The sequence below is a fragment of the Streptomonospora sp. PA3 genome (assembly GCF_009728995.1).
Lineage (GTDB): Bacteria > Actinomycetota > Actinomycetes > Streptosporangiales > Streptosporangiaceae > Streptomonospora.
On record NZ_VTZW01000006.1, the window covers coordinates 113,643 to 168,592 of the forward strand.

Genomic DNA, 54,950 nt, shown 5'->3' on the forward strand with positions numbered 1-54,950 from the left:
CACCAGCACGACCAGGGCGAGCGCGATCGCCAGCGGCGGCGAATCCGTCAGCGAGTCGATCAGCACTGTCCCCACCAGACTCACGAACCAGGCCACCGCGATCATCAGCGACAGCACCACGGTCACCGGAACGCCGCCCAGGCCGAGGGCGCCCAGGGCTCCGCCGACGCCGCCGCCGGAGCCGGTGTCGAGGTCGGCGTCGCCGTCGAGCATGCCGGAGTCGGCGGCGCCCAGGACCACGAGGAACCAGTAGCCGACGACCACCACCAGCATGAAGCTGAACAGGACGGTGGGAAACGCCAGGGAGGCTTCGAGCAGACCAGTCATCGGTCGGTGCAGCCCTCTCCCTCGAAAACCGCGGCCACCGCGCCGGCGGCGTCCGGCACGTGGCCAATGACCTTACCGAAGAGGGTGCGCCCTCCTGCAGCCCGGTGCGCTGTCCGCAAGCGGTCAGCGGGCCGCCCGCCTGCCGCGCCCGCGTCGCGGCGAGGCCGGCGGGCGGCGGATCGGCCGTCCCCGCGCGGGACGTCTTCGCGTCCTCATCGGGGTCCCGCCCCGGGCGGCGCGGCCTCGGGTTCGGCGAGCCGGCGACGGGCCATGGCAAGGAACGCCCGCCCGGCAGGGCTGGTGTACCGCGGACGCGCGGCGATGACGATGCGGCGCTGCAGATCCGGCGCGGACAGCGGGACCCGCACGAGCTCGGGCGCCGCCGCGGCCGCGGACTCGGGCAGCACCGCGACCCCGATCCCCTGCAGGACCAGTTGGCAGACGAGGCCGAGGTCGCGCGTCTCGGCGACGACGTTCGGGGTGAACCCCGACTCCCGGCAGGCGCGTTCGAGGTTGGTGCGCAGCTTGCTGCTGTGCGGGGCCGTGACGACGGGGGCGCCGCGGAGCTCCGCCAGTGACAGCGATTCCCGCTGCGCCAGCGGGTGTTCGGGATGGAGGGCGACGTCGAGGCGTTCGCGTGCGATGACGCGCGGACCCATCTCGTCGGGCAGCGGCGGGTCGGCCGGCCCCTGCCCGATGACGGCGACGTCGAGCGCGCCCCCGGCCAGCTCTTCCAGCAGGGCGTCGGTCTCCTCCTCCACCAGGGTGAGCCGGATCTGCGGGTGCCGGCGATGAAAGGCGCCCAGCAGCGCCGGTACGCGCTGGTCGGGCAGCGGCTGCACGAGACCCACTGCGAGGCTGCCGGTGAGCAGGCCGGACAGCGCCGAGATCGACTCCTTGGCGCCGGCGGCCTCGGCGAGCATCGCTCGGGCGTGCGGCAGCAGGGCCTCGCCCGCGGCGGTCAGCGCGACGGAGCGGCGGTCCCGCCGGAACAGGCGCTCGCCCAGCTCGGCTTCCAGGCGCCGGATCTGCTGGCTGACGGCAGGCTGTGCGACGCGGAACCGGTCGGCGGCCCGGGTGAAATGGCACTCCTCGGCCACCGCGACGAAGTACTCGAGCTGACGGAGCTCCATAAATGAACCTTATCCCTCTGAGCAGAAGCACGTCTTGGACTTATCACAGCCGACGCCCGTAGCGTCGTCGGCATCGCAGGAGATCGGCACGGGAGATGTGACATGGGCAATCTGGTGGTCTCGGAGTTCCTCGCTCTCAACGGCGTGATGGAGGCGCCGGAGAAGTGGTCGCTGGACTATTTCGACGACGGCATCGCCGAGTTCAAGCTGGCCGAGATCCTGTCCGGCGGCGCGCTTCTGCTCGGCCGCAGGACTTATGACGGCTTCGCGGCCGCATGGCCGGGGCGGACGGACGAGACCGGGTTCGCGGACAAGATCAACGAGATGCCGAAGTACGTCGTCTCTTCTCGCGGCGACGCGCCTTGGCGGAACACGACCGTGATCGGGCCGGACTTCGCCGAGCCGGTCGCAGCACTGAAGGCGGAGGTCGCCGGCGACATCCTGGTCAACGGCAGCGGCGAACTGGTGGACGGCCTCCTGGCCGAGGGCCTGGTCGACCGGCTCACGCTGATCACGTATCCGGTGATGCCGGCGTCCGGGAAGCGGCTGTTCGCCGACGGCACCGCGGCGGAGCTGGAGCTGATCGAGACGCGGGAGTTCGCCGGCCCGGTCCTGAGCACGTACGCGGTGCGGAAGTGATCAGCGCGGCGGTGCGGGCGCGTGCCGCGACGACGCTCGCGGCCTGGGCCGCGGCGTTCGGGATCGTCCTGGTACTGCTGACGCTCTTCGGCGACGCGCTGGCCGCTCTGGCGATGCCCGCCCGTGCCCTGCTCATCAGCGGGGTGCTCGTCGTGGTCATGGTCAATCTGGTCATGCCGCGGGTGAGCGCAGCGGTCGACCGGTGGTGCGCGAGCACCGGAGAGGACCGCTGAGCGGCGCCGTCGCGGCGGGCGGGGCGGGGGGGCCGAGACCGGCGCCCCGCCCTGCCCGAGGACGGCTCAGCCGCCGGCGACCGTTCGGGGCGGGCGCTTCCAGAGGAGGGTGAGCAGGATGCCGCCCGCAAGGGCGGTCGTCACCGTCACCGGGACGAAGGCGGCCTGGAATCCGGCGCCCGCCTCCAGCACGACGCCGGCTGCCACGGTCACGACCACCGTGGTCAGAAAGCCGCTCATGTTGACCAGGCCGGAGGCCACGCCCGTGCGCTCGGCGGGCAGGCCGTCGCGGGCGAAGTCGAACGACAGGGCGGGCGCGATCACCGCTCCCGACGCGCTGACCACCAGCACGGCGAGCACCAGCCACGTCGGCGGCAGCCCGCCGGGCCAGCCGACCACGGTGAGCCAGCCCCCGGCGAACAGGCTCACCAGCGCGGTCGCCAGGGGGCGCCGCACACCGGGGCGCCGGCCGGCCAGCAGCCCGATGACCGGGGAGACCCACAGCACGGCCGCGCCGATACCGGAGAGCAGGGTGCCGGCCACCGCAGGAGCGAACCCCATCCCCTCCACAAGGAAGGGATAGCCCCAGAGCACACCGAGCATCGTGAAGGGCGGCATGATCGCCGCGTGGTGGGCCAGGCCCAGCCGCGGTCCGTGCGTGCGCAGTGCTTCGGCGATGCTCTCCAGTGCGCGCACGGGCGGGTGGGCGCCCGCGGCCGGCCGGCCCGAGGGCCGGTCGCGCACCACCAGCAGTACGAGCAGCGTCATCGCCAGCGTCACGCCGGAGAAGGCGAGGAATGCGCCCGTCCAGCCCAGTCCGTGCAGCGCGAAGGACAGCGGGGCGACGCTGGCCGCCTGGCCCAGCCCGCCGGCGACCCCCGTCAGCCCGCTGACGAGCGCGTAGCGGGCGCGGGGGAACCACAGTGCCGCGAGGCGGATCACGTTGAGGAACGTGACGGCGTCGCCCATGCCGATCAGCACCCGGCCGGCGATGGCCGCCTCGATGGAGGGAGCCAGCGCGAAGACGGCCACGCCCGCCGCCATCAGCAGGGAACCCGCGATCAACGAGGCGCGGGGACCGACCCGGTCGGCGAGCAGTCCGGTGGGAACCTGCAGCAGCACGTACACCAGCAGTTGGAGCATGGGCAGCATCGACAGCAGCGCCGGGCCGGCGTCGAACCGCTCCTGGGCCTCCAGCGCCGCGGCGCCCAGGCCGTTGCGGTGGAACATCGCCAGGAAGTAGACGCCTACTCCGATGCCCCACACCAGCCAGGCGCGGGCGCCGCCGACCGGTTCGGCGGCGGGCCGGGCCGCCGGCGGCGGGGCCGCGGGGCTTGCGGGGGTGCGGTGTCCGCGGCTCCCCGCTGCGTGAGCGGGCGCCGTCGACACCCGATGACCGGATGAATGAGGGCGCACGTAGCCGTCCCGGCGGCGGCCGGCGGACCGCGAGGCGCCGGCCGGGTGCTCGGCGGAGGGACCGGCCCCGCTCATGTGCGCGCTCCGAGCAGCTGTGCGGCGCCGTCCAGGTGCTCCTGCACGGCGTTGCGCGCCGACTCCGCGTCGCCCGCCCGGATCGCCGCGAGGATGGCGGCGTGCTCGTCGATGTTCCTGCGCATCCGCGACACGGTGCGAACCCCCTCCTTCATCATCCGCAGCTGCCGGTCGCGCAGCGAGTCGTACAGCCCGGCGAGGATCGCGTTGCCGCTCGCGGCGACGATCTCGCGGTGGAACTCGCGGTCGGCCAGCACGAACGCCTGGCGGTCCCCCTCCACCTCGGCGCGCATGCACTCGAGCAGCTCGGCCAGCCGGTGCGCCAGGGCCTCGCGCTCTGCCGACTCGGCTCCGGCCGCCTTCTGCGCGGTGTGCGCCTCCACGAGCCGGCGGGTCTCGACGACGTCGTCGATCTCGTCCTGGGAGACGGGGACCACCAGCGCACCGCGCTTGGGGTAGAGCCGCACCAGCCCTTCGGCCTCCAGGCGCAGCAGCGCTTCGCGCACCGGCGTGCGGGAGACCCCGACACCCGCGGCGATGTCCCCTTCGCTGATGAGGTCGCCGCCGGCGTAGCGGCGGGCCAGGATCGCGTCTTTGGCGTAGCGGTAGGCGCGGTCGGTCGCCGACGTCTTTGTATGCATCTTGTATCTATGCTAGCCGCGCACGCCCACGCGCGCGCGGGAGAACGAGGTGTGACACGCCACGGCCGGCCGTGGCGCCGAGCACGGCCGGGCGGGTGCGCTCCGGTCGGCCCGAGATGGTTCCCGGCCCCGGCGGCCGCGCGGCGCCGGAGTGGCCTGTGAGGCCACGGGGACACCAAGAGACGGTCACACCGCCATCAAGGGGGGCCAAACCTCCAGTTCGGACTAGAAGCGACTAACCGCCCGACCGAATACCACGGTTTGTCACCGGACGGACACGAAACGCCTATCGAGGCTGCCCTCAGGGCCGCCTCGGGGATGCAATACGCAGATTTGTGCGGTTGAACAGGTTTTGTGCGGCGCGAAGCGGTCCGGCGCCGCCCCGAGCTGCGGGAACACCGCTCCCACCAGGGATGACGCAACCCGCACCCCGTGGTGGCTCGCCGTGAAGCGCCTGACATTCCCCGGGGACCACCCATGGCCTGTTTCGGCCAGCAGACTCGAACCGACCCCTTTTGACCTGGAAAAACACCACGTACACGCGGATGTCACCCCGCATCCACCTGTGACATGGGCCACATTTTCGAGGGTCGACCCCTAGGGGGCGATTGCTGCTACTATCCGGAGCGCAAAGAATAACCAGGAGGTAACGACAGAGTTCGCGGCCTACCAACTTTGCAAAGATCGTGGGTCTTCCACTGACCGGCCCATGCTCGGACCGCGGTAGCGCCTCCCTCGCAGGCGGCGCCCCACGGCGGCAACCGGACTGATCAGGAGACGAAGTGAGTCACTGGCGGTTGAACAATCCGCGGGCCAACCGCGTGAAGGCGGCATTGGCTAACCGCGTCAAACACAGACCCCGGCACGCGTTCTGCGCCGAGCGAGCCGTGACAGCCCTGTGGGATGAACTCGTCGCCGTCGCCGCCCGCCCGATGTACCGGGCCGGCACCTCCGAACTCGCGGTCATCTCGATCATGCGCGGCATCAACGTCTGGTGCCGCGACGGCAAGTTCATCTGGAACGACCTCTTCGGCAGCACCGTCACCCATCCGGCCAGCGATCCCGCCGGGGCCGCGGAGCTGCTCAACTCCCTCTCCTTCTCCTTCCCCCTCACCAGTCCTTTCCAGCGCGGCCGCCACCATGCGTCGTCGCTGTCCGCGGCTTGAAGCGATCCCGGCACCGGCGAGACTCCACCCGGCCCCGGTTCCGGTGCGCCACGAGTGCGCGAGCCGTCGAGTGAAGTCTCTGTAGGGTGAGACGCGCCAAGCGTCCATCCGGTTCCGGCTTGTTCGCGGCAGCCGCCACCACCTCAGTCACCCGCCCCGGGCATTCGTGTGCCCGATGGATCCGGCCCGCGGTGCGGCCCCGGGGCGCGGGTCCTGCGGCCCTACCTCTCCGCCGCCGATCCCCCACTGCCCGGCCGGGCCCGGGCGGCCTTCGCCGCCCTCGTCGCTCACCTAGGTCGGCGCCACGACCCGCTGCACGCTCTCGCGGAGCAGGGCGCGGCGCTTCTCGTGCATGTCCTCCGGCTCGTCGGCGCCGGCCGCGTAGACGTTGCTGACCGGCGACCACGCCATGGACATCGCGATGACCATCGCCATCAGGTCGAACGGGTCGCCGGAGCGGACGGCACCTGCCGCCTGGGCCTCGGCGATCGCCCGGAGTTTGGGCTCGTCGAGTCGATCCGCGTCCTCGACGAGGTGGCCGGTCGGGCGGCGCTCCAGGCGGACCCACGTGGCCAGCCGGATGAGGTCCGGGCGGCGCAGGTACTCGTCGTAGAGCCGCACGGCCCAGTCCGCGAGATCGGCGGAGTCGATGGGGACGACGTCCATGATCCGCTCCAGCGAGCCGAAGAAGATCGCGTCGAACAGCCCTTCCTTGCTGCCGAAGTAGCCGTAGAGCTGGGCCTTGTTGGTGCGGGCGGCGGCCACGATCCGCTCGATGCGTGCGCCGGCGATCCCGTGTTCGGCGAACTCCCGGGTCGCGACCTCCAGGATGCGCTGCTTGGTGGCGGCTCCACGCGAGGTCAGGGGCTTATCGGCCATGCCCGCCACGATAACAACAGAACGGTCGGTTTACTCGGGACTCCGGCTTCGGCTAGCTTGAAACAGACAGAACAGTCTGTTTGTTTAGGAGCCGGGGTATGAGGACGACGATCGGATGGCAGGCGGAGCGCCCCGGGGATGCGCTGCGGCGGGCGCCGCTGGAGCGGCGGGACCTGCGCACCGACGACATCGCGGTGCGCGTGGACTACTGCGGCGTGTGCCATAGCGACCTGCACGCGCTGCGCACCCTGCCCGAAGGGGCGGCCGCACCGCTGGTACCGGGGCACGAGTTCACCGGGACGGTGACGGAGGCCGGCCGCGATGTCACCCGGTTCGCCGTCGGCGACCCGGTCGCGGTCGGCAACATCGTCGACTCCTGCGGCGTGTGCGCCATGTGCCGACGGGGCCAGGAGAACTTCTGCCACGGGTTCCCGACCCTGACCTACGGCGGCACCGACCGGCACGACGGCTCCCCCACGCTGGGCGCCTACTCGCGGGAGTACGTGGTCCGCGACCGGTTCGCCTACCCGCTGCCCGAAGGACTCGACCCGGCTGCCGCCGCCCCGCTGCTGTGCGCCGGCATCACCGTGTGGGAGCCGCTGCAAGCCCTCGGCGCCGGCCCCGGCACCCGCGTGGCCGTGGTCGGGCTCGGCGGCCTCGGGCACCTCGCGGTCAAACTCGCCGTCGCGCTGGGCGCCGAGACCACGGTCGTCAGCCGGTCCGCGGCCAAGGCCGAGGACGCCCGCCGCCTCGGCGCACACGACCTCCTCGTGTCCACCGACGAGAAGCAGCTTTCCGGCGCCCGCGACGGGTTCGACATCGTCATCGACACCATCGCGGTCCCGCACGACCCCGCTGACTACCTGCGCCTCGTCGCCCTGGACGGCACGCTCAGCCTGCTCGGCCACCTCGGCCCGGTCGAGGTGCAGACCATGGATCTGCTCCTGGGGCGCAAACGGCTCAGCTCCGCGGGCAGCGGCGGTCGGCCCGCGACGGCGTCGATGCTGGAGTTCTGCGCCGCACACGGCGTCGCCGCCGACATCGAGCTCCTACCCTCCGCGCAGGTGAACGAAGCCTTGGCCCGCCTCGGCCGCAACGACGTCCGCTACCGCTTCGTCCTGGACATGTCCGACCTCGCTTAGGCTTGTCCGAGAAGGCCGCAACGTCGGCCGGCGCGGCGGCGAAGGCCCCGGTGCCCGTCCCGTACGCCGCGGCGAGGTGCGGGTAGCGGTGGCGACACGCCGTGGCCGCGGCACCTGTCCACGCAGAAAAACGGCGGTTCATGGCGGGCGGAACGCTTCACCCGAGTGGGTGGGGGCTGGATGCGGTGCGGTCGTAGAGGTCGCGGAACTCGCGGACTCGGCGCTGGCGGCGGCGGATGAGGGGAAAGGCCGCCACCAGGAACAGGAGCGGAACCACGGGAAGCCAGGCGGCGGTGCTGGAACCGGCGGCGTACTGCAGCGCCAGGTTGCCGCCGTTGAGCAGGACCAGGATTCCGCAGAGGGCCGCGAAGAACTTCGGCGACCGGGAGGTGTCGCTCTGGTCGGCCAGGATGCGCCCGAGCCGGTTGGTCTCGGGGTCCTCGTGCAGTGTCCCCTTCATGATCTGCCAGTGGGCCGCCCACACCCGCGCGGGGTCGGAGTCGGGCGGGACCGGATTGCCCTTGACCATCCGCCGCAGCATCCACGCGAGCAAAGGGACCAGCAGGACGAGGCCTAGCGCCAGCCCGACCACGATGCCTGCGAAGAGCACGGGCACCCCGGGCCCGGGGCCCCGGGCCAGATCCGCCAACACGAGGAGAAGCGGAGTCGGACCCAGCGCCGCGGCGATGAGGGTCAGACGGACGGCGTACTGCCAGGGGTTGTTCTGGGCGTAAACGGTGAGCCGACCCATGAGGGTGCCGAACAGGCCCGGTTTTCTGCGGGATTTCGACGCCATGCCCACGCCCTGCCCCGCGGCTCTTAGGCGAACGCGCACCTCGTTCCGCCGGCCCGCGATCCGCCGCCCCCTCGAAGCGGTCACCGGGACGGTCCTGCTACTCGCAGGGCGGGTTCTGCTGACACCCCGACGACCCGACCGGCTTCTGCGTGAGCGGAGCGGCGGTGGACACGGGCGGGGCCGCGCCCGGTGATGCCGGCCCCGCCCGCGTGGTCGGTCAGTCCAGGCAGAACTCGTTGCCCTCGGGATCGGCCATGACGATGTGGCCGGCGCCCAGCGGGGGCGCGGGCTCGTAGCGCTGGAGCCGGGTGGCGCCGTGGGCGGTCAGCCGCTCGGCCTCCGCCTCAAGAGCCGCCATCCGCGCCTCGCCCTGCAGACCGGGTGCCGCGCGAACGTCCAGGTGCACGCGGTTCTTGGCCTGCTTGCCCTCGGGCACCCGCTGGAAGAACAGCCGCGGCCCGCCGCCCTCCGGGTCGACCACGGCTGAGGCGTCGTTGCGGTTCTCGGGCGGCACGCCCATCTCCTCCAGCGCCTGCTCCCACGAGTCGAAACCCGGGGGCGGGTCCTGCAGCCGGTAGCCCATGGCCTCGGCCCAGAACGCCGACAACCCGGCGGGGTCGGCGCAGTCGAACGTGATCTGAACGTCGCGGGCCATCTCAGCTCGCCTCCTGACGGATCTGCGGGCGGGTGTGCAGGTACAGGTCGCGCAGCAGGCACACCTCGCTCAGATGGTGGATCAGTTCGCGGTCGATGTGCAGCACCAGCCGTGCCATGGGGCTGTCGGCGTAGTCCCCCTCCGCCTCCCCGCACGGGCGGGAGAGGCCGGCCTCGCCGAGGGCTTCGACCCCGGCCGTCCAGGAGGCGTACTCGGCGTCGAGCTGGGCCAGCGCCTCGGCGGCGGTGGCTGCGTATTCGAACGACTGATAGTCGGTGGGCGCGCGTCCGAAGTGCGCGGCATTGCGCATCGCGAGCACGCCGACGATCACGTGGCCCAGCCGCCAGGCGATCGTGGTGAACGGCGGCGGGTCGGGCTCCGGGAACGCGAAGTCGATGGTCATCGCACCGGACCCGCCCTGCACCGGTGCCGTTCCGGTGCCGCGCGGGCGCACGCTCCAGGAGTCGGACACCGGCTCCCAGAAGTACTCGTCGTCGGTGAGCCCGTCCAGGCGCGGGCGCAGCTGGGTGTTCCAGTGCCAGTCGATCTGGTCGCGGAGCAATGGGTTCCAGGTCAGGTCGGTCATGGTCCCAGGCTTGCGCATATCGCGGACAGGAACGTTCCGTGATGCGTGAAATGATGGTCATGTGACCGTCGAGGGGACGACCGAGCGCGTGCTGCGGCTGCTGGCGCTGCTGCAGCGGCGGCCGACCTGGACCGCCGCCGAGCTCGCCGCCGAACTGGGGGTCACCGACCGATCCGTGCGCCGCGACGTGGAGCGGCTGCGCGCCCTCGGCTACCCCGTGCAGGCGGTACCGGGCGTCGGCGGCGGCTACCGGCTCGGCGCGGGCACCCGGCTGCCGCCGCTGCTCTTCGACGACGAGGAGGCGATCGCGACGGCGCTCTCGCTGCGCCTGGCGGCCGGCGGGACGGTCGCCGGAGCGGGCGAGGCGGCGCTGCGGGCGCTGGCCAAGCTCGACCAGGTGATGCCGCCTCGGCTGCGCGCCGAGGTGCGGGCGGTCCACGGCGCCACCGAGACCCTGCTCGGCCCCGGCGTCGAGGTCGACGCGGAGGTGCTGGCGGCGCTGGCGCGCGCCGGCCGCGACTCGGTGCGGGTGCGGTTCCGCTACGCCGGCCGCGACGGCGCGGAATCCGAGCGCACGGTGGAGCCGGTGCGGATGGTCACCACCGGCCGCCGCTGGTACCTGATGGCCTGGGATGTCGACCGCGGCGACTGGCGCACCTTCCGGCTGGACCGGATAAGCGGGGTGGCGGAGACGACCTGGCGCTTCCCCGCCAGGGAGCATCCGGACCCGGTCGCCTACGTCCAGCACGCCGTGACCGAGGCGCCGTACCGCTATACCGCCCGGGTGCGGCTGCACGCCCGCGCCGATCAGGTCCGGGAGCTGGTACCGCCCCAGGTGGCGCGGGTCGAGGACGAGGCCGGCGACACCTGCGTGCTCGTCGTCGGAGCCCAGGACCCGGACCTGATCGCCCTGCACGTGGCCCGCATGGGCTTCGACGCCGAAGTACTGGATCCGCCCGAACTCCGCCGGGCCGCCGCCCGCCTCGCCCGCCGCCTCACAGCACTGGCCGGGACGGACTGAGGGCCGGCGCCGGGGCGATCCGAGAACCACCCGGGCCGCCGATCCGGTCGCGGACCCGGCTGGGAGGTTCCGGGGCCGGCGGCGGACGGCGCGGTGTCCGCAACCGGTCAGGCGCTTGTCCGCGTTCGCGGCGCCACCGAGGATCGAGCGGGACCAGCGCGGCCCACCGACGGCGGGGAGTTCGGGAATGGAGATCGTCCAGGTGCTTCCGGCGTTTCTGGTCGCCGTAATGCTGATATCCGCCTCCCCGGGCCCGGCGATGGCGCTGATCTTCCGCCGCGCGGCGCTGCGGGGTTTCGGCGCGAGCGTGGCGACCGTCCTCGGCCTGGAAGCCGGCATCTTCCTGTGGGCGATCGCCGCGGGCGCCGGAGTCGCCGCTCTGGTGGCCGCCTCCAGCACCGCCTACCTCGTGCTGCAGATCGCCGGTGCGTCGTTCCTCGCCTACCTGGGAATCCGCTCGTGGATCTCCGCGATCAAGGAGCGGCGCCTCGCCGCGGGCCGGAACGAGGGCGAGGGGTCCGCCGATCCCACCGAGGAGGAGACGACCGCGCCGGCGCGATCGGCGGTCGTGGCGTTCGCCGAAGGGCTGCTCGTCCAGCTCGCCAACCCCAAGGCGGCCGTGTTCATGTTCGCCTTCTACCCGCAGTTCATCTCGCCCGGCCAGCCGGTCATGGCCACGACGGCCCTGCTGGCGCTCGTCCAGGTGACCGTCGAGACCGCGCTCTACCTGGGTCTGGCGGCGGGAGTGGCACGGGCGCGCTCCTGGTTCCGGCGCCCCGTGATCCGCCGCCGCCTCGAAGCGGTCACCGGAACGGTCCTTCTCGCACTCGCCGGGCGGGTGCTGCTGACCTCTCGGTGAGCAGATGCCCACATCGCCCGCCGACTCACAGCGATGGCCGGGGGCCCGACTCACAGCGCGTCGCACACGAGCGCACGCGCCCCAAGACTCACCCGGGAACTCCCGAGAACCGTCCGGGGCCGCTCAATCCGAGAAGCTGCGGCGACGGGGCCGGCATGCGCCCAACACCCCCACCCCGACCCGGCGGCCAACGCCCACCGCCCCATGACTCACAAGACACCCAAGAACCTCCGGGAACCATCCCGGGCCGGCCACCCGAGAGGCTGCGGCAATGGGGCTGGGACGCGCGAAGCGCTGCGCGCCAGCTTGCCGCCGAGCGCACGCCGCCACCTCCGATCGACGGTATGCGCCCCCGATTCAAACTCTCGCGCGCCGCTGATGGCGCAGCATCATGCAGATATAGCCGATCCGCTTGCGCACCTTCTTCTCATGTGACGGCGCGGGCGCCCATCCGCGGCAGCGCAGCCGTGAGAGCAGTCCCCGCAGGAGAGCGTCCGGCTTCACCACTACGTCGGCCGCCCGGACGACGAAAACGTCCCACCCCAGCCCGGTCAATGCCGCCACGCGGGCCGCGTCATGGCTCCGGTGTACTCGGGTGTGGAACTCCGCGCCGTAGTACTCGACACCTTGGCGGTACTCCTCATATCCCAGATCGAGGAAGACTCGCCCGCCCGCGAGACCGACCGGAACCTGCGAGCACGGCCGGGGTAGACCGGCATCGACGATCAGGCAGCGGGTCCAGCCTTCCCCCGGAGACTCGGCGCCCGAATCGGCCGCATCCAGCACGGCGGCGATGCGCCGTCCGTAGCGAGTGCGAGTGTCGGCGCGCAGCAGCAGCCTCCGCGCTTCAACACCCATGCGAAGGAACTGGTCAAGGGCAGCGACGGCCTCTAGGCGCGGCAGGCATCGAGCACAATCAGCGGCGGTGCGCTCGAGCGTGGTCACAGGCATGTCGGCGACAGTGGTGACGTCGCCGGAGGCGATCGCCCACCGGTATATCCGGACGGTTGGGGCCGCCAGACCTGCCCAGTTGCGCGGAACGGAGATCTCGACCGGCCACGTGGCCGCGGCCCGACCTGGCGGGAGGACATCCAACCCGTGGAGCAGGGCGGCAGTGCGTCCGACGACCACGGCATCCTTCGGCAGAAGATCAGCGAATTCCATGGCACCGGCCATGTGGGATGGGTCGCGGGGAGGGCCGGAGTGGGGATTGCCTATCCGGCGCTGCATGACGCCGTGCCGGGTGAGCGCGTACGGGGGGAGAGAATTCATGTTCCAATGGTGGAGCGGCGCACGACGGCATTGTGGGTTTTCCACAGCGTGGATTGTGCGAATCTGCCACCGGTGGCGGGCCTCCGGAGTAAAGGTGCTCCGTGCGCTCGGCGGCAAGCTGGCGCACAGCGCTTCGCGCAAACCGGCCCCATTGCCGCAACCTCGGTGGTGCCCGCCCCACGGGGATCCCGGAGAGTTCCTGATCCGGAGCGGTGCCACCAGCCCTTCCCCGGTGGCGCGTTCACCTCCAGGCGCCGCGCAGCCGGGCGGGCGGCGGTCACGGCGTGTGTCGCGTCGGTGCGATGACGTAGGGGCGCACGCGTGCGGACGCCCTCCCTCGGGCCGGGAGGTTTTCTCCCGGTAGAGGGGGCAGACGCCACTGTTCGGCCTTTGGGTTTCCGCAGAAGCCGCAGGTCTCTTCGAGATTGGGACGGGTGCACAGGCGGCATGTCCACTTGTCCGTGTTCACGGTGCGCTGCCTTCCTGAAAGGGGAAGCCGAGCGGGTAGACGCACGGATCCCATGACTGGTGGATGCGGTGGAACAGCCGGAGCCGGAAGTCGGCGAGCGGGAGTGTGCCCGTCCAGCCGCGCCGGCGGTCGTAGATCGCGCGGTGTACGAAGTACTCGATACACGTTCCGTCCGGGGCGGGGCGCCACTCCATCAGCATGGTTCCGGCTTCGACGCCGATGGCGTAGACGACGCCCGATTCGGGGATCTCCCACCATGACTGCGGGTGCTCGACCAGTTCTTCGGCGCGCTTCATGGCACCATCGGCCCCGGCTCGAAGCGGACCCACCGGACGGGCGCGGCGTGCAGTCCGCGTGAGGGCCGTATCAATCGGGAGATGAGCGCCAGGGGGTCGCGCAGCGCCACTAGAATCGGCATGTCTTCAGCTCCTTGGTAGCTGGGACCATGCCCCCGGGCGGGTGCCTTCCGCCGCGGGGGTCTTTCGCGTTTAAGGGTCCCCCGCACGCGGTGAACCTTCCATGATCGCTACGCAATTGGGTCTTTTTAGAGAATCCGTAGACGCACTGGCGACAGGCAGATCATCATGTGAATATGGTCGAGCGCGTACACGAAGAATGGCTGCCTTGGGCTGCCGCCTTGAAGCAGCACCGCGAATCAGCTGGGATGACGCAGTCCCAGTTAGCCCGAGCGGCGAACATGAGTCGGCAAGTTGTCAGCAAATATGAAATGGCGACAAGGGCTCCGAAATCGGACATAGCAAGCAAGTTTGATGGGCTCTTGTCTACAGGCGGCGCCCTATGGCAGCTCTGGCAGGACATGAACCATGCCGCCGAGATCCCCGAGGAGTGGCGGGACTTCATCAAGCTGGAGCGGGCGGCAAACGAGATTTGGGAGTATCAGCCGCTGCTCATCCCCGGGCTTCTGCAATGTGAGACCTACATACGCTGGGTCATGCGCCGAGAGCGCGGCAATCGCGACGCTCTGGAGCAAAGCGTCAAGGTGAGGGCGGAACGGATCCGCAACCTGAGGCCGGGCGCTATCCTGCGGGTGATCATGGACGAGGGGGTCCTGCGCCGAGTCGCCGGAGACGAACACGTCATGCGAGAGCAGTTGGACCATGTGCTGTCGCTCGCAGAGTCCAGCGCTGTCGTGCCTCTGGTGCTGCCCACGTACGCCCCGTGGCGTCCGGCAATCGCCGGAGCCTTCCGGATCATGACGCTAGAGGGCGGTAGGCAGGTTGTGCATGCTGATCACGCGCGCGGCCAAGCCGTCATACAGAGACCCAGCGAGGTCACCGAAATGGTCGGCGTCTTCGGGGAACTGTGTTCCGAGTCCCTGTCTCAGTCGGATTCGATCCAACTGATTGAACGCATAAGGAAAGAAACCAATGAATGACTGGCACAAGAGCAGCTACAGCGGAGCGAAGGACCCGAACTGCGTCGAGGTCGCCGAAGGCCCCCAGACTCTCGTCCGGGACACCCGGCACCGGGACCTCGGGTACCTCGCCTTCCCCGCTGACGAATGGCAGGCCTTCGTCGACGGCTTGAGAACCGGCGACCTCTGAGCGGCGCCGCCGCTTCCCCCGACAAGCCGTTCCTCCGACGACACGAACGGGCGGGGAGGGACCGGTCCCTCCCCGCCCCCTTCGCTGGGTTCACCGGCCGGGTCGGTCTGTCTGTGCTGTCGGGACTATCCCCAGATCAGCGCCGACGTCTTGGGGTCCTCCAGCATCGCGCCGACGTCGCGCAGGACCTTGGAGCCCAGTTCGCCGTCGACCAGCCTGTGGTCGAAGGACAGCGACAGGGTCGTCACCTTGCGCACCGTCAACTCGCCCTTGTGCACCCAGGGCATGTCGCGGATCTGGCCGAACGCCAGGATCGCGGCCTCGCCCGGGTTGATGATGGGCGTCCCCGCGTCGACCCCGAACACCCCCACGTTGGTGATGGTGATCGTGCCGCCGCTGAGGTCGGCCGGGGTGGCGCCGCCCGCGCGGGCGGTCTCGGTGAGAGCCTGCAGCTCCCGCGCCAGGTCCGGCAGCGGCTTGGTGTGCGCGTCCTTGATGTTGGGCACCACCAGCCCGCGGTCGGTCGCCGCGGCGATCCCCAGGTTGACGTAGTGCTTGCGCACGATCTCCTGGCGCTCGTCGTCCCAGGAGGCGTTCACCTCGGGGTGGCGCCGCACGGCCGTCAGCAGGGCGCGCGCCACCAGCAGCAGCGGCGAGACCTTGACGTCGGCGAACTCCGGCCGCTCGCGCAGCTTGGCGACGGTCTTCACCGTCTTCGTGACGTCCACCTGCAGGAACTCGGTGACGTGCGGCGCGCTGAAGGCGCTGCGCACCATGGCCGCCGCCGTGTGCTTGCGCACGCCCTTGACGGGGATGCGCTCCTCGCGCACCCCCGGCTCGGCGGCGGTGGAGGGCGCCCCTTCGGCGGCGGGCGCCGCCGCCGGTGCGGCCTCCTGCTCGGGCTGCGCCGCCGGTGCCGCGGGCGCGGCCGTACCGGCCGCCTCGCCCGCGCCGCGCCGGACGTCGTCGCGGGTGACGACCCCGCCCGGCCCCGTCGGAGTGACCGCGGCGAGGTCGACGCCGAGGTCCTTGGCGAGCTTGCGCACCGGCGGCTTGGCCAGCGCACGCGCCGGGGCTCCGTTGCCCGCCGGGGCGGCGGGACCGCCGCTGTGAGCGCCGGCATCGCCCAGAGCGCTCGCCGCGCTCGGCGCCGCTTGCGTGTCCTGCCCGGCGGGCGCAGCCCGGCCGTTGCTCTCGCCGGCGGCGGCCGGTTGCGCGGGCGCGCCGTGGCGGTTGCGCCGCGGGCGCCGGGTGGTGGACGCGGCGCGCTCGCCGTAGCCGACCAGCGGCTTCTCCCGCTCCTCGGTCTCCTCGTTGCCCGCCGCGGACCCGCCGGACTCCTCGCCCTCCGCACCGCCGCCGGTGTCGACGGTGATGATGGGCGTGCCGACGTCGACCGTCGTCCCGGCCTCCACCAGCAGCTCGCGGACCGTGCCCGCATACGGGCTCGGCAGCTCCACGGCCGCCTTGGCGGTCTCGACCTCGCAGATCATCTGGTTGACCTGCACTTCGTCGCCCGGCTGGACGTACCACTGCAGCAGTTCGGCGTCGACCAGCCCTTCGCCGACGTCGGGCAGCCGGAACTCCTGCACACCGGACTGTTGGGTGCTCACCTGGTTCACCTTCGCTCTCCCGCCCCCTCTAGTACGCGAATGCGCGGTCGACGCCGTCGAGGATCCGATCGAGGTCGGGCAGGTAGTGCTCCTCCAGGCGGGACTGCGGGTAGGGGGTGTCGAAGGCGCCGACCCGGATGACCGGCGACTCCAGGTGGTAGAAGCACGACTCGGTGATACGCGCGGCGATCTCGCCGCCGACGCCGCCGCTGACGGGCGCCTCGTGGGCGATCACCAGCCGGCCGGTGCGGCGCACCGACTCCTCCACGGTGGGATAGTCCACCGGCGAGATGGACCGCAGGTCGATGACCTCGATGGAGTGGTCGGTATCGGCCTCGGCCGCCTGCAGGGCGGTCTTGACCATGGGCCCGTAGGCCAGCAGCGTGAGGTCGCCGCCCGGCCGGGCCACCCGCGCCGACCTCATCGGCATGGCCGACTCCAGCGACGCGCCGGTGTCCACGTCGGCCTTGTCGTAGTAGCGCCGCTTGGGCTCGAAGAACACCACGGGATCCTGGGAGGCGATCGCCTGCTGGATCATCCAGTAGGCGTCGACGGCGTTGGCCACGGTGACCACCCGCAGGCCCGCGGTGTGGGCGAAGTAGGCCTCGGGCGACTCGCTGTGGTGCTCCACGGCGCCGATGCCGCCGCCGTAGGGGATGCGCAGCACGACCGGCACGCTCAGGGCGCCCGCGGAGCGGCGGCGCATCTTGGCGAGCTGGGTGAAGGTCTGGTTGGTGGCCGGGAAGAAGAAGCCGTCGAACTGGATCTCGCAGACCGGGCGGTAGCCGCGCAGGGCCAGCCCGATGGCGGTGCCGACGATGCCCGACTCCGCCAGCGGCGTGTCGATGACGCGGTCGCCGCCGAAGTCCTTGTGCAGCTGGTCGGTCACGCGGAACACGCCGCCGAGGCGGCCCACGTCCTCGCCCATGACCAGGACCTTGGGGTCGGCCTCCATGGCCCGGCGCAGTCCGGCGTTGATCGCCTTTCCGATCGTGAGGTTGACGCTCATGGTCACCGCCCTCCCTCGGCGCCGGCGTCTTCGAACGACGCCAGGTAGTCGGCGAACTCGGCCCGCTGCAGGTCGAGCTGGGTGTTGGGTTCGGCGTAGACCTCGTGGAAGATGTCCAGGGGGTCGGGGTCGGGCAGCGACCGGCATTCGGTGCGCAGCCGCTCGCCCAGGCGGTCGGCCTCGGTCTCGACCTCGGTGAAGAAGTCGTCGCCGGCGATCCCCCGGGCCTGGATGTGGGCGCGCAGCCGCAGGATCGGGTCCTTGGCCTTCCACTCCTCCAGTTCGGCGGCCACCCGGTAGCGGGTGGGGTCGTCGTTGGTGGTGTGGGCGCCCATGCGGTAGGTGAACGCCTCGATGAGCATCGGCCCCTGGCCTTCGCGTGCCTGCTGCATGGCCTTGCGAGTGACCGCGAGGGAGGCGAAGACGTCGTTGCCGTCGATGCGTACGCCGGGGAATCCGAATCCGGCGGCGCGCCGGTAGAGCGGCACCCGCGCCTGGCGCTCGGGGGGCTCGGAGATGGCCCACTGGTTGTTCTGGCAGAAGAACACCACGGGGGCGTTGTTGACCGCGGCGAAGTTGAACGCCTCGCTGGTGTCGCCCTGGCTGGTGGCGCCGTCGCCGAAGTAGACGATGACCGCCGAGCCGTCCTCGCCGGTGGCTCCGTCGCGCTGGACGCCCATGGCGTAGCCGGTGGCGTGCAGGGTCTGGCTGCCGATGACGATGGTGTAGAGATGCAGCCCGTGCTGTGCGGGATCCCAGCCGCCGTTGCTCACTCCGCGGAACATGCTCAGCAGTTCCTTGGGGGCGACGCCGCGCACCCAGGCCACGCCGTGCTCGCGGTAGGAGGGGAAGGCCATGTCGTGGGGCCGCAGGGCGCGCGCCGAGCCGATCTGGGCGGCCTCCTGGCCCAGCAGCGAGGCCCACAGGCCCAGTTCGCCCTGGCGCTGCAGGGCGACCGCCTCGGTGTCGACGCGGCGGACCAGGACGAGGTCGCGGTAGAGTCCGCGGATCTCCTCGGCGCTGATCTCCAGCGGGTAGTCGGGGTGGTCGCGCAGCTCTCCGTCGGGTGTCAAGAGCTGGACGAGCTCGGGTTCTCCATGCGCGGTGTTGTCCGACACCTGTCGCTCCTCGGGTTCTCGGGGCCGATTTCGCGGGGTACCACTACGTCGGCCGGATCTCTGCCGCTTACCCGGGGTAACGGGTTCAAGCGGACAGCCCTACCGACATCGTGACAGAACTCACCGCTGGCCGCGCAAGGGCCCAGCGCCGACTTTCATCCGCCGCTCCATCATGGCCCACGAGCGGGAAACCGCAACTAGCAGGTCCTCCTAGCAATAGCAAGGCCGTCCGAAGAAAAAGTCGGACGGCCGAGGACCGCGGCGCGGAGCCCGCCGCGGGCGGTATGACGGTGCAACGGGGAATGGTTACGGAGAGTGCCGGGTCGGGCGGCGCCGGGTCAGGGAAGCCGCCCGGGCCCAAGCGCGGAACCGGATGCGGGCGGCGTCGCGCCCGGGGGCGGCCGCTGCCGAGGGCGGCCGCGCGGGGCGCCCGGGGACGCGGCCCGCCGGAGAGCGCGGGGCGCGCGGAATCAGGCCGCGGCGCGGAACCCGCGGTCCTTGGCGTAGTCGGCCAGGTGTTCGCGCAGCTGGCGGCGCGCCCGGTGCAACCGCGACATCACGGTGCCCAGCGGCGTGCCCATGCGCGCAGCCACCTCCTTGTAGGTGAAGCCCTCGACGTCGATGAGGTAGACGACGAGGCGGAACTCCTCGGGGAGTTCGGCCAGCGCGTGCCGGATGGCGGAGTCGGGCAGGCGCTCCAGCACCTCCGACTCGGCCGAGCGCGACCCCGTGGAGGTGTGCGCGTCGGCGGCGGCCAACTGCCAGTCCTTGATCTCGTCGGTGGTGTCCTGGCGGGGCTCGCGCTGCTTCTTGCGGTAGCCGTTGATGAACGTGTTGGTCAGGATCCGGTACAGCCATGCGCGCAGGTTGGTGCCCGCGCGGAACTGGTGGAAGTTGGCGAACGCCTTGGTGAAGGTCTCCTGCACCAGGTCCTCCGCGTCGGCGGAGTTGCGCGTCATGCGCAGCGCGGCCGGGTACAGCTGGTCGGCGTACGGGGTGACGGCGGTCGCGAAGTCGATCGATTCGCCGGTCCGGGCGTTTCCGGTGGACTCGTCGGCTCCGCTCATACGCTCCAGATCGAGTGTGGTCGTCAAATCTCCCCCTTGGGACGACCGGCTTTGCTACTGACTTGGTAGACGCAGGGAAGTGCGTCCGGTGATGACGCCGGTCCGGGTGATCCGTGTCACGGGAATGCCGAATGCGTGTGTACGGCGACCCAAAACGCGGTAATGGGCTCGCGCGGAACGTCGTCGTTGACGGTCGCGCCGGGTGCCACAGCGGCCAGGGGTGTGGAGGTGGTTTCCCGCGGGCCTGCGGGGCGCTTTGAGGCGCCGCCTTCCCTCCGGCCCGCTGTGGCCCTGCTTTCCCGCAGGCCTGCTGTTTCGAGGGTGGTGGCGGGCGAGGCGATGGCACTGCGTCCCCTTCCAGGATAGACGCCGCCGGAGCGGACCCGCACGGCACTCCGTCGTGCCGTACGCTTTCTCCTGCCTCCGCACCGCTACCCGCGGGGGCGCATCCTTCGACACCTTCGCACCGCTGCTTTTGCGAACCCGAACCGCCGATCCCAGTGGAGGAGCCCGTGGCCCGCGTCGTGGTTGACGTCATGCTCAAGCCGGAGATCCTGGACCCCCAGGGCCAGGCCATCGCCGGCGCCTGCGAGCGTCTGGGCTTCTCGGGGATCCGCGGGGTCCGCCAGGGCAAGCGCTTCGAGGTCGAGGTCGAGGGCGAGGCCGACGACGCCGCGCTGGCCGAGGTCCGGCGCATGGCCGAGACCCTGCTGGCCAATCCGGTCATCGAGGACTTCTCCGTGCGTGTGGAATAGGACACGTCGCGCCGCCACGCCGAAGGTGACCCGAATTGGGCCGGCGGTGCTGCCCAGCATTGCTCGCGCTGCGGAATTGCCACGTCACCTGCCGCATCCGGCCAACTCGCGCCAATGTCCGTTTCGCATGGCGCCCCTCGGGAAGGCTCAACAATGTGCCTACCGGTCGTGAGGGCTTGCGATGGAAGTGAAATTCTCGATTGCGCTCCCCCGACAGGCGTACACCGTCGCCGTGATGCGCGACTTCCTCGGCGAGGCGCTGCGCACCACCGGAGTCTGCGCCGAATGCCGCTTCCCGATTCTCCTCGCCGCCTCCGAGGCGTGCGCCAATGCCGTCGACCACGGCGCCGCATCCGCCGGATACCGCGTCGAAGTCCACATCCGCTCGGATATGTGCGTCGTTGAGGTGGCGCACATAGGGCCGGGATTCAATCTGGACCGGGTGCCCCTGCCAGACCTCGAAGCGGAGTCGGGCAGGGGCATTCTTCTGATGCGCCAGATCATGGACGACGTGTCCCTCGCCTCCGACCGCGACGGCACCACGCGGCTCCGGTTGGGCAAGCGCTTCGACGAGTGCAGCCCCGGCCCGCCCGAGCCCGGCCGGTGGAGCCTGCTGGAGCCTGTGCTGCGCTGACCCGCGCGCCGGGACCAGCAGGTAACCTCGAACGCGACAGGCGCCGGCAGCCGACCCGGCCGCCCGGCGCCCGGCTCCCACCGAACGACACCGGAGAGTGCCCATGACAGCCCGTGTGGGCGTCGTCACCTTCCCCGGCTCCCTGGACGACAGGGACGCCGCACGCGCCGTCCGCCTCGCCGGCGCCGATCCCGTCCCGCTCTGGCACGACGACCCCGACCTCAAGGGCGTCGACGCGGTCGTCCTGCCCGGCGGGTTCTCCTACGGCGACTACCTGCGCTGCGGCGCCATCGCCCGCTTCGCCCCGGTCATGAACGAGCTGGTGCCCGCCGCCCGCTCGGGGACGCTGCCGGTCCTGGGCATCTGCAACGGGTTCCAGATCCTGTGCGAGAGCCACCTGCTGCCCGGCGCGCTGACCCGCAACCGGTCGCTGCGGTTCGTCAACCGCGAGCAGGCGGTGCGGGTGGAGTCCACCGCCACCGCCTGGACCAACCGCTACACCGAGGGCGAGGAAATCCGCATCGTCCTCAAGAGCGGCGAGGGCAACTTCGTCGCCGACGACGCCACTCTGGACGAGCTGGAGCGCTCGGGCCGCGTGGTCGTCCGCTACGTGGGCGAGGCTCCCAACGGCGCCCGGCGGGGCATCGCCGGCATCAGCAACGAGCACGGCAACGTGGTCGGCCTGATGCCCCACCCCGAGCACGCCGTCGAGGAGCTGACCGGCCCCTCGACCCACGGGCTGGACTTCTTCACCTCCCTCCTCGCGCACCTGGCCGACACCAGCCCCGCGGCGGCGGCCGCGACCGGCTGACGACCGCTGCGACTCACCGGGGGACGCTATGCGCATGATGGACCTGCTGCGGTCGCGGATGACCATGGTCGTCCTCGCGGCCGTGGTGACCGTGGCGCTCGTCGCGACAGGGGCCATCGGCCTGTTCGACGCCCTCAGCTCGCCCGATTCCGGCCGGGCCGCCGACGGGCGGCCGCCGGGCACCGCCGCCTCGCCGGTGGCGGCGCCGAAGCTGGAATCGCTGGGCAAGGCCCCCCAGGGCGCCTCCTACACCGACTTCGGGCAGCAGTGCCCCGATGTGGAGTGCGTGCGCATCGTCGGCGTGTCCGTCGCGGACGGCGGCGAGGAGCAGGACTCCGACAAGGCCAGCAAGGCCGCGATCGACAAGGTCTTCAACCACCTGCTGGACAAGGGGTGGGCGCGGGTGCTGCCCAACAGCGAGGCCGACCCCAAGGAGGTCCCGCTGGGCGAGAGCTATCTCACCGACGGGCAGGTGCTGATCACGGCCACCCCGGTCAACGCCCCCGACGCCAGCGCGGGACTGATGCTGATGCACGCCCAGCGGCCGGGCTCCTCCTGACCCGCCGCGTGCCCGCGGCCGCCCGCCCCGAACCGCAACCGCCCCGCCGAGCAAGTCCGAACGGAAACGACACCGCATGCCCGAGCACCCCAAGCTGGACACCGTCGCCGCCGCGGCGCACACTCCGGACACCCCCCAGCCCTACGCCGAACTGGGCGTGGCCGACGACGAGTACGCGCGCATCCGCGGCATCCTGGGCCGCCGCCCCACCGCCGCCGAGCTCGCGATCTACTCGGTGATGTGGAGCGAGCACTGCTCCTACAAGAGCTCCAAGGTGCACCTGCGCCAGTTCGGCGAGAAGGCCCCGCGCAGCGACGCGCTGCTGGTGGGCATGGGCGAGAACGCCGGTGTGGTCGACGTCGGCGACGGCTGCGCGGTGACCTTCAAGATCGAGTCGCACAACCACCCCTCCTACGTCGAGCCGCACCAGGGCGCGGCGACGGGCGTGGGCGGCATCGTCCGCGACATCCTGACCATGGGCGCCCGGCCGGTGGCGGTGATGGACGCGCTGCGCTTCGGCCCGCTGGAGGCGCCCGACACCCGCCGCGTGCTGCCGGGAGTGGTCTCGGGCATCTCCTTCTACGGCAACTGCCTCGGCCTGCCCAACATCGGCGGCGAGCTGGGCTTCGGCGCGGGGTATGCGGGAAATCCGCTGGTCAACGCGCTGTGCGTGGGCGTGATGCGCCACGAGGACATCCAGCTCGCCCAGGCCCCCGGCCCCGGCAACAAGGTGGTGCTGTTCGGCGCCACCACCGGGCCCGACGGCATCGGCGGCGCGTCGGTGCTGGCCAGCGCCACCTTCGACGACTCCAGCCACGCCAAGCGGCCCAGCGTCCAGGTGGGCGATCCGTTCCTGGAGAAGCTGCTCATCGAGTGCAGCCTCGAACTGTTCCGCGACGGCCTGGTCGTGGGCATCCAGGACCTGGGCGCGGCCGGGGTCTCCTGCGCAACCACCGAGCTGGCCGCCGGCGGCACCGGCGGCATGCGCATCGAACTGGACCGGGTGCCGCTGCGCGACTCCACGCTCACTCCGGAGGAGATCCTGATGAGCGAGTCGCAGGAGCGCATGATGGCGGTGGTGGAGCCGGGAAGCCTTGAGGCGTTCATGGCCACCTGCCGCAAGTGGAACATCCCCGCCAGCGTCATCGGCGAGGTCACCGACGTCACGCCCGAGGAGGCCGAGCGCGGCGGGCGGCTGGTCATGACCTGGCACGGCGAGACCGTGGTGGACCTGCCTCCGCGCACGGCCTCCGACGAGGGCCCGGTCTACGAGCGCCCCTACGCCCGCCCCGAGGACCAGGACGCGCTGCAGGCCGACACCCCCGACCGGCTGGAGCGCCCCGGCGACGACGAGGAGCTGCGGCGGCAGGTGCTGGCGGTGCTGGGCGCCCCCGGGATCTGCGCCCCCTCCTGGGTCACCGAGCAGTACGACAGCTACGTCATGGGCGACACCGTGCTCTCCGCGCCGCACGACGCGGGCATGATCCGGGTGGGCGAGGACGGCACCCGCGGCGTCGCGCTGGCCACCGACGGCAACGGCCGCTACACGCGGCTGGACCCCTACGCCGGCACCCAGGCGGCCTTCGCCGAGGCCTACCGCAACGTCGCCGCCGCGGGCGCGCGCCCGCTGGCGGTCACCAACTGCCTGAACTTCGGCTCGCCGGAGGACCCCGGAGTGATGTGGCAGTTCGCCGAGTCCACCCGGGGCCTGGCCGACGCCTGCCTGGAGATGGGCACCCCGGTCACCGGCGGCAACGTCAGCTTCTACAACCAGACCGGGGCCGCCGCCATCCACCCCACTCCGGTGATCGGCGTGCTCGGGGTGATCGACGACGTGCACGCCCGGCTGACCACCGCGTTCCCGCGGCAGTCCGAGGGGGCGCGCGTGGTGCTGCTGGGCAGCACCCGCGAGGAGCTGGGCGGTTCGGTGTGGGCCGAGACCGTCCACGGCCACCTGGGCGGGCTGCCGCCGCGGGTTGACCTGGCGGCCGAGGCGGCGCTGGCCCGCCTGCTGGCGGCGGCGGCCGACGAGCGGCTGCTGGCCGGTGCCCACGACCTCTCCGACGGCGGGCTCGCGGTGGCGCTGGCGGAGTCGGCGCTGCGCGGCGGAGTCGGCTGCTCGGTGCACGTCGAGGACCCGTTCACGGCGCTGTTCAGCGAGTCCGGCGCGCGGGCGATCGTGGTGGTGGAGCCGGAGGAGGAGCAGTCCTTCGCCCGGCTGTGCGACGAGCACGGCGTACCCGCCGCGGAGATCGGCACGATCGGCGGCACGGCGCTCACCGTCACCTTCCCCGACGGCGGGTTCAGCATCAGCCTGGACGACCTTCGCGAGGCCCACACGGCCACCCTGCCCGCCGTGCTCGACGCGGAGTAGCCCTTACACAGCCCGATGCGGTCGACGCGCCGCGCCGAGGGGCCCCCGGGAACCGCGCGGAGCACCGGGCGATCCCCCGGGGGCGCCTCGGCGGCGCAGGGCCTAGGTCTTCCGGCCTAACCGTCGAGGTCGCGGCGGCTGTATCCGTACAGGCCGAGGGCGGCCAGGGCGGCGGCGAGCGCGGCGAGCGCGAGCACGGGCCCCGGCGCGAAGCCCTCCAGCGGCATCCGCGGGATGTGGTTGAACGGCGAGACCGCCATCAGCCACCCCGGCCAGTGCAGGCTCTCACCCCAGAACCTCGCGATGCAGCCGAAGCCGAGCACGGCCCAAGCGGCCCATCCCCACCGCGGCGCGAACCCGTACAGCGCTGCTGCCAGGCCAGCCAGGAGCAGCGGTTCGGGGGCGCGGGCGAGCGACGCGGCGAGCAGTTCGCCGACGAGAGCGCCGTCGCCGATGGCGAGGGCGGCGCCGGCGCCCGTCGCCAGGCCGGTCAGCGCCAGCAGTCCGACGGAGCCGGAGGCGGCCGTCGCGAGGAAGGCCGCGAACCAGGCGGAGCGCCCCACCGGGCGCGCCAGTACCGGCGCGGCCCGGCCGCGCACCTCCTCCGTGCGCAGCCTGCCCGCGGAGAGGATCGTGAACGCGCCCACGATCACGGTCATGAACACCGCCATGAGGCTCAGGTAGGCCAGCGCCGGGTCCTCGCCGCCGCCGATGATCGCTTCGGCCATCCCCTGCCGCATCGCACCGGCCAGGCTGCCCCAGACGAAACCGACCACGACCATGCCGGCCGCCCACCACAGCAGGGACGCGCGCTGCAGCCGCAGGGCCAGCGCGAACGGCGACCGCAGCCGCGGCCCGGCCGACGTGGGGCCCGGGCGCTGGGCCATCAGCCTCGCGCCGAGGTCCCGGCGTGCCGACAGCGCATAGCCGCCGGCCGCCGCAGCAGCGGCCAGCCCCAGCGAAAGGGCGAGCGGCCACCAGCGCTCGTCGGCCAGCACCCGGGTGAGCTGCGCCCATCCCAGCGGCGAAAGCCAGGTCCAGGGCCCGCCCTCGACCGCCTGCGCGGCTCCGGCGGCGCGCAGGGTCCACGCCGCGGCGAGGGCCAGCGCCGCAAGACCGGCCGCCCCCTTGGTGTGCTCGGTCAGCTGCACGGTGAACGCGGTGATGCCCGCGAAGACGAGTCCGGTCGCGGCGGTTCCGGCCCCGAACAGCAGGGCGCTGCTCGCGGGGAAGCCCAGGCCCGCCATCGCGCCCGCCATCAGCAGGCCGAGCACAGCGTCGGCGGCGAGGGCCAGCACGAGCGCGGCGGTGAGCGGGGCGTGGCGGCCGATGACGCCCGCGCGGACCAGTTCGGCCCGGCCGGTCTGCTCCTCACCGCGGGTGTGGCGGGTGACGAGCAGGATGTTCATCAGCGCGGCGCCGAGCAGGAACTCGATGGTGTAGGTGAGGAACGCCCGCTGCAGGGTGATCTCGTCGAAACCGAACAGCGGGCCCGTGAAGACCAGCACCATCGGGCTGTCCACCAGGCCGGCGAAGGCCCGCATGCCGCCCGGCTGCGAACCGGAGACCGACAGCACGGTGTAGAAGTAGGGCACGAACACCGCGATGCCGGTGATCCACAGGGGCAGTTTGAGGCGGTCCCTGCGCAGGGCGAGCCCGAGCAGGGCCGCGGTGCCGGTCAGCGGGCCGTCGCCGGCGGTGGCGGGCGCCGTGCCGCCGCGAGCGGGTGCGATGGTGCTCATGCCGCGTCCCCGTCTCCGTAGTGGCGGAGCATCAGCTCCTCGAGTGTGGGCGGGTGGCTGGTGAGCGCCTGGATGCCGAACCCGCCGAGGTGCTTGATCGCGCCGTCGAGGTGCTCGCTGTCCACGGTGAAGCGCACGTGACGCCCGTCGGCCTCCGCGTCGCGGACGCCGGGCAGGGTGTCGATGCCGGTGGCAGGGGTGGCGGTGGCGGCTTCGACGGTGGTGCGCGTCAGGTGCCGCAGCTCGGACAGGGTCCCCGACTGCACGACGGCGCCCTTGCGGATGATGCTGATCCGGTCGGCGAGCTTCTCGACCTGGGCGAGGATGTGGCTGGAGAGCAGGACCGTCTGCCCGGCCGCCTTGGCCTCGCCGACGACCTCCTGGAACACCGCCTCCATGAGCGGATCGAGCCCGGAGGTGGGCTCGTCCAGCACCAGCAGGTCGGCACCGGAGGACAGCGCGGCGACGAGGGCGACCTTCTGCCGGTTCCCCTTGGAGTAGGTGCGGCCCTTCTTGGCCGTGTCCAGCTCGAAGCGCCGGACCAGCTCGTCGCGCCGGGCGCGGTCCTGCCCGCCGTGCAGCCGGCCGAGCAGGTCGATGGCTTCGCCGCCGGTGAGATTGGGCCACAGCTCCACATCGCCGGGCACATAGGCGAGTCGGCGGTGCAGCGCCACGGCGTCGCTCCACGCGTCGCGGCCCAGAACCGCGGCGCGCCCGCTGTCGGCGCGCATCAGGCCGAGCAGGATCCGGATGGTGGTGGACTTCCCCGCGCCGTTGGGGCCGAGAAAGCCGTGGACCTCGCCGTGCGCGACGGTCAGGTCGAGGCCGTCCAGAGCCCGCGTGGTGCGGAATGTCTTGACGAGCCCGCGGACTTCGATGGCGGGTGCGGTCACGGGTTCCTCCGGTAGCGGGTTTCGCGCAGGACGGCCAGGAGGTAGTCCTCGACCTCCTGGGCGGGGGTGTCGTCCGGCCGGGTCAGCAGGTGGGTCACGACCGCGCCGGTCAGGATCTCCTGGACGACGTCGAGGTCGGTGTCGGCGGGGAACCGTCCGCGGTCCCGCTCCCGGGTGAGCACCGCGCGGATCCACCGGTTCCGCGGCTCGATGCTCACCTTCGCGAACGTCTCCGCCAGCTCGGGATGGCCGTGCAGCTCCGTCATGAGGCGGCGGACGAGGCGCCGTCCGCGGCCGGCGCCGGGCCCGCCGAGGGCCTGCGCCCACCAGGAGAGGAGCTGGTCGACGTCCTCGGGTTCGGGGAGCTCGTCGGGCACGACGTCGTAGCCCTGGTGGATCGCCGCGATGAGCAGTTCGGTCCTGTTGGCGTAGCGCCGGTAGACGGTCGCCCGCGTGACGCCCGCGCGCTGCGCGACCTGCTCGATGCTGGTCGCCTCGATGCCGCGGTCGATGATCAGGTCCAGGGCCGCGCCGAGGATCGCCGCGTCGGCCTCCGCGCTGCGGGGGCGCCCCGGCGCTCGGGATGTGCGCGCCATGCTCACCACCCGCTCCGCGGGTGATCGGGCCGATATCGCATCCAGGGGGCCGCCATGTCGCCTCGCTTCGCCGGTGTCTGTGCCGCTCCGCGCTGGAGCGACTCCGTAACAATACAGTACAGTACTGTATTTTAATAGCGAACAAGAAAAAGCGGCACACGGCATGACCGGTGCGCCGCTACCGCCCCGCCGCCGCGGCGAATCGGCCCGTGCCGACGCCCCGAAACCACGGCGGCGCCGGGAGACCCGCGGGAGGATCCCCTTCCGCAGAGCTCGCCGGCGGGCCGCCGGCGGGCGCGGCGCGGGCGCCCGCCCGGCTCGGGCGGGCTCAGCTCCGGTCGGTCCCGGTGCCGCCCTGGCCTTCCGTGCTCTCCCCGGCTCCCTCGGGAGTCTCGCCTCGGGACATGCGGCGGTCCTCGGGCAGCTCGCCCTCGGAGTCGACGGCCGCGGGGTCGGTGGCCGGCGCGCCGTCGTCGGTGACGATGGGCTCGGGCTCGTGGTCCTCCTCGGCGCGAGTGGGCTTGTTGCCCTTCAGCATGCCCTGGATCTCGCCTTCGAGCTCGTCGTCGAGCTTGGGGCTGTGCTTGCTGCTGCCGCGTTCCATCGGGCCCTCCTCTGCGGCTCGTGTGCACGTGTCCGCAAGGCACGCGCCTACCCGCCGCCGCAACAGGGCAAACGGCCCCGCACGCGGCGCCCGCGACGAGGGGGATCGGCGGGTTTCGCCTGCGGTAAAGAGTGGCGCCGGCTCCGCATGCGCCCGGACCCATCGGGCAGTGGCGCTGGCAGGACGCGCCGGCCACGCCGGGCGCGCCCGCGTTGCAAGCGACCGCACAGCAGCGTCGGGAGGTGAGGACGGGCCGTTCGGCTGCGGCCCAGCCATCATGGATCTGCGTTTTCTGGAACCGCTTTATCGTGCGCCCGGTCCGGTCGCATCGGTCTACATGGACACCACCCGAACCTCTGAGAACGCGGCGCACGAGATCGATCTGCGCTGGCGCGGGCTGCGTGACGAGCTCGCGCGGAACGGAGCCGACGAGGCGACGCTCAAGGCGCTCGACTCCGCCGCGGGGGGCGTCAACGGCATCCCCGGCCCGCAGGGCGAGGCGCTGTTCGCCGCCGGCGGCGAGCTGATCGCCGCCTACACCCTCTCCGGTCCGCCGCCGCGCGACCGGGCGTCGGTACTGCCGGTGCCCGACCCCGTCGAGCTGGTCTGCGACCTCGACGACGGGCTGCCCTACGTCGTGGTGGCCGTCGACCGGGAGGGCGCCGACGTCTACGCCTACCCCGCCTACGGCAACCTGTCCGAGGAGCGCCACACCAGCGGGGCGACCCTGCACATCAACAAGGTGCCCAGCGGCGGCTGGCGGCAGAAGCACCACCAGCGCCACACCGAGGAGGTGTGGTTCGCCAACGCCGCCGAGGTCGCCCAGGACGTCGAGGAGGCGGTCAAGAACGTGCAGGCCGCCGCCGTGTTCGTCGGCGGCGACGAGCGAGCGCTGGGCAAGGTGCGCCAGCACCTCAGCCACCGCACGGGCGAGATGCTCATCGAGATCTCCGGCGGCAGCCGCGCCGACCCCGACGCCATCGCCGAACTGCGCAAGTCGGTGGAGGAGGGGCTGCGCCGGACCGCGGTCGCGCTGCGGTCGGGGCTGATGGAGGACTTCCGCCAGGACCTCAACCGCGAGGGGCGGGCCGTGCAGGGCCTGTACGCCACGTGCGACGCGCTGCGTTCGGGCCAGGTCGAGCGGCTGCTGATGGCCGGCGACCGCTCGAACGAGCCCACGCTGTGGGCGTCGTCGTCGGATCCGCTGGAGGTCGCCGAGGACCGCGCCCGGATGACCGATCCGGCCGAGGCGTTCGAGGCCCCCGCAAGCTCCCTGCTGCTGCGCGCCGCCCAGGCGACCAGCGCCTCGTTCACCCGCCTGCCGGAGCCCGGCGACGCCCAGGAGGGCGTGGGCGCGTTCCTGCGGTTCTCGGCGGCGCCCTGACCCGGCGGCCCCGGCCGCCGGGCCGCGGGCGGCCGCTACGCTGAGCGCCGACGATGCGAAGGAACCGCGACGCGAAGCGCCCCCGCCGGACGAGGCGCCGAGGCAGCCTGAAGGGGCCGATCGGCAGCCTTGAGCGCCCCGCCAGCCCCCTGCTGTTCCGGCTGGTGCTGGCGGTGTTCGGGCTAGTGGTGCTGATCGCGGGCGCGGTGCTGGCCGCACTCGTGCTGGACTCGGCGCCGCTGACGGTGATCCTGGCCGCGGGCGCGATGGCCGCGGGGCTGAACGTCTTCTGGGTGAGCCGGCGCCGGCGCTACGAACGCTGAGCCCGGGACCGGCCGCGCCGGTCCCGGGCTCAGCGTGTTCAGGGCGCCGCCCGCGCGGCGCAGGGCCGCATCAGTCGAACCAGCGCTGGGGCTCGGGCGCCAGGTTGCGGTAGATGTGCTTGGCCTCGCGGTATTCGTCCAGCCCCGCGTGGCCGAGTTCGCGGCCGACGCCGGAGCGCTTGAACCCGCCCCACTCGGCGCCGGGCACATAGGGGCCGAAGTCGTTGATCCACACGGTGCCGTGGCGCAGCCCGGCGGCCACGCGCTCGCCGCGCCCGACGTCATCGGTCCACACGGCCCCGGAGAGGCCGTAGTCGGTTTCGTTGCCGATGGCGATGGCCTCGTCTTCGGTGCGGAAGGTCTCGACCGTGACCACGGGTCCGAAGACCTCGGTCTGGACGATGTCCATGTCGCCGCGGCAGCCGGTGAAGACGGTGGGGCGGTAGAAGAAGCCGTTCGCCAGCTCGGGCTCGTCGGGGCGGCGGCCGCCGGCGGCCAGCGTGGCGCCCTCCTCGATGCCGCGGGCGACGGCGGCCTCGACCTTGGCGCGGTGCTCGGCCGAGACCAGCGGACCGCACTGCACGCCCTCGTGCCGACCGCAGCCCAGGCGCACCCGTTCGGCGCGGCGGCAGAGCTCGGCGACGAACTCGTCGTGGATGTCCTCGTGCACGACCAGGCGGGCGCCGGCCGAGCAGACCTGGCCGGAGTGGAAGAACGCCGCGATCATGGCGTAGTCCACGGCGGTGTCCAGGTCCACGTCGGGGAAGACGATGTTGGGGTTCTTGCCGCCCAGCTCCAAGGCGACCTTCTTCACCGTGGCGGCCGCGGCGGCCATGATCCGCTGCCCGGTGGCCAGCCCGCCGGTGAAGGAGACGAGGTCGACGTCGCGGTGCTCGACCAGGGCGGCACCCACCTCGGCGCCCGTGCCCAGGACCAGGTTGGCCACCCCCGCGGGCACGCCGGCCTCGGCGCACAGCTCGAATAGCTTGCAGGTGGTGACCGGGGTGATCTCACTGGGTTTGACCACCATGGTGTTCCCGGCGGCGATGGCGGGGGCCATCTTCCAGGAGAGCTGGAGCAGCGGGTAGTTCCAGGGGGTGATCATCGCGCAGACGCCGACGGGCTCGTAGACGACCCGGCTGAAGACGCCCTCGGAGGATGCGACCACGCGGCCGGCGTCCTTGTCGGCCAGGCCGGCGTAGTAGCGGAACACCGCGGTGACGTCGTCGACGTCGATGCCGCCCTCTTCCAGGGTCTTGCCGGTGTCCAGGGACTCCATCAGCGCGATCTCGGCGCGGTCGCGCTGGAGCAGGTCGGCGATGCGGCCGAGGATCGCGCCGCGCTCGGCGGCGGGCCGGCGGGACCACTCGCCGCGGTCGAAGGCCGCGCGGGCGGCGGCGATCGCCGCCTCGGCGTCGGCGGCGGCGCCTTCGCTGACCACGGTCAGCACGGAGGCGTCGTAGGGATCGAGCACGTCGCGGGTGCCGCCTTGGGCGGCGGCGCGCCAGGCGCCGTCGATGTGGTTGCTCGTCGGGTCGGCCGTGCCGGGCGCCGCCAGGTACGGCTTGTCCGGGAGCCGAAGATCAGGTCCAGTCACAGGACCCTCCTCCCCAGGTCGCTCGGCCGCAAACGGCCGCTGCGTGTTCTCTGCAGGTCTGGACACCAACCGCTAGACCATAACTGACCTGGACAAACATCAGAAATCGCGACACAGTTTCGTGACGCGTCCCACGCGCCCGCGCATGGGCGCGTCCCGCCCTCCAGGCCCCTTCGCCAGTCGGGCCTCTCGGGTCCGAGCCGCGCCCCCGCGGACCGGCCGCCCTCTGGACAGGACCACCCCGCGTCGGGTTAACGTAGATAAGGCATACCTAACAGGATGCCGCGCCATCACCGCCGACCCGGCCCCCGCCCGGAGACTGCCGAGGACCCATGCTGCTGGAGCAACAGCGCCGAGACGTGTGCCTGACCGCCCGCCGGCTCGCCGATTCCGGCCTGGCCCGCCACGACGGAGGCAGCGTCAGCGTCCGCAGCGGATCCCTGATCGCGGTGACCCCGGCGGGCGTTCCGCTGGAGAAGGTCGAACCCGCCGACTGCCCCGTGCTGTCGATCGAGGCCGGAGTGCTGGAGGGCCGCCGCGAGCCCGCCGCCGAGACCACGCTGCACACCGCCGCCTACCGCAGCACCGACGCGGGCGCCGTCGTGCAGGCCTACGGAGACCACGCCGCCGTGGTCTCCGCGGCACTGGCCGAGCTTCCGCCGATCCACCACAGCGCCGCTCGCCTGGGCGGTGCGGTACCGGTCGCCGACTACGCCACCTACGGCACGGGGCAGCTGGCGGACCACCTGGTCAAGGCCCTCAAGGGCAAGCGCGCCGCGCTGCTGGCCAACCACGGCGGGCTGGCCGTCGGCGCGGGTCCCGACGACGCCTTCGAGCACGCGCGGCTGCTGGAGTGGCTGTGCGGGGTCTACGTCCGCGCCCGCAGCCTCGGGCAGCCGCGGGTGCTCTCCGAGGACGAGCTCACCGAGGTCCGCGCGCGAGGCGCCTACGCCTGGGCCGGCCCCGACATCCTGTGAGGCGCGCTCACTGCGGTCCCGTGAGCGACGCGGCGGCGGCCAGGCCGATCAGCAGGGCCCCCAGGCCGGCGGCCAGCGACGCCGCGACGTTGGCGAAGGCGAGGAAGCGCTCCCGCTTGCGCAGCAGCGCGACGGTCTCGTAGCCGAACGTCGAGTACGTCGACAGGGCGCCGAGCAGCCCTGTCGCCACCAGCGCCCGTGCCCAGTCGGGCAGCGCGAACCCGCTGACCACGCCCAGCAGCAAACAGGCCGTGGCGTTGGCGGCGTGGGTGCCCCACGGGAACTTGGAGTCGTGGCGCTGCTGGACGAACCTGTCGGTGAGGTAGCGCAGCGGGGCGCCGATCGCGGCGCCCAGCGCGGCGAGCAGGACCGTCACGGCGCCCCCGCCTCCCCGGCGCCGCCCCGGCCGCCTTCCTCCGGGCGCCTGCGACAGGCACCGAGCAGCCGCTCCGTCAGCGCGACGCCGGCCCATACCGCGGCCAGGCCGCCCACCAGCGTGGCCGCGATGTAGCCGAGCGCCCCGGCGGGCGCCCCGGCCTCCAGCAGCCCCCGTACATCACCCACATGGGCGGAGAACGTGGTGTAGCCGCCGAGGACGCCGACACCCGCGAAGGGCCGCAGCAGCCGCGACGGCCCGGATCCGCTGCCCACGCGGACCACCGCGGTCATCAGCACGCCGATCAGCAGGCAGCCGGACAGGTTCGCCGCCAGCGTCGGCCACGGGACGCCGCCCGGCTCGTGGGGCAGCACCAGCCCGAGGGCGCTGCGGGCCGCCCCGCCGATCGCCCCGCCCGCCGCGACCGCGCCCAGCACCGCCCAGGGCGCGTCGCGCAGCTCGGTCCGCTGGCGGGGGAGGTGCAGGTCGATGTCGGGGTCGACGATTCCGGGCTGCCGCCGTCCGGAACCGCCGGAGGAATCGGGTCGTTCGGGCACGCCTCCAGTCCTACCAGCGGCGCCTCCGCCGGCCGCTCGCGGCGTCCGGCCGGCGGTCAATGCGCCAGGTGCTCGGTGAGCAGCTCGTTGACCCGGTCGGCGCGCTCGATGCCGGCCAGGTGGGCCGCTCCCGAGACCAGCTCCAGTCGGGCGCCCGGCAGGCCGCGGGCCAGGCGGCGGCCGTGCCCGGGCGGCAGCAGGGGGTCGTGCGCGGAGGCGATCACGAGCGCCGGCGCCCGCACGCGGGCGAGCAGGCTGCGCTGATCGAGCCCGGCGACGGCGGTGCACCAGCCCGCGAACCCCGCCGCAGCGACTCCGGCGAACTCCTCGGCCAGCCGCTTGACCACGTCCGGGCGGTACTCGCTGAAACCCGGCGTGAACCAGCACCGGGTGGCCTCGTCGACGACCGCGGCCATGCCTTCCCCGCGGGCGACGGCGGCCAGGCCCTGCCACGTCCCGCTGCGCGGCACGGCCGCCGTGCTCACCACATACCCCAGCCGCGCCACCCGCTCGGGCAGGGCGGCCGCGAGCCAGGTCGCCAGCATGCCGCCGAGGCCCGCGCCCACGATCGACAGCCGCTCCAGGCCGCATTCGTCGATCAGCGCGATGACGTCGGCGCCGAGATCGTCCATGGAGTAATCCCCTGCGGGCGCCGGCGAGGAGCCGTGGCCGCGGTGGTTGACGCGCAGGACGCGCAGTTCCCGGGTCAGCTCGGGCATCTGGGGCTCCCACACCGTCCACTTCGCGCCCGGCGGGGCCAGCAGCAGCACCGCGGGGGCGTGCCGGGGTCCGTCGAAGCGGTAGTGGAGGGGAACGACGGCCATGCGCGACCTCCTGGTTCTCCAGTTGGCAAGCGTAGCGGCCGCACCGGCCCCACCGGGGGTTTCCCGGCCATTCGATGGCCGCCGCCGTACCCCGCCCGGCCGGCGGTTGCTACCTCCCCCGGCTGAGGAACAGGTTGACGGTCGCGCCGCCGGGCAGCTCCGCTCCCGGGCGCGGGTTGGTCGCGGCGACCCGGCCCTTGGGCACGTCCGCGGGCACGGTCACCTCGCCGACGCGGGGCTCGAACCCCGCCTCCTCTACGGCGCGCACCGCCTCCTCGCGGGGACTGCCGACGACATCGGGCATCTCGCCGCCGGACTCCTCGCCGCCCCGGTGGGCGCGGGTCGCGTTCTCGCCGCCTTGGAACCGCTCGGGCGGTCGGGGGAACTCCCCCTCCGGCGTTCCCTCGACCGCCCTGCGCATCGTGTCCTGCCAGATGGGGCCCGGAATGGTCCCTCCGTAGACGGTGGGGTAGGTCGTGCCGCCGATGGTCACGTCGCGCAGCGGGTGCTGCGCCGCACCGCGCGGGTCGCCCAGCGCCACCGCGCCGGCCAGCCCGGGGGTGAACCCGGCGAACCAGGCGGCCGCCGCGTTGTCGGTGGTGCCGGTCTTGCCCGCGGCCGGGCGGCCGATCCCCAGCGACTGCGCGGTGCCGCCCGACTTGAACGGCTGGCGCAGCAGGTGGCTCGCCGCGTCGGCCACGCCCTGCGGCAGGACGCGCGAGCAGACCGGCGCGAGGCGGTCGGTGCCTGCACCGTCGGAGATCGCGGTGATCGGCCGCGGCTCGCAGCGCACTCCGCGGGCGGCGAAGACCGCATACGCCGAGGCCAGCGTCAGCGGGGAGACCTCCTGATCGCCCAGAGTGAACGAGTTCCACTGGCCCAGCGACGCGCCGTCGGCGCGGTGGACGCCCAGCGCGCGCGCCGTCTCGACGGTGTCGCACAGGCCCACCCGCTTCTGCAGCTTGGCGAAGTAGGTGTTGACCGAGTGGCGGGTGCCCGAGAGCATGTCGTGCTCGCCGGAGGTGCTGTCGCCGTGGTTGCGCACAGGCCAGTCCTCCCGCTTCTCGCCCGAGCAGCTCTTCATCCCCTCCACGGTGGTGGAGCGCGGGGCGTCGAAGGACGTACCGAAGCCCATGCCCTCCGTCAGCGCCGCGGTCGCGGTGAACGCCTTGAAGGTGGAGCCGGCCTGGAACCCGGCGGATCCGCCCATGTCGGCGTCGACGGCGAAGTTGACCGCGCTCTGGCCGCGCTTGTCGGGGTCGACCCCGAACTCGCGGTTCTGCGCCATGGCGCGCACTCCCCCGGTGTCGGGGTCGACGAGCACGCTCACCGCGACCTTGCCGGAGGCGTCGGTGGCGGGGACGTGCTTCTCCACGGCGCGCCGGGCGGCCTTCTGCATGCTCAGATCCAGCGTGCTGTGGAGGGTCAGGCCGCCGCGCCGCAGCCATTCCTCGCCGCCGGCGCCGCCGCCCAGGCCGGCCTCGGCTTCGAGCCAGGCGAGCGCGTAGGAGCAGAAGAAGGGGCTGTCGCTGGAGTGGCAGCCCTCGGGGGCGGCGGGCGGGGAAGGTTCCAGGCCCAGGTCCTTGCGCTTGGCGGCCCGCGCCTGCTCCCGGGTGACGGCGCCGGTGCCCACCATGCTCTCCAACACCGTGTCGCGCCGGTCGCGCGCGGCGTCGGGCCGCCGGATCGGGTCGAAGAGCGCGGGCCCCTTGACCAGGCCCGCGAGCAGCGCCGCCTGCCGCAGCGAGAGCTCCTGCGCGGGTTTGGAGAAGTAGCGCTGCGCGGCCGCCTCGACCCCGTAGACGCTGTTGCCGAAATAGGAGATGTTCAGGTAGCCCTCCAGGATCTCCCGTTTGGACATGCGCTGCTCGGCGCCCAGGGCGTAGCGCAGCTCGCGCACCTTGCGGCCGATCGACACCTCTCGGGCCTCGGCCGCCTCCTTCTCGCTGTCGGCCGACTCCACGAGCACGTTCTTCACGTACTGCTGGGTGATGGTGGAGCCGCCCTGCAGATCGCCCTGGGCGGTGCGCACGGCGGCGCGGAAGACGGAGCGGAAGTCCAGGCCGCCGTGCTCGTAGAACCGCCGGTCCTCGATCGCGACGACCGCGTCGACCATCACCGGCGCGATGTCCTTCAGGGGGACGGGCTCGCGCCGCCTGTCGGCGATCTCGGCGACCGTCTCGCCGTCGACGTCGACGATGCGCGTGGGCTGGGCGGGGCGCAGCCGGTGGATGTCGTCGGGCAGGGAGAGGAACCCGGTGGCGCCGTCGCGCACGGCCAGCGCGAGCCCGCCGAGCGGCGGCAGCAGGAGCAGGGCGACGAGGAGGCCCGCGAGCGCCGAAAGATAGGACATCCGCACAGCGGATGACAGTGCGGAAGGGTGTCTGCGCGGGACGCGCTTGCGGGCGGGTCTGTGCGGGCGGGCCGGTCTGTGCGGGCGGGAACGTTTCATCGCGTTGCGTCCTCGGTCCGGGTGCCGCTTTCGCGGTGCCGCCGTCGTGCTGCCGGCGGCGGCACGCCTAACCGCGAATCTAGGCCCGCACCACCCAATCCCCGGTCAAACCGCCGCCAGCAGCGCCTATGGATTCGCGTGCGGACACCGGGGACCGCGGTCCGGCCGCCCGCCTCTGCGAGCGGGCATGCGGGAAACACTGCGAGCGAGGAGGGAAGACGGCGCCCCAAAGCACCCCGCAGGCCCGCGGAAAACACTGCCGATAGCGGATCGCCTCAGGGCGGAAACGCTCGCTTCCGCGCCTGTGCGGGCCGCAGGCTGGAGTCGACCGGGCGACGTGGTGGCCACCGCAGGACTCCCGATCTTTGACCGACATCGAGGAGGAGACGTGCTCTCGACACTTCCGTCGGCGCTTCCCCGGCTGTCAGCCGAGGCCGCCGCCGCGCCGTTCGACGACCAGATCGCCAACCGCCTGCTGCACAGCCGCATGGTCGTGCTGGGCACCCAGGTCGACGAGGACAGCGGCAACCGCATCTGCTCGCAGCTGCTGCTGCTCTCCGAGGACGACCCCAAGCGCGACATCACCCTGCTCATCAACAGCCCCGGCGGCTCGGTGTTCGCGGGCATGGCCGTCTACGACACGATGCGCTTCATCCCCAACGACGTGGCCACGCTGGTCATGGGCTTCGCCGGGAGCATGGGCCAGTTCCTGCTGTGCACGGGGGCCGCCGGCAAGCGCTACAGCCTGCCCAATGCCCGCGTCATGATGCACCAGCCCTCCGGCGGCCTGGGCGGCACCGCGGCCGACATCGCCATCCAGGCCGAGAACCTCGCCTACACCAAGAAGACCCTCCAGGAGATCACCGCCCGGCACACCGGCCGGACGGTGGAGCAGATCGCCGAGGATCAGCGCCGCGACGCCTGGTTCACCGCCGAGCAGGCCAGGGAGTACGGCTTCATCGACCACGTGGTGGAGAGCATCGGCGACCTGGGCGGCGACACCGCCCGCCGTTTCGGGTTCGGCGCGGTGCACCCGGGCATCGCCGAGGCCGGCCGCTCGGAAGCGGGGGAGGGGCGGAAATGAGCCAGTACACGGTTCCCGTGGTGGTGGAGCGCACCCCCGGCGGCGAGCGGTCCTACGACGTCTTCAGCAGGCTCCTCTCCGAGCGGATCATCTTCCTGGGCACGCCGATCGACGACGGGGTCGCCAATGTGACCATGGCCCAGCTGCTCCACCTCGACCACGAGAACAGCGAGCGCGACATCAACCTCTACATCAACTCCCCCGGCGGCTCCGCCTCGGCGCTGACCGCCGTCTACGACACGATGCGGTTCGTGCGCGCCGACGTGGCGACGGTGTGCATGGGTCAGGCGGCCTCGGGTGCGGCGGTGCTGCTCGCGGCGGGGGCTCCGGGCAAGCGCATGGCGCTGAGGCATTCGCGGGTGCTGCTGCACCAGCCGTCCAGCGAGGGCCAGGGCGAGGCCGCCGACCTGGAGATCCAGGCCGCGGAGGTGCTGCGGATACGCGCCGAGATCGAGGAGATCCTGTCGCTGCACACCGGCCAGAGCGTGGAGCGGCTGCGCGAGGACACCGACCGCGACAAGATCTTCACCGCTTCGGCCGCGAAGGAGTACGGCCTGGTCGATCACGTGATCACCAGAGCGCCCGGCAGGGCCGCCGCCGCAGAGGCCGCCTGAGGCCGGTTCGAGCGCCGCCCGCCCGAGTGCGGGCGGCGCCGCCGCGGTCGCGGGGACCGGGGCGGCCGGTGGAGGTCAGGCCGCCAGCAGCATCGCCTGGGCGCCGCCGGGACCGGGTCCCGGGGCGAAGCGGCCCCCGATCGGCGCGGGAGCGGGTGCGAGTTCGGTGTGCAGGCTGCCCACCAGGTCGACCAGCTGCAGTCCCAGCGCGCGGTAGACCGCGGCCAGGACCTCGGAGGAGGGCTCCTTGCGGCCGCGCTCGATCTCGGAGAGGTACTGCATCGACACCTGCGCGTCCTCGGCGACGTCCTGGAGCGTCCGCCCCTGCTCCAGGCGGGCCCGGCGCAGCAGGCCGCCGATGAGGTCGCGCATCAGCGGTTCGCCCCCGCCGGTCGGCTGTTCACCCATCGATCCCTCCCCGACGCGCACTCCGGACATCTCGACCCTACGCCGCGCCGGCCTCCGCGGCCACGCCCTGCGCGGTGCGCCCGGCGCATTCTGCGACGGGCAGAACCGCCCCCGAACATGACGCGAGGGCCGCTTCCGTGTCCCCCCTCAAAATCACGGATGCGGCCCTCGCCTTGGGAACGGTCGCCGACTCCTCCCCCCTGGAGTCGCGACCTTTAAAGGCTCTATGTTGTGGCGGGAGAGCGTGCCCGATTCGGGCCTTTCCCTCTCGCTCTGGTTCCCAGACTACCTACTATGACCTGCCACAACAACCCTCAGTCACCGCGAACTACTTAAAGTAATATCCATGTCCGCTCAACCCGCGAACCAAGCCCCGGCAGAGAAGGTCAAGTCGGACGTGGTCCGGCGGCGCAGCACGGCCGCCGACGGCCACGCAGCAGGCGGCCGCGGACTCCGGGTGCGGGCGGCGCGCAGCGCCTCCGTTGGGGCTGGTGGTGGGTGACGGGCGGGCAAGCGGGCGGCGCGCAGCGCCTCCGTTGGGGCTGGTGGTGGGTGACGGGCGGGCTCTCCGGCACGCGGGCATAGCCTGGAGCCGTGCTCTCTGTGTTGGTCAAGCCCCGGTGGCTCGGGATACATCTGCTGGCTCTGCTCGCTGTGGCGGTGTGCCTCGGCGCCGGGTACTGGCAGTTCGAACGTGCCCAGGAACCCTCGCGCGAGGTCGTGGACAACCCGGTCGAGCAGCTCTCGTCGGCACGCCCGCTGGGCGAGGTGCTCGAACCCGGGGCCTACATGCCCACCGACGAGGGGAACCAGGCTGTACGGGCCACCGGCGTCTACGACTCCGACGGCCGGCTGCTGGCGCCGGCGCTCTCACCCGAGGGCGAGAAGGGCTACTACGTCGTCGTGCCGCTGGTCACGGGGCAGGACACCGCCGTCGCGGTCAGCCTCGGCTGGATACCGCAAGAGGCGGCTGGCTCCGTCGAGCGCCTGCCGGATCTGCCCGAGGGCGAGGTGACCGTGACCGGATGGCTGCGTCCGCCGCAGAAATCCGAGGACGGCTACGTCCCGATCGACACGCCGCAGGGCCACGTCGCCCGCATCGCACCGTCGCTGCTGATCAACGAGTGGCCGTACCGGCTCTACGAGGGCTACATCGTCCGCGGCGGGCAGCGGCCGCCGGACCCGGCGGCCGCGGGCTCCGGCGTCCGGCTGCGCGAGATCCCGCCGCCCAAGCCGCCGGCGGAGGTCGTGTGGAACTGGCGCAACGTCAGCTACGCCGCCCAGTGGGCGGTCTTCGGCGGCGCGGTCGTCGTCTTCTGGGTGTCGCTGGTGCGGCGCGAGGTGCGCGACGGTTCCCAGGGCGGCGCACCGCCCGCCGCCGAAAGCGGGCCCGGTGATGGCGCGCCCACCGACACGGCCGGAGACGGCGGTCAGGAGTCGGTGGCGCGGACCCGCTGAGCCGGGCCGCCGGCCCCGTCCGCCTGCCGATCGCGCTTTTCGGCGGCGGCCAAGCGGTGCTCGATGATCAGCCCGGCGAAGGGGATCGTCCCGGCCAGCGCCACGCCCACCGTCCGCAGGGCGCCCCAGCGCCGGTCCAGCGCCAGCCACAGCACGACCAGGACGTAGGCCATGTAGACGTAGCCGTGCGGGATGGCCACGAGCGGCATCAGCACCGACTCCTCGCCGAAGAGGTTCCCGGCGCCGGCGGGCGCGCCGACCAGCGAGAAGCGGGCGGTCTCGCCGATGAGGTACTTGGCCGGCATGGACACGAACGTCAGGAGCAGCAGCAGGACACCCGTCACATAGGCCAGGATCCGGTACAGGACGAACGGCAGACGCTTCTTCTCCACGGGGCACCTCGTGCTGTCGGCGGGCGGCGCCGCGGGCCGGCGCCGCGCGGAAGCGGCCGCGAGCGGCCCGCGGCCGCGCTGTGCTTGCGGTAGTCGGATCTGAATCGAGCCTAAGGGCAGTGCCGACCGCGGCGGATGCGGGGCGCCTCACATCCGCACCGGCCCGTGTCGCCGGCCTAAAGCCGCTCCGCCGCGCGGCCGGGGCTCTTCCAGCGGCCGTCTGAGCGCAGGGTCCACGCCTGGGGCACCGTGCGCAGTGTCAGGTAGGCGTCGAGGATCCGCATCGGCATGAAGAACAGGCCGTAGACCAGGTAGCTGGGCCGCCGCCGGATGGTCGCCAGGATGCAGGTGAGGATGTAGTCGGGTACGAACAGCCCGACCAGGATCGTGGTCAGCGGCAGCACAGCGGTGACGGCCCCGTAGCCCGCGGCGTAGGCGTCGATGTCGAGTACGGCGCCGCCGGTGAGGGCCGGCACGGCGGTGAAGACGCCCAGCAGGGCCGTGGTCAGCAGCAGCACGGCGACGATGACGACTTCCAGGATGTAGAAGAACAGCGCGAACCAGAACAGGCTGGGCCAGATGCCGTGCCGGCGGATCGTCTGCCAGAAGCCCAGCGTCCACCGCCGCACCTGGCTGGTGTAGTCGGCCAGCGTGAAGGGATCCTGGCAGTGGGCCCGGGTGTCGGGGTTCATGGAGATGCGGCCCAGGCGCTTGTGGTGCACCTCGAAGGTCATGTTGAAGTCTTCGATCACCAGCCCTTTGGGGTTGATGTCGATCGCCTTGAGCGCGCTCGTGCGGTAAACGCTGGCGAACCCCGGAACGATGAACGACACGCTGGTGTGCCGCCAGGTCTGGCCGAAGCGCATGAGGTACTGCAGCAGCCAGTAGAGGCGGTCGCGGTAGGCGGAGATCATCCGGCCCACGACCGTGCGCTGCTTCGGCTTCCATTCGGCCACCACGAATCCCGCCACGGCCGCCACGCCGTGGTCGCCGAGCTGGCGGCGGGCGCCCTCGACGTAGCCGCTGTCCAGTTCCGTGTCGGCGTCGAGGATGACCACGCCGTCGTAGTTCTCCGTCAGTTCGAACTCCTCGACGACGGCCTCGATGGCGCCCGCCTTGCCGCGGTTGGTCAGCAGCTCCAGCACGTTGACGCCGGTCTCGGCGGCGATGTCGGCGGTCGCGTCGTGGGAGCTGTCCGAGACCACGTAGATGTCCCAGCGATCGAACAGGCGCAGGGCCGAGGTGATCGCGCCGCCGATGACCGGTTCCTCGTTGTGGGCGGGGATGACCACGGCCAGGCTGAGCGGCGGGGCGTCCTCGGCGGCGCCGGCGGTGGGCGTGTCGGCGTGCCCTTCGGCCTCGGTCTCCGCGGACTTCCCCGGCGCAGGCAGCGTGTCGTCGGGATCCAGAGCGGCCGGGCCGCCGGCGCTTCCGGCGTTCGGGGCCGATACGCGCGAGCGCGCCGACACGCGGTCGCCGGCGGGCTCTGCGGCCTCCACGCCGACGGGCTCGCGGGCTTCGGCGGAGGCGCTCGCGCGGCGCGGCGCGAGGGCGCGGTGCCGGCCGCGCGCGGCGCGCCGCGCCGCCAGGCCCCGCACGGTGTCGTCGCCCAGGCGCACGGCGCCCACGAGGCTCCACACCAGCAGGTTGACCCCCAGGGCCATCCCGAGCAGCAGCGGCATCGGCGTGGTCGCGCCCGCTGAATCGAGTACGAACCGGAGCCATTGCACGAAGAGCGTCACGGCCAGCGCCAGGGCGATCACCCCGGCGAGCCAACTTCCGATGAAACGCGCCGTACGCACGGGTTGTCCTCCTGACAGGTGGTTCGCGGAGTTCGACCGACGGTGGTGAGCAGAAACCAGCGCTCAGTTGACGTCCCCATGATCGGGAAAGTTCACCGCGCCCGGCGTCCTATCTAGGCCACGAGAATCCTATAGATGTGCTTGCGGTCGGGGTTGCCCGTTGATGCAATACCTGAGGGAGCCAGCAACACGAACCAGATGTCCGATTTTCGCCGCATTCTTCGTAAGTTTCAACCGATATCACCCATCTCTCTGCCCTTACCAGACACCGGATTGAGCGGCTGCGGGCCTCGTGCGCAGGGCCGACGCCGCGGAATCCGTACCGTTGGGCACCACTCCACGTACCGGATCCGCCCCGGAGAGGAACCGCAGTGCGCGTCGCCATGCACCAGCCGCATTACCTGCCGTGGCTCGGACTCATCGACAAGGCAGATCAGAGCGACCTCTTTGTCGTGCTGGATCATGTGCAATACGAGCGCAGAGGATGGCAGAACCGCAACTATGTCGCCGCCAAGAGCGGCCCCGTGTTGCTCACGGTTCCAGTAATACAGCGGAACCGCGGCGAGCGAATCAAGGACAAAACGATCGACAACTCCCGCCCATGGCGGGAAAAGCACCGCCGGACCCTGGCCGAGCACTGCTACCGGCAGGCCCCGTTCTGGGAGGAGTTCCGCACACGGATTCTGCGCGTGTACGACCAGGAGTGGGAGCATCTGTCCGATCTTGCCCTGGCCACGATGCGAATCGCCCTGGAAGGGTTCGGCATCCGGACGCCCGTCGTGCTCGCCAGCGAGCTCGGCGAGTTCCCGGGTCAGAAGAGCGAGCTGCTCGCCCAGCTCGCGGCCAAGGTCGGAGCCACGACCATGCTCTCCGGCGAGGGCGCGCGCGACTACATCGACACCGACGTCTTCCGCCGCTACGGCATCGCCGTGGAGTGGCAGCGGTTCCGGCATCCGGAGTACCAGCAGCACAACCGCGCCGGGGAGGACTTCCTGCCCCGGATGGCCGCGCTGGACCTGCTCGTCAACGCCGGCCCGGCCGCCGGGCTGGATCTGTTGCGCAGCACGCGCGCCCAGCCGGTCCCGGCCGACGGCCCGGCGTCCACCGACACCGGCTGACACCGCACGACGCCCGGACCCGTCGGCATCCGACCGCCCCGGGCCCGGCACCCACCCGCACCTGAAAGCAGCACCGTGCCGCGGTTCCGGCCGCACCGGCGACACGCCCGCCCCGACCGGCGGGTGCGGCACCGGCGCTGCCTACCTCGTATCCGCAGATCCCCTGAAGGACGCATATGTTCGACTGGTCCAAGCAGCGACTCCTGGCCATCGCTCCGCATCCCGACGACGAAGTCCTGGGCTGCGGCGGTCTTCTGCACAAGGCGAAGACCGCCGGGGCCGAGGTCTACGTGCAGTTCCTCACCGTCGGCGACACCGCCGACATCTCCGACAAGGGGTTCTCCACCGCCAGCGAGCGGGTGGGCGAGATCAAGGAGGTCGCCGACCACTTCCGCTGGGACGACTGGCACATCGCCTTTCCCGGCGACGACTACCACCTCAGACTCGACGCGGTACCGCGCTTCGAGATCGCCAACACCGTCGAGCGGCTCAGCCCGCTCTCCATCGCGGCCGTCGAGCCGACCGTGGTCCTGGCTCCGCACCGGCTGAGCTACAACCAGGACCACCAGGCGGCGGCCGAGGCGGTGCACACCGCGCTGCGGCCGTCCGACATCCGGCGGCGCCATCACCCGTGCCTCGTGCTCGCCTACGAGGAGGCCGCCGACCAGTGGCGCCAGGAGGCCGCCGCGGCGCCGAACATGCTGGTCGAGCTGGACGAGGCCGCCATCGACGCCAAGATCGACGCCATGCGGCTGTACGGCAGCCAGATCCACGACCACCCGCACACGCGGTCCGAGCTCACTCTCAGGAGCCTGGCCGTGCTGCGCGGGATGCAAGGCGGGGTCGCATTCGCTGAGGGCTATCACGCGATGCGCTGGCTGGCCTGAGGACTCCTCGGACCGCCGCCCCGCACCACGGAAACCGCGTATCCCACCGAGCACCCTTGAGACGGGGAGGCAAGTTGAAAGCCGTTGTGACCGGCGGAGCCGGATTCATCGGATCGCATCTATGCGACCATCTGATCGGCCAGGGGCACGAGGTCGTCGCCTTGGACGACATGTCGACGGGCTCCGAGTCCAATCTGGAGCAGCTCAACGGGCACTCGCGCTTCGAGCTGGTGAAAGGCTCGGTTTTGGACAAAGCGCTCGTCGACGAGGTGGTCGCCACCGGCGACACCGTGTTCCACCTGGCCGCCGCGGTCGGCGTGCACACGATCGTGGACAAGCCGCTGGAGTCCCTGCGCACCAACATGCACGGCACCGAGAACGTCGTCGAGGCCGCCGTGAAGCACGGCGCCCGCTACCTCGTCGCCTCGACCAGCGAGGTCTACGGCAAGAACGACGCCGACGGGCTCGGCGAGGACTCCGACCGCGTTCTGGGCTCGCCGTTGAAGAGCCGCTGGTCCTATGCCGCGGCGAAGGGGCTCGACGAGCTCATCGCCTACGTCCACGGCGGCGACTCGGGCCTGCCCTGCGTCATCACCAGGCTCTTCAACGTCGTCGGCCCGCGCCAGACCGGCCGCTACGGCATGGTGGTGCCCCGCTTCGTCGACCAGGCGCTGGCCGGCGAGCCGATCACCGTCCACGGCGAGGGCACACAGCGGCGCTGCTTCGGCTCGGTGTTCGACGTGGTGCCGGCCATGGTCCGCCTGCTGGAGGCCCCGGCCGCCTACAACCGGGCCGTGAACCTCGGCGGACTGGAGGAGGTCTCCATCTCCGACCTGGCCCGGCGCGTGGTCGAACTCACCGGCTCTGCCAGCGAACTGCACTACGTGCCCTACGAGGAGGCCTACGGCGAGGGCTACGAGGACATGCGGCGACGCATGCCCGACATCTCGCTGGCCGGCGCCCTCATCGACTACGAGCCCCGGTGGGGGCTGGACGACATCGTCAACTCCATCATCGAGCACAAGCGGGCCGTCCCTTCGCAGCCCCAGGCTGCGCTGGCCTCCTGACCGAATCCGGAGGCGCCGGGCCGGACTCCCGCTGTCCGGCCCTCGGCCACCGCCGCGAAACGCCGCCGGCTATCGGTGCATTCACCGGGCGCATGGAGCCCGGAAAACGCCGGGTCAGCCCACTAGGCCGGTAGCGTGCTCACCGCCACGCCGACCGCGAGCACCCCGGAGACGGCGCTTACCAGGACCAGCGCCCACGGGCGGGCCACCGGGGCGGGCGGGCGGCCCGTGCGGTCGTCGTGCACGCCGTGGTCGGTGGTGCGCCATCGGCGGCGCAGGTGCACGACCAGGACGCCCAGCGCCACCAGCAGGACCATCGCCGGAAGCAGCCGGTACCACGCGCCGTCGCCCGGCTGAGCCCCGCCGTTCTGCAGCGCGTCGCGCAGATGCAGCAGTGCAACGGCGAAGAGCAGGATCAGGGTCCGCTGCCAGGCGAGAAGGGTGCGCTCGGCCTGCAGGCCGGCGGCGCTGCTGCTGCGGACGCCCCGCTCCCGCGGCCGCCGGGGGCCCGGTTGGCGGGGCTCGGTCCCGGTCACAGCCAGTAGCTCCCGATCAGCACGACCCCGCACACCAGCGCCACGCCGACGGCGGTTATGACGGGCAGGGCGCTCATGGGCAGCGGCCGGCCGCGCCGCATCGCCTTCTGCACGCTGAGCCAGCGCAGCGGCGCGTAGACGGTGATGACGATCGCCAGGCCGGTGAGGGCGAGCCCGATCGCCAACTGCACCCCGGCATGCCAGTCCAGCGGAACGAGGTGCAGCACCGCCACGGCGCCGGCGATCAGCGCCAGCGCGGTGCGGATCCAGGCCAGGAACGTGCGCTCGTTGGCCAGGGTGAACCGGTAGTCCGGCTCGACGCCCCGGGACCCGCCCGAACGCTCGTCGCCGGTCTGCACTCCCCCGGTCGAGGGGTCACTCCCCGCGGCCATCCCCCGCCTTCCGTCCGCGGCCGCCCCCGGGGCGGCCGGTGCCGATCATGCTCCCGCTACGGCTACGACAGTAGTGACCTCCGCATATTCCTCCCAAACCGGTATTCAACGCGTGTTTTGTCGGGTATGTCGGCGAGCAGGGACCAGGGCTCGACCGGTCGCGGGCGGTCACGGTGCCCCGCTACCCCGCACACGCGCGCATCTGTGCCGCCGTCGATGCTTGCGGAACAAATCAGCGGGCAGGACCGCTCTACGAGGTAACACGCAACCGACCCGTCAGCAGGAGACTTCGTGGCCACGATCGAACTCACCAAGGACAACTTCAACGAGACCCTGACGGAGAACGACTTCGTTCTCATCGACTTCTGGGCGTCCTGGTGCGGACCGTGCCGGCAGTTCGCCCCGGTCTACGAAGAGGCCTCCGAGAAGCACGACGACCTGGTGTTCGCCAAGGTCGACACCGAGGACCAGCAGGAGTTGGCCGCCAGCTTCGACATCCAGTCCATCCCCACGCTGATGGTGGTCCGCGACAAGACGGTGATCTACGCGCAGCCGGGCGCGCTGCCGAAGGAGAGCCTGGAGGACCTCATTCGCCAGGCCCGCGAACTGGACATGGACGAGGTCCGCAAGGAGATCGAGAAGCAGCAGTCCAACGGCGAGGCCCAGGCCGACGCCGGATGAGCCGCTGCTCGGCAAGGGGGCGCGCCGCTGCGGTGCGCCCCCTTCGTCGTGCCGGGACCGCCCCGGCAGCGGGAGCGGGACGGCGCTAGCCGGCAGCCGGGCCGGTGCCCGTGCGGACGAGGTAGATGATGTCGGGCTCGCCGGCGCGCGCGGGGACCTCGACCGTTTCGACGGCGCCGAACTCGCGGGCCAGCAGCTCGGCGAAGGCGGGCGCGCGCATGGCGCTCCAGAACGCGGCGACCCCGCCCGGCCGCAGCAGCCGCCGCAGCTTCGCCAGGGTGTCGGCGGTGTAGAGCCGGCCGTTGCCTTCGACCACGGTCCAGTCGGGGCCGTTGTCGGTGTCCAGGCACACGGCGTCGGCCCAGGGTCCGCCGCGCGAGGCGGCCTCGGCCGCTTCGGCGAGCCAGGCGACGAGATCCGCGCACACCACCTCGCACCGCGGGTCGGCGAGGGGTTCGCCCGCCGCCGCCCCGAGGGGGCCGCGGTGCCAGTCCACCACCGAGGGCTCCAGCTCGACCACGCGCACGTGCTCCACCCGCGCGTCGTCCAGCGCCTCCCGTGCGGAGAATCCGACCCCCAGGCCGCCGATCAGCACCCGCACGTCCGGTCCGGCGCGGTCCGCCGCCTCCGGCAGTGCCGCCAGGCAGGCCCGCACCATCTCCCGCTCCGACGCGCCGTCGCGGGTGTCCATCAGGAACACCCCGTTGCTGATGATCTCGAAGTGCTCACCGGCCCGCCGCAGCACCAGCTCCCCACCGGTGGCACCGGTCGTGCGGTCGACGACCACCGGCTCGGGTCCGAAACCCGCGAGCGGGGCCGCGGCGGTGTCCACGGGGTCCTCCTCGTGCGTCGGCATCACTCCAGGTCGCAACGCGGGGCGCACACCACCCCCGCCGGGGTGGATCCTACCCACACCACACCGCGCCCGGTCGGCCGCGTGCCGCACAGCCGACGGGCCTCACCTGGGGCCGGCGTCGATCGCGTCCCCGACGCATCCGGAGCCGCAGGGCTGCGTCTACGTCCTGTTCAAGAAGCCGGACACCACAGCGGCTGCGGCAATGGGGCTGTGATGCGCGAATCCCACCCGTCACCCGCCACCGCCCCTAACGGAGGCGCTGCGCGCCACGAGCCCATCGTGCCCGTCACCCGCCACCGCCCCAGCGGAGGCGCTTCGCGCCACGTATCTATTCAGAGCCGGCTTGCCGCCGAGCGCACGGCGCACTTGTGTGCCGGAGGCCCGCCACCGGTAGTGCGGCTCCACCTGGGAAGAACCGCGTGCGCTCGGCGGCAAGGAAACACGTGACGCGCAGCGTCTCCGTTGGGGTGGTGGTGGGCTGACGGGCGGGCCGCGCTACGCGAGACACGCCCATTGCCGCAACCTCGATGGTGGCCGTTTCGTGTGGATCCCGGGGGTTCCTCGCTGTGGCGCCGCTGAGGAACCCCCGAGAACCACGCGCAGCCGGAACCCGAGAGGCTGCGGCAATGGGGCTGTGATGCGCGAAGCGCTGACGCCAGCTTGCCGCCGAGCGGCGGTGCACCTGTGTGCCGGAGGCCCGCCACCGGTGGTGCGGCTCCACCCGCCAAGCTCAGCGTGCGCTCGGCGGCAAGCTGCGACCGCGCTACGCGAGACGCGCCCATTGCCGCAACCTCGATGGTGGCCGCCCCAGGTGGTGCCCGGGGGGTTCCGGAAAGCGGCGCCCCCGTCGTTCTTAGACACGGCCTACGTCCTGTTTAAGAAGTCGGTCACCCCAGGAGGTTGCGGCAATGGGGCTGTGATGCGCGAAGCGCTGCGCGCCAGCTTGCCGCCGAGCGGCGGTGCACTTTCGCGCCGGAGGTCCGCCACCGGTGGCACGGCTCCACCTGGAAAGGATCGCGTGCGCTCGGCGGCAAGCAAACACGTGACGCGCAGCGTCTCCGTTGGGGTGGCGGCGGGCTGACGGGCGGGCGGGCCGCGCTACGCGAGACACGCCCATTGCCGCAACCCCGATGGTCACCGCCCCAGGTGGTACCCGGGGGGGGGTTCCTGGCAAGCGGCGCCCCCGCCGTTCTTAAACACGACCTAGAGGCGGGCGATGCCGCCGCTCCACGGGAGCTCGTCCTCGAAGTCGCAGGAGGCGACCGCCTGCAGGCCGTTTTCCCAGAGCCCGTTCAGGATCCGCGCAACGGTCCGCACAGCGGCCTCGTCCGAAACACCGCCGTCGGCGTCGAACTCGACGAGCAGCGGCCATTCGACGAACCCGCCGTCCCCCTCTCCGACAACGCTCGGGTTGTTGCGGACATCGATCGAGTAGCCGTCGAGGTACATGGTTCGCACCTCGAAGCGCCCCCCGAACATATCGGCCATGAAGGACTGGAGATCTTCGAGGGAGATCCCGTCCACATAGATTTTGCAGTAGTCGTATTCCTTGTCAGGCATCCCCGTCCACCTTGATAAAGGGAGGCCTGTCGAACTGGCCGCCTTCGCTGATGACCGAGACGTCGACCTCCATACCGAGCATCGCCTCCAGCCGCTTTCGCAGCGCACGCAGCCCTGCTTCGCCTGCCTGGATCTTACCGGTCTCCAGCGCGTGCATCATCGTCCGCTCCTTGGCGCTTCCCGGATTGGGAGAGCCGAAGCGCTCGGCGACCAGCTCCTCGAACCGCTCCGGGTCGATGCGGATTCCGATGTCGATGTCGGACGCCTCTTTCGCCGTCCCCGTCGCACGGCTGCCCTGGACGACTATCTCCCCGTCCAAATGCCCCACCGTGTTGCGCAGTTCCTCCGTCATTCCGGCGAACTGCTCCGGGGTAAGCCCTTGGGGTACCTCCAAGTCCGAATACTTGGGGCCGTCGTAGTCCGGGAAGCTTTCTTCCGCGGACTCCGGAGAATCCTCCGCACCGCCGGTGTCGCCGTCGCCCTCAGGGGTGTCACCGCCATCGGAAGGACCGTCGTCGCCGGGCCCCTCGGATCCGTCCGAGTCGGAGCCGGTGTGATCGCCGACCGAGCCGTCGCCGCCGGTCCCGGTATCCCCGCCGGCGGACCCGTCGCCCCCGGAGCCGCCTCCTCCTCCGTGCGGGGCGTCGCCGCCGGCGTCGATCGGATCACCGCCCCCGACCGGGCTGGGCTGGGCCTCGAATCCCTCGGCCTCGTCCAGGGACTCCTGGAGACCGTCCAGCCGCCCCTCGTCGATGCCCATCTCGTCCAGCCGGTCCTGCAGGTCGTGCGTGGTCTGCCCGGGCCCGTCGCCGACCTGCTGCAAGCTCTGGGTGTCGATGTCCTGCTGCGAGGAGTCGGAGTCGCCGTTCGAGCCGTCCGAGCCGTCGCCGCCGGCCGCGCGCGAGCCCTTGACCAGGGCCTTGTACACCCCGACGCCCACGAACATGCTGCCGATGTTGAGCGCGCCCTGGGTGATCACATAGCCCGGCCGGTCGCCCCACTCCCGCCAGGGCACGATCGCGTGGGCGAACTCGGTCCACCCGGTGGAGAAGTTGCCCCACCACTCGCCGAAGGAGCTCACCCCCCAGCCGTCCTCGCCGTAAAACCCGACCAGGCTGCCGAGGCCGTTGGCCATGCCGCCCCAGTTGGTCTTGATGTTCTCCCACCACACGCCCCAGTCGTTGAGGCCCTTCCAGCCGTCCTGGCCGTAGACCCCGGTCAAGGCGCCGAGGTCTTCGACGAAGCCCACGGCGAAGTCCTTGATGCCGTTGCCGACGTCCTCCCACCACGGCGCGTCGTGCTCCTGGGGCGTGGCCCACGGCGTCTGCACGCCTTCGGGCACCTCGGTATAGCCGTGGGCCTGCTCGTCCGCGCCGACCGAGCCCTCCTCGCCCGGTGCGGTGGCCACGAACCTGGTGCCGCCGAACAGCGCCGTGATGGCGTTGGCGCAGTTGCGCTCGGCCTCCATGTACTCGTTGAGGGCGGCCAGGACGTCGTCGTTCAGCGCGTTGTGCTCATTGACCTTGTCCTCGTCCTCGCGCCAGTCGTCGTCGCCCTCGATGTCCTCCAGGAACGACTGCGCGTCGGCCTTGAGGCCTTCAAGCCGCCCTTTGATCCGCTCGGCCTCGTCGGCGAAGGTCTCCAGGGCGGCCGCGGCCCAGGAGACCGCCCCGTCGAACTCGTCGCCCTTGGCCGCCACGGGCTCGATGGCCGCGAACAGGACGCCGTCCTCGGGCGCGGAGTAGATCCCTTCGAGCCCCTGCCAGGCGGACTTGATGTCCTGGCCCGCTTGGGAGATGTCGCCGCCGTCGCCCTTCAGCGCCGCGGCTGCGGTGCGCAGGTCCTCGGGTTCGACCTGGGGAATCGGAATCGCGCTCGGATCGATCAGGCCTTCGCTCACCGCGACACCACCACGGGTCGGTCAGCGGTCCCGTCTGGGGGTCCCCAGGGCGGGCCGATGAAGTCGTGTTCCGGTGGCCCGCCGCGCCCGCCCGCGTCCGCACTCCCGCGGGGGCGGGGCGGATTCGCGATCGACGGCCGGGCAGGCGGTCCGCGTTCCATAGTGCGGAATCCGCGACAGCGGAGCGAGGTCTCGGCGCGTCCGGAAGCGGACGCGGCGCTGAGGCGCTGATAGGGGTGTGTGACCGGATCCGGCGGGAACCGCGGGCGCAGCGCGGCCGTCCGCGCCGGCGGAGGCGATCGGGCTCGCACCGCCCCTCATGCGGACGGCGCGAGCGGAGCCGGCGGCGGCGCGCCCCCGCAGGGCTCACCGCCGACCCGGGCTCACAGGCGGCAGGCGTAGATGTCGGTCACCAGGATCGCGCGGGCGCCCAGCTCCCAGAGGTCGTCCATGATGCGCTGGGCGGCCGCGCGCGGGACCATGGCCCGCACGGCCACCCAGCCCTCGCGGTGCAGCGGCGAGACGGTCGGGCCCTCCATGCCGGGGGTGAGCGCCACAGCGTCGTCGAGCTGCTCGGCGTGGACGTCGTAGTCCATCATCACGTAGTCGCGCGCCACCAGCACGCCGCGCAGCCGGCGCAGCAGCTGCTCGATCTTGGGGTCCTCCTCGGCGCCGCGCGGGCGGATCACCACGGCCTCGGAGGTGAGGATCGGCTCGCCGAACAGCTCCAGCCCGGCGTTGCGCAGCGTCGTCCCGGTCGAGACCACGTCGGCGACGGCGTCGGCCACGCCCAGCTGGATGGAGCTCTCCACGGCCCCGTCGAGGTGGATGACGCGCGCGTCGATGCCGCGCTCGCTCAGGTAGCGCTCCAGCAGCCCCTCGAACGAGGTGGCGATGCGCTTGCCCTTGAGGTCTTCGACGGTCATCTCGGCGCCGCCGCGCGCGGCGAAGCGGAACGTCGATCCGCCGAACCCCAGCGCCAGCGCCTCCTCGACGGGCGCGCCGGAGTCCAGCAGCATGTCGCGGCCGGTGATGCCGGCCTGCAGGATGCCCTCGCCGACGTAGACGGCGATGTCCTTGGGCCGCAGGAAGAAGAACTCGGCCTCGTTCTCGGGATCGACCATGACCAGGTCGCGGGAGTCCTTGCGCTGGCGGTAGCCCGCCTCGCGGAGCATGGCGCTGGCGGGTTCGGCGAGCTGGCCCTTGTTGGGCACGGCGATTCGGAGCATGTCAGCCATGAAGGGGTCCTCGGTTGAGCGTCGGCTTCGAGCAGGGCGCTGGCGCGGCCGGCCGCGGGCGGCAACGTGCCCGGACCGGCCTACAGATGCCGGTAGACGTCCCCGAGGCGCAGCCCGCGCGCCAGCATCAGCACCTGGAGGTGGTAGAGCAGCTGGGAGATCTCCTCGGCGGCGGCTTCGTCCGACTCGTACTCGGCGGCCATCCACACCTCGGCGGCCTCTTCGACGACCTTCTTGCCGATAGCGTGCACGCCCGCGTCCAGGGCCGCGACCGTGCCCGAGCCCTCGGGGCGCGAGCGCGCCTTCTCGGACAGCTCGGCGAACAGCTCATCGAAGGTCTTCATGATCACTTTCCTCAGGCGGCGTGCCCTCCTAGCCTAGGCGCCCGGAGTCCCCGCTCGTGACCTCGGGCGGCCCCGCGGCGGGTGCCCGGCGGCGGCGCACCGTCGGGCACGGGCGCCGATGCCCCGCCCGTGCGGTTGCACACGCTCGGGGCTGCGCGCGGCGGCTGCGGTCACTCCGGCTCGCGCAGCACCTCCCGGTCGCTGCTGCGGCGCGCGGCCGTCTTGAGCAGTGTCCGGGGGAGCAGCCGGAGCAGGCCTTCAGCGGCCTTGTACTGCACCCCGGGCACGACCAGGGTCCGCCCGGCGGCCCAGGCGCGCAGGGACTCGGCGACCACCCGCTCCTTGGGCACGAACGCGAGGTCGGGCAGGCCCTTGTCCTGCACGCCGCGGGTCATCTCCGTGCGCACGTAGCCGGGCAGCACGGCCGTGACGCGGACTCCCCGGCCGGCGGCCTCCGCGGCCAGACTCTCGCTCCACTGCCGGACGAAGGCCTTCGTCGCACTGTAGACGGCCCCCTTGGGGTTGGCCGCCAGCTCCCCGGCCAGCGAGGAGATGTTGATGACGCCGGTGTAGGGCCGCGCTCCCGCGGCGAGCCCGGCCCGGCGGCGCTCGATCTGCACGGGGACGACCGCGCGGGCCAGGTGGAGGACCGCGCGGATGTTGAGGTCCACCAGCGTGTCGATCTCGTCGGGATCCTGGCGCGCGAACTCGCCGCCCCCGCCCGTGCCGGCGTTGTTGACGAGCAGGTCGATCGGTGCGGCGCCGCCCGCCCCGTCGGCGCGCAACCGCTCCGCCACGCGGGCGAGGCCGTCCGTGCCGGCGAGGTCGGCGGGCAGCGCGGTGGCCGCGATCCCGCACCGCCCCGTCAGCTCCCCAGCGAGCTCCTCGATGCGCTCCGCGCGGCGCGCGACCAGGACCAGGTCGTATCCGCCGCGGGCGAGCCGGCGCGCGAACTCCTCGCCGATGCCCGAGGAGGCGCCGGTGACCAGCGCGGTCCGGCGGTGGCGGCGCTCGCCGGATGCGGCGGGTGCGGATCCGGTGGGGTCTTGGCTCACTGCTGCTCCTTCTCTTTCCGGATGGCGCGGGCCCTGGCGGGTCCGGCGGCGCGTGCGCCGGGACGGCCCCGCCCCGCCCGGCGCCGGGCCCCTGCGGCTCCTGCCTGCGATCTTCTCGCGGTGTCGAAGGTGCGCGGCGCCCGCCCGATCGGATTCGTCCGAGGGGCCGGCCGCCCCGTCGGGCTGCGCCGGAGTGTTCCACGCCACACACCGGCCCGGCTAACCCGCGGCTTAGGGCGGGAGCCACTACCGTTCAAGCATGGCAGCCCCACAGAATCCACTGCAGTCAACAGGTCTCGATTCGCGGCTCCGCGACGCCGGGCTCTTCATCCGGCAGGCGATCCGCACCTTCCGCGCCACGGGCGCGGTGGCTCCCAGCAGCCGCGCCCTCGGACACGCGCTGGCCCGCTACATCGACC

General features: G+C 72.1%; 59 protein-coding genes (2 of these 59 cut by a window edge). 24 read left to right on the plus strand and 35 right to left on the minus strand.

The genetic code is table 11. From position 1 onward, the window contains the following. Both FZ103_RS04315 and FZ103_RS04320 read right to left on the minus strand, forming a co-directional pair. Window positions 1–327: the 5' portion of an OB-fold-containig protein gene (locus FZ103_RS04315; protein ID WP_155998997.1), read on the minus strand. 321 nt of this gene lie to the left of the window's left edge; 327 of the gene's 648 nt are visible here — the first part of the coding sequence; the start codon lies at window positions 325–327; the stop codon falls past the left edge of the window. A gap of 212 nt (window positions 328–539) precedes the next feature. Then, window positions 540–1,460 (minus strand): LysR family transcriptional regulator, encoded by a 921-nt coding sequence (locus FZ103_RS04320; protein ID WP_155998998.1) that lies wholly within the window; start codon window positions 1,458–1,460, stop codon window positions 540–542. A gap of 102 nt (window positions 1,461–1,562) precedes the next feature. Here FZ103_RS04320 and FZ103_RS04325 point away from each other — a divergent pair, with 102 nt between their 5' ends. Both FZ103_RS04325 and FZ103_RS04330 read left to right on the plus strand, forming a co-directional pair. Beyond that, entirely contained in the window at window positions 1,563–2,099 is a 537-nt protein-coding gene (locus FZ103_RS04325) for a dihydrofolate reductase family protein (protein ID WP_155998999.1), read from the plus strand. Then, window positions 2,096–2,332, plus strand: coding sequence for a hypothetical protein (locus FZ103_RS04330; protein ID WP_155999000.1), 237 nt, complete (start codon window positions 2,096–2,098; stop codon window positions 2,330–2,332). Before FZ103_RS04325 ends, FZ103_RS04330 begins: the two co-directional genes overlap by 4 nt. Window positions 2,333–2,398: 66 nt before the next feature. On the opposite strand, the gene FZ103_RS04335 is transcribed toward FZ103_RS04330, so the two are convergent. Both FZ103_RS04335 and FZ103_RS04340 read right to left on the minus strand, forming a co-directional pair. Further along, complete coding sequence (locus FZ103_RS04335; RefSeq protein ID WP_155999001.1) at window positions 2,399–3,823, minus strand: nitrate/nitrite transporter; 1,425 nt, start codon at window positions 3,821–3,823, stop codon at window positions 2,399–2,401. Next, on the minus strand, window positions 3,820–4,464 hold the full coding sequence (locus tag FZ103_RS04340) for a GntR family transcriptional regulator (protein ID WP_155999002.1): 645 nt from the start codon (window positions 4,462–4,464) through the stop codon (window positions 3,820–3,822). The genes FZ103_RS04335 and FZ103_RS04340 overlap by 4 nt, the downstream gene beginning before the upstream one ends. 782 nt (window positions 4,465–5,246) lie before the next feature. Between FZ103_RS04340 and FZ103_RS04345 the strand changes: the two genes are divergently transcribed. Then, a complete protein-coding gene (locus tag FZ103_RS04345) occupies window positions 5,247–5,630 on the plus strand; it encodes a hypothetical protein (protein WP_186355796.1) in 384 nt (127 codons plus the stop codon). A 291-nt stretch (window positions 5,631–5,921) separates the two neighbouring features. Here the strand turns inward: FZ103_RS04345 and FZ103_RS04350 are convergent, their stop codons facing one another. Next, complete coding sequence (locus FZ103_RS04350; RefSeq protein WP_155999003.1) at window positions 5,922–6,509, minus strand: TetR family transcriptional regulator; 588 nt, start codon at window positions 6,507–6,509, stop codon at window positions 5,922–5,924. Window positions 6,510–6,607: 98 nt separating this feature from the next. On the opposite strand from FZ103_RS04350, the gene FZ103_RS04355 reads away from it, so the two are divergent. Continuing rightward, window positions 6,608–7,651, plus strand: a complete 1,044-nt coding sequence (locus FZ103_RS04355) for an NAD(P)-dependent alcohol dehydrogenase (RefSeq protein ID WP_155999004.1) — start codon at window positions 6,608–6,610, stop codon at window positions 7,649–7,651. 157 nt (window positions 7,652–7,808) lie between these two features. On the opposite strand, the gene FZ103_RS04360 is transcribed toward FZ103_RS04355, so the two are convergent. The 3 genes from FZ103_RS04360 to FZ103_RS04370 form a co-directional block, all read right to left on the minus strand. Continuing rightward, entirely contained in the window at window positions 7,809–8,447 is a 639-nt protein-coding gene (locus FZ103_RS04360) for a hypothetical protein (RefSeq protein ID WP_255429750.1), read from the minus strand. Between the two features lie 217 nt (window positions 8,448–8,664). After that, window positions 8,665–9,102, minus strand: coding sequence for a VOC family protein (locus FZ103_RS04365; protein WP_155999005.1), 438 nt, complete (start codon window positions 9,100–9,102; stop codon window positions 8,665–8,667). A gap of 1 nt (window position 9,103) precedes the next feature. Further along, window positions 9,104–9,688: a DinB family protein gene (locus tag FZ103_RS04370; RefSeq protein ID WP_186355797.1), complete on the minus strand. Its 585-nt coding sequence runs from the start codon at window positions 9,686–9,688 to the stop codon at window positions 9,104–9,106. Window positions 9,689–9,749: 61 nt separating this feature from the next. Between FZ103_RS04370 and FZ103_RS04375 the strand changes: the two genes are divergently transcribed. Both FZ103_RS04375 and FZ103_RS04380 read left to right on the plus strand, forming a co-directional pair. Beyond that, window positions 9,750–10,709, plus strand: coding sequence for a YafY family protein (locus FZ103_RS04375; RefSeq protein WP_186355798.1), 960 nt, complete (start codon window positions 9,750–9,752; stop codon window positions 10,707–10,709). 187 nt (window positions 10,710–10,896) lie between these two features. Then, on the plus strand, window positions 10,897–11,568 hold the full coding sequence (locus FZ103_RS04380; RefSeq protein ID WP_155999006.1) for a LysE family translocator: 672 nt from the start codon (window positions 10,897–10,899) through the stop codon (window positions 11,566–11,568). A 357-nt stretch (window positions 11,569–11,925) separates the two neighbouring features. Here the strand turns inward: FZ103_RS04380 and FZ103_RS04385 are convergent, their stop codons facing one another. From FZ103_RS04385 to FZ103_RS25305, 3 genes are all read right to left on the minus strand, one after another. After that, on the minus strand, window positions 11,926–12,840 hold the full coding sequence (locus tag FZ103_RS04385; protein ID WP_155999007.1) for a hypothetical protein: 915 nt from the start codon (window positions 12,838–12,840) through the stop codon (window positions 11,926–11,928). Between the two features lie 465 nt (window positions 12,841–13,305). Beyond that, window positions 13,306–13,605, minus strand: a complete 300-nt coding sequence (locus tag FZ103_RS04390) for a hypothetical protein (protein WP_155999008.1) — start codon at window positions 13,603–13,605, stop codon at window positions 13,306–13,308. After that, on the minus strand, window positions 13,602–13,727 hold the full coding sequence (locus FZ103_RS25305) for a hypothetical protein (RefSeq protein WP_255429751.1): 126 nt from the start codon (window positions 13,725–13,727) through the stop codon (window positions 13,602–13,604). The genes FZ103_RS04390 and FZ103_RS25305 overlap by 4 nt, the downstream gene beginning before the upstream one ends. Window positions 13,728–13,901: 174 nt before the next feature. Between FZ103_RS25305 and FZ103_RS04395 the strand changes: the two genes are divergently transcribed. Both FZ103_RS04395 and FZ103_RS04400 read left to right on the plus strand, forming a co-directional pair. Next, window positions 13,902–14,705 carry a helix-turn-helix transcriptional regulator gene (locus FZ103_RS04395; RefSeq protein ID WP_155999009.1) on the plus strand — a complete coding sequence of 268 codons (804 nt, stop codon included), beginning with the start codon at window positions 13,902–13,904 and terminating at the stop codon, window positions 14,703–14,705. Next, the gene (locus tag FZ103_RS04400) at window positions 14,698–14,874 is read left to right on the plus strand and encodes a DUF397 domain-containing protein (protein WP_155999010.1); all 177 of its coding nucleotides are present in this window, start codon (window positions 14,698–14,700) and stop codon (window positions 14,872–14,874) included. The genes FZ103_RS04395 and FZ103_RS04400 overlap by 8 nt, the downstream gene beginning before the upstream one ends. A gap of 125 nt (window positions 14,875–14,999) precedes the next feature. Here FZ103_RS04400 and FZ103_RS04405 read toward each other — a convergent pair whose 3' ends face one another. The 4 genes from FZ103_RS04405 to FZ103_RS04420 form a co-directional block, all read right to left on the minus strand. Beyond that, entirely contained in the window at window positions 15,000–16,487 is a 1,488-nt protein-coding gene (locus FZ103_RS04405; protein ID WP_186355799.1) for a dihydrolipoamide acetyltransferase family protein, read from the minus strand. Between the two features lie 28 nt (window positions 16,488–16,515). Next, the gene (locus tag FZ103_RS04410; RefSeq protein WP_155999011.1) at window positions 16,516–17,496 is read right to left on the minus strand and encodes an alpha-ketoacid dehydrogenase subunit beta; all 981 of its coding nucleotides are present in this window, start codon (window positions 17,494–17,496) and stop codon (window positions 16,516–16,518) included. 2 nt (window positions 17,497–17,498) lie between these two features. Then, entirely contained in the window at window positions 17,499–18,614 is a 1,116-nt protein-coding gene (gene pdhA, locus FZ103_RS04415) for a pyruvate dehydrogenase (acetyl-transferring) E1 component subunit alpha (RefSeq protein ID WP_186355800.1), read from the minus strand. A 470-nt stretch (window positions 18,615–19,084) separates the two neighbouring features. Beyond that, the gene (locus tag FZ103_RS04420; protein WP_155999076.1) at window positions 19,085–19,681 is read right to left on the minus strand and encodes a sigma-70 family RNA polymerase sigma factor; all 597 of its coding nucleotides are present in this window, start codon (window positions 19,679–19,681) and stop codon (window positions 19,085–19,087) included. Window positions 19,682–20,193: 512 nt separating this feature from the next. Between FZ103_RS04420 and purS the strand changes: the two genes are divergently transcribed. The 5 genes from purS to purL all read left to right on the plus strand — a co-directional run bounded on the left by purS (window position 20,194) and on the right by purL (window position 24,814). Beyond that, window positions 20,194–20,436, plus strand: a complete 243-nt coding sequence (gene purS / locus FZ103_RS04425) for a phosphoribosylformylglycinamidine synthase subunit PurS (RefSeq protein WP_186355801.1) — start codon at window positions 20,194–20,196, stop codon at window positions 20,434–20,436. A gap of 181 nt (window positions 20,437–20,617) precedes the next feature. Continuing rightward, entirely contained in the window at window positions 20,618–21,070 is a 453-nt protein-coding gene (locus FZ103_RS04430; RefSeq protein ID WP_155999012.1) for an ATP-binding protein, read from the plus strand. A gap of 103 nt (window positions 21,071–21,173) precedes the next feature. Beyond that, window positions 21,174–21,881 (plus strand): phosphoribosylformylglycinamidine synthase subunit PurQ, encoded by a 708-nt coding sequence (purQ, locus tag FZ103_RS04435; protein WP_155999013.1) that lies wholly within the window; start codon window positions 21,174–21,176, stop codon window positions 21,879–21,881. Between the two features lie 34 nt (window positions 21,882–21,915). Then, on the plus strand, window positions 21,916–22,440 hold the full coding sequence (locus tag FZ103_RS04440) for a hypothetical protein (protein WP_155999014.1): 525 nt from the start codon (window positions 21,916–21,918) through the stop codon (window positions 22,438–22,440). 76 nt (window positions 22,441–22,516) lie between these two features. Beyond that, on the plus strand, window positions 22,517–24,814 hold the full coding sequence (gene purL / locus FZ103_RS04445; protein ID WP_155999015.1) for a phosphoribosylformylglycinamidine synthase subunit PurL: 2,298 nt from the start codon (window positions 22,517–22,519) through the stop codon (window positions 24,812–24,814). Between the two features lie 116 nt (window positions 24,815–24,930). On the opposite strand, the gene FZ103_RS04450 is transcribed toward purL, so the two are convergent. From FZ103_RS04450 to FZ103_RS04465, 4 genes are all read right to left on the minus strand, one after another. After that, the gene (locus FZ103_RS04450) at window positions 24,931–26,556 is read right to left on the minus strand and encodes an ABC transporter permease (protein WP_155999016.1); all 1,626 of its coding nucleotides are present in this window, start codon (window positions 26,554–26,556) and stop codon (window positions 24,931–24,933) included. Then, window positions 26,553–27,449: an ABC transporter ATP-binding protein gene (locus FZ103_RS04455; RefSeq protein ID WP_186355803.1), complete on the minus strand. Its 897-nt coding sequence runs from the start codon at window positions 27,447–27,449 to the stop codon at window positions 26,553–26,555. Before FZ103_RS04455 ends, FZ103_RS04450 begins: the two co-directional genes overlap by 4 nt. Further along, window positions 27,446–28,045, minus strand: coding sequence for a TetR/AcrR family transcriptional regulator (locus FZ103_RS04460; RefSeq protein ID WP_186355804.1), 600 nt, complete (start codon window positions 28,043–28,045; stop codon window positions 27,446–27,448). The genes FZ103_RS04455 and FZ103_RS04460 overlap by 4 nt, the downstream gene beginning before the upstream one ends. 328 nt (window positions 28,046–28,373) lie before the next feature. Beyond that, window positions 28,374–28,649 (minus strand): hypothetical protein, encoded by a 276-nt coding sequence (locus FZ103_RS04465; RefSeq protein WP_155999018.1) that lies wholly within the window; start codon window positions 28,647–28,649, stop codon window positions 28,374–28,376. A 337-nt stretch (window positions 28,650–28,986) separates the two neighbouring features. Between FZ103_RS04465 and FZ103_RS04470 the strand changes: the two genes are divergently transcribed. Then, complete coding sequence (locus FZ103_RS04470) at window positions 28,987–30,033, plus strand: Vms1/Ankzf1 family peptidyl-tRNA hydrolase (RefSeq protein WP_155999019.1); 1,047 nt, start codon at window positions 28,987–28,989, stop codon at window positions 30,031–30,033. Between the two features lie 53 nt (window positions 30,034–30,086). Further along, entirely contained in the window at window positions 30,087–30,356 is a 270-nt protein-coding gene (locus FZ103_RS04475; RefSeq protein ID WP_155999020.1) for a hypothetical protein, read from the plus strand. A 70-nt stretch (window positions 30,357–30,426) separates the two neighbouring features. Here FZ103_RS04475 and FZ103_RS04480 read toward each other — a convergent pair whose 3' ends face one another. Beyond that, window positions 30,427–31,914: an aldehyde dehydrogenase family protein gene (locus FZ103_RS04480; protein WP_155999082.1), complete on the minus strand. Its 1,488-nt coding sequence runs from the start codon at window positions 31,912–31,914 to the stop codon at window positions 30,427–30,429. 371 nt (window positions 31,915–32,285) lie between these two features. Between FZ103_RS04480 and FZ103_RS04485 the strand changes: the two genes are divergently transcribed. Continuing rightward, window positions 32,286–32,930, plus strand: coding sequence for a class II aldolase/adducin family protein (locus tag FZ103_RS04485; protein WP_155999021.1), 645 nt, complete (start codon window positions 32,286–32,288; stop codon window positions 32,928–32,930). A gap of 7 nt (window positions 32,931–32,937) precedes the next feature. Here the strand turns inward: FZ103_RS04485 and FZ103_RS04490 are convergent, their stop codons facing one another. The 4 genes from FZ103_RS04490 to FZ103_RS04505 all read right to left on the minus strand — a co-directional run bounded on the left by FZ103_RS04490 (window position 32,938) and on the right by FZ103_RS04505 (window position 37,040). Beyond that, window positions 32,938–33,306: a CrcB family protein gene (locus FZ103_RS04490; protein ID WP_186355807.1), complete on the minus strand. Its 369-nt coding sequence runs from the start codon at window positions 33,304–33,306 to the stop codon at window positions 32,938–32,940. Then, a complete protein-coding gene (locus FZ103_RS04495) occupies window positions 33,303–33,863 on the minus strand; it encodes a CrcB family protein (protein ID WP_186355808.1) in 561 nt (186 codons plus the stop codon). Before FZ103_RS04495 ends, FZ103_RS04490 begins: the two co-directional genes overlap by 4 nt. 56 nt (window positions 33,864–33,919) lie before the next feature. Continuing rightward, window positions 33,920–34,687 carry an alpha/beta fold hydrolase gene (locus FZ103_RS04500; protein WP_155999024.1) on the minus strand — a complete coding sequence of 256 codons (768 nt, stop codon included), beginning with the start codon at window positions 34,685–34,687 and terminating at the stop codon, window positions 33,920–33,922. A 109-nt stretch (window positions 34,688–34,796) separates the two neighbouring features. Next, window positions 34,797–37,040, minus strand: a complete 2,244-nt coding sequence (locus tag FZ103_RS04505) for a penicillin-binding protein (protein WP_255429752.1) — start codon at window positions 37,038–37,040, stop codon at window positions 34,797–34,799. Window positions 37,041–37,527: 487 nt separating this feature from the next. On the opposite strand from FZ103_RS04505, the gene FZ103_RS04510 reads away from it, so the two are divergent. Together FZ103_RS04510 and FZ103_RS04515 are read left to right on the plus strand one after the other, a co-directional pair. After that, entirely contained in the window at window positions 37,528–38,223 is a 696-nt protein-coding gene (locus FZ103_RS04510) for an ATP-dependent Clp protease proteolytic subunit (protein WP_343233371.1), read from the plus strand. Further along, window positions 38,220–38,837 carry an ATP-dependent Clp protease proteolytic subunit gene (locus tag FZ103_RS04515; RefSeq protein WP_155999026.1) on the plus strand — a complete coding sequence of 206 codons (618 nt, stop codon included), beginning with the start codon at window positions 38,220–38,222 and terminating at the stop codon, window positions 38,835–38,837. Before FZ103_RS04510 ends, FZ103_RS04515 begins: the two co-directional genes overlap by 4 nt. Window positions 38,838–38,912: 75 nt before the next feature. On the opposite strand, the gene FZ103_RS04520 is transcribed toward FZ103_RS04515, so the two are convergent. Next, window positions 38,913–39,245, minus strand: coding sequence for a helix-turn-helix domain-containing protein (locus tag FZ103_RS04520; protein ID WP_186355809.1), 333 nt, complete (start codon window positions 39,243–39,245; stop codon window positions 38,913–38,915). Window positions 39,246–39,839: 594 nt separating this feature from the next. Here FZ103_RS04520 and FZ103_RS04525 point away from each other — a divergent pair. Then, the gene (locus FZ103_RS04525; RefSeq protein WP_186355810.1) at window positions 39,840–40,703 is read left to right on the plus strand and encodes an SURF1 family protein; all 864 of its coding nucleotides are present in this window, start codon (window positions 39,840–39,842) and stop codon (window positions 40,701–40,703) included. Here FZ103_RS04525 and FZ103_RS04530 read toward each other — a convergent pair. Continuing rightward, complete coding sequence (locus FZ103_RS04530; RefSeq protein WP_186355811.1) at window positions 40,676–41,095, minus strand: DUF3817 domain-containing protein; 420 nt, start codon at window positions 41,093–41,095, stop codon at window positions 40,676–40,678. The genes FZ103_RS04525 and FZ103_RS04530 overlap by 28 nt on opposite strands. 176 nt (window positions 41,096–41,271) lie before the next feature. Next, a complete protein-coding gene (locus FZ103_RS04535; RefSeq protein ID WP_186355812.1) occupies window positions 41,272–42,897 on the minus strand; it encodes a glycosyltransferase in 1,626 nt (541 codons plus the stop codon). Between the two features lie 371 nt (window positions 42,898–43,268). Between FZ103_RS04535 and FZ103_RS04540 the strand changes: the two genes are divergently transcribed. From FZ103_RS04540 to FZ103_RS04550, 3 genes are all read left to right on the plus strand, one after another. Further along, entirely contained in the window at window positions 43,269–44,015 is a 747-nt protein-coding gene (locus FZ103_RS04540; RefSeq protein WP_343233372.1) for a WbqC family protein, read from the plus strand. 176 nt (window positions 44,016–44,191) lie between these two features. Next, window positions 44,192–44,902, plus strand: a complete 711-nt coding sequence (locus FZ103_RS04545; protein WP_155999029.1) for a PIG-L deacetylase family protein — start codon at window positions 44,192–44,194, stop codon at window positions 44,900–44,902. A 74-nt stretch (window positions 44,903–44,976) separates the two neighbouring features. Continuing rightward, entirely contained in the window at window positions 44,977–45,969 is a 993-nt protein-coding gene (locus FZ103_RS04550; RefSeq protein WP_155999030.1) for an NAD-dependent epimerase/dehydratase family protein, read from the plus strand. A gap of 122 nt (window positions 45,970–46,091) precedes the next feature. Here FZ103_RS04550 and FZ103_RS04555 read toward each other — a convergent pair whose 3' ends face one another. Together FZ103_RS04555 and FZ103_RS04560 are read right to left on the minus strand one after the other, a co-directional pair. Further along, the gene (locus tag FZ103_RS04555; protein WP_186355813.1) at window positions 46,092–46,505 is read right to left on the minus strand and encodes a DUF202 domain-containing protein; all 414 of its coding nucleotides are present in this window, start codon (window positions 46,503–46,505) and stop codon (window positions 46,092–46,094) included. Beyond that, window positions 46,502–46,897, minus strand: coding sequence for a YidH family protein (locus tag FZ103_RS04560; RefSeq protein WP_155999031.1), 396 nt, complete (start codon window positions 46,895–46,897; stop codon window positions 46,502–46,504). Before FZ103_RS04560 ends, FZ103_RS04555 begins: the two co-directional genes overlap by 4 nt. 291 nt (window positions 46,898–47,188) lie before the next feature. On the opposite strand from FZ103_RS04560, the gene trxA reads away from it, so the two are divergent. Further along, complete coding sequence (trxA, locus tag FZ103_RS04565) at window positions 47,189–47,578, plus strand: thioredoxin (RefSeq protein WP_186355814.1); 390 nt, start codon at window positions 47,189–47,191, stop codon at window positions 47,576–47,578. A gap of 85 nt (window positions 47,579–47,663) precedes the next feature. Here trxA and FZ103_RS04570 read toward each other — a convergent pair whose 3' ends face one another. The 6 genes from FZ103_RS04570 to FZ103_RS04595 all read right to left on the minus strand — a co-directional run bounded on the left by FZ103_RS04570 (window position 47,664) and on the right by FZ103_RS04595 (window position 54,531). Then, window positions 47,664–48,434, minus strand: coding sequence for a spermidine synthase (locus FZ103_RS04570; protein WP_155999032.1), 771 nt, complete (start codon window positions 48,432–48,434; stop codon window positions 47,664–47,666). Between the two features lie 1,203 nt (window positions 48,435–49,637). Continuing rightward, entirely contained in the window at window positions 49,638–49,994 is a 357-nt protein-coding gene (locus FZ103_RS04575) for a hypothetical protein (RefSeq protein ID WP_155999033.1), read from the minus strand. Next, window positions 49,987–51,894 carry a nucleotidyltransferase domain-containing protein gene (locus tag FZ103_RS25960; protein ID WP_155999034.1) on the minus strand — a complete coding sequence of 636 codons (1,908 nt, stop codon included), beginning with the start codon at window positions 51,892–51,894 and terminating at the stop codon, window positions 49,987–49,989. The genes FZ103_RS04575 and FZ103_RS25960 overlap by 8 nt, the downstream gene beginning before the upstream one ends. A 383-nt stretch (window positions 51,895–52,277) precedes the next feature. After that, complete coding sequence (gene hisG / locus FZ103_RS04585; RefSeq protein ID WP_155999035.1) at window positions 52,278–53,132, minus strand: ATP phosphoribosyltransferase; 855 nt, start codon at window positions 53,130–53,132, stop codon at window positions 52,278–52,280. Between the two features lie 80 nt (window positions 53,133–53,212). Further along, on the minus strand, window positions 53,213–53,482 hold the full coding sequence (locus tag FZ103_RS04590; RefSeq protein ID WP_343233373.1) for a phosphoribosyl-ATP diphosphatase: 270 nt from the start codon (window positions 53,480–53,482) through the stop codon (window positions 53,213–53,215). 164 nt (window positions 53,483–53,646) lie between these two features. Continuing rightward, the gene (locus FZ103_RS04595; RefSeq protein ID WP_343233374.1) at window positions 53,647–54,531 is read right to left on the minus strand and encodes an SDR family oxidoreductase; all 885 of its coding nucleotides are present in this window, start codon (window positions 54,529–54,531) and stop codon (window positions 53,647–53,649) included. Window positions 54,532–54,790: 259 nt separating this feature from the next. On the opposite strand from FZ103_RS04595, the gene FZ103_RS04600 reads away from it, so the two are divergent. Beyond that, window positions 54,791–54,950, plus strand: the 5' end (the start) of a protein-coding gene (locus tag FZ103_RS04600) for a class I SAM-dependent methyltransferase (protein ID WP_155999037.1). The gene runs 536 nt beyond the window's last position; the window shows 160 of its 696 coding nt (coding positions 1–160); the start codon lies at window positions 54,791–54,793; its stop codon lies beyond the right edge, outside the window.

Bases quoted from the DNA above. Each gene is read 5' to 3' on its own strand.
- FZ103_RS04520 (WP_186355809.1), bottom strand. From the start codon at position 39,245: ATGGGTGAACAGCCGACCGGCGGGGGCGAACCGCTGATGCGCGACCTC.
- FZ103_RS04410 (WP_155999011.1), bottom strand. From the start codon at position 17,496: ATGAGCGTCAACCTCACGATCGGAAAGGCGATCAACGCCGGACTGCGC.
- FZ103_RS04570 (WP_155999032.1), bottom strand. From the start codon at position 48,434: ATGCCGACGCACGAGGAGGACCCCGTGGACACCGCCGCGGCCCCGCTC.
- purQ (WP_155999013.1), top strand. From the start codon at position 21,174: ATGACAGCCCGTGTGGGCGTCGTCACCTTCCCCGGCTCCCTGGACGAC.
- hisG (WP_155999035.1), bottom strand. From the start codon at position 53,132: ATGGCTGACATGCTCCGAATCGCCGTGCCCAACAAGGGCCAGCTCGCC.
- FZ103_RS04390 (WP_155999008.1), bottom strand. From the start codon at position 13,605: ATGAAGCGCGCCGAAGAACTGGTCGAGCACCCGCAGTCATGGTGGGAG.
- FZ103_RS04350 (WP_155999003.1), bottom strand. From the start codon at position 6,509: ATGGCCGATAAGCCCCTGACCTCGCGTGGAGCCGCCACCAAGCAGCGC.
- FZ103_RS04450 (WP_155999016.1), bottom strand. From the start codon at position 26,556: ATGAGCACCATCGCACCCGCTCGCGGCGGCACGGCGCCCGCCACCGCC.
- FZ103_RS04380 (WP_155999006.1), top strand. From the start codon at position 10,897: ATGGAGATCGTCCAGGTGCTTCCGGCGTTTCTGGTCGCCGTAATGCTG.
- FZ103_RS04515 (WP_155999026.1), top strand. From the start codon at position 38,220: ATGAGCCAGTACACGGTTCCCGTGGTGGTGGAGCGCACCCCCGGCGGC.
- FZ103_RS04460 (WP_186355804.1), bottom strand. From the start codon at position 28,045: ATGGCGCGCACATCCCGAGCGCCGGGGCGCCCCCGCAGCGCGGAGGCC.
- FZ103_RS04420 (WP_155999076.1), bottom strand. From the start codon at position 19,681: ATGAGCGGAGCCGACGAGTCCACCGGAAACGCCCGGACCGGCGAATCG.
- FZ103_RS04430 (WP_155999012.1), top strand. From the start codon at position 20,618: ATGGAAGTGAAATTCTCGATTGCGCTCCCCCGACAGGCGTACACCGTC.
- FZ103_RS04320 (WP_155998998.1), bottom strand. From the start codon at position 1,460: ATGGAGCTCCGTCAGCTCGAGTACTTCGTCGCGGTGGCCGAGGAGTGC.
- FZ103_RS04335 (WP_155999001.1), bottom strand. From the start codon at position 3,823: ATGAGCGGGGCCGGTCCCTCCGCCGAGCACCCGGCCGGCGCCTCGCGG.
- FZ103_RS04575 (WP_155999033.1), bottom strand. From the start codon at position 49,994: ATGCCTGACAAGGAATACGACTACTGCAAAATCTATGTGGACGGGATC.
- FZ103_RS04360 (WP_255429750.1), bottom strand. From the start codon at position 8,447: ATGGCGTCGAAATCCCGCAGAAAACCGGGCCTGTTCGGCACCCTCATG.
- FZ103_RS04370 (WP_186355797.1), bottom strand. From the start codon at position 9,688: ATGACCGACCTGACCTGGAACCCATTGCTCCGCGACCAGATCGACTGG.
- FZ103_RS04505 (WP_255429752.1), bottom strand. From the start codon at position 37,040: ATGTCCTATCTTTCGGCGCTCGCGGGCCTCCTCGTCGCCCTGCTCCTG.
- FZ103_RS04325 (WP_155998999.1), top strand. From the start codon at position 1,563: ATGGGCAATCTGGTGGTCTCGGAGTTCCTCGCTCTCAACGGCGTGATG.
- FZ103_RS04500 (WP_155999024.1), bottom strand. From the start codon at position 34,687: ATGGCCGTCGTTCCCCTCCACTACCGCTTCGACGGACCCCGGCACGCC.
- FZ103_RS04440 (WP_155999014.1), top strand. From the start codon at position 21,916: ATGATGGACCTGCTGCGGTCGCGGATGACCATGGTCGTCCTCGCGGCC.
- FZ103_RS04365 (WP_155999005.1), bottom strand. From the start codon at position 9,102: ATGGCCCGCGACGTTCAGATCACGTTCGACTGCGCCGACCCCGCCGGG.
- FZ103_RS04400 (WP_155999010.1), top strand. From the start codon at position 14,698: ATGAATGACTGGCACAAGAGCAGCTACAGCGGAGCGAAGGACCCGAAC.
- FZ103_RS04560 (WP_155999031.1), bottom strand. From the start codon at position 46,897: ATGGCCGCGGGGAGTGACCCCTCGACCGGGGGAGTGCAGACCGGCGAC.
- FZ103_RS04355 (WP_155999004.1), top strand. From the start codon at position 6,608: ATGAGGACGACGATCGGATGGCAGGCGGAGCGCCCCGGGGATGCGCTG.
- FZ103_RS25305 (WP_255429751.1), bottom strand. From the start codon at position 13,727: ATGCCGATTCTAGTGGCGCTGCGCGACCCCCTGGCGCTCATCTCCCGA.
- FZ103_RS04485 (WP_155999021.1), top strand. From the start codon at position 32,286: ATGCTGCTGGAGCAACAGCGCCGAGACGTGTGCCTGACCGCCCGCCGG.
- FZ103_RS04475 (WP_155999020.1), top strand. From the start codon at position 30,087: ATGCGAAGGAACCGCGACGCGAAGCGCCCCCGCCGGACGAGGCGCCGA.
- FZ103_RS04385 (WP_155999007.1), bottom strand. From the start codon at position 12,840: ATGAATTCTCTCCCCCCGTACGCGCTCACCCGGCACGGCGTCATGCAG.
- FZ103_RS04545 (WP_155999029.1), top strand. From the start codon at position 44,192: ATGTTCGACTGGTCCAAGCAGCGACTCCTGGCCATCGCTCCGCATCCC.
- FZ103_RS04340 (WP_155999002.1), bottom strand. From the start codon at position 4,464: ATGCATACAAAGACGTCGGCGACCGACCGCGCCTACCGCTACGCCAAA.
- FZ103_RS04395 (WP_155999009.1), top strand. From the start codon at position 13,902: ATGGTCGAGCGCGTACACGAAGAATGGCTGCCTTGGGCTGCCGCCTTG.
- purL (WP_155999015.1), top strand. From the start codon at position 22,517: ATGCCCGAGCACCCCAAGCTGGACACCGTCGCCGCCGCGGCGCACACT.
- FZ103_RS04465 (WP_155999018.1), bottom strand. From the start codon at position 28,649: ATGGAACGCGGCAGCAGCAAGCACAGCCCCAAGCTCGACGACGAGCTC.
- FZ103_RS04470 (WP_155999019.1), top strand. From the start codon at position 28,987: ATGGACACCACCCGAACCTCTGAGAACGCGGCGCACGAGATCGATCTG.